37 protein-coding genes and 3 pseudogenes are annotated in these 43,303 nt (G+C 72.2%); 22 read left to right on the top strand and 18 right to left on the bottom strand.

Going from position 1 to position 43,303, the window contains the following annotated elements:
- Positions 1–137: 137 nt before the first annotated feature.
- Entirely contained in the window at positions 138–2,918 is a 2,781-nt protein-coding gene (locus ACGF13_RS39535; RefSeq protein ID WP_392884419.1) for an SdrD B-like domain-containing protein, read from the bottom strand.
- A gap of 328 nt (positions 2,919–3,246) precedes the next feature.
- Between ACGF13_RS39535 and ACGF13_RS39530 the strand changes: the two genes are divergently transcribed.
- On the top strand, positions 3,247–4,176 hold the full coding sequence (locus ACGF13_RS39530) for a glycoside hydrolase family 19 protein (protein ID WP_392884417.1): 930 nt from the start codon (positions 3,247–3,249) through the stop codon (positions 4,174–4,176).
- Between the two features lie 163 nt (positions 4,177–4,339).
- Here ACGF13_RS39530 and ACGF13_RS39525 read toward each other — a convergent pair whose 3' ends face one another.
- A complete protein-coding gene (locus ACGF13_RS39525) occupies positions 4,340–5,725 on the bottom strand; it encodes an ammonium transporter (protein ID WP_392884415.1) in 1,386 nt (461 codons plus the stop codon).
- Between the two features lie 293 nt (positions 5,726–6,018).
- On the opposite strand from ACGF13_RS39525, the gene ACGF13_RS39520 reads away from it, so the two are divergent.
- The 4 genes and pseudogenes from ACGF13_RS39520 (at position 6,019) to ACGF13_RS39505 (ending at position 9,202) form a co-directional block, all read left to right on the top strand.
- Positions 6,019–7,074, top strand: a complete 1,056-nt coding sequence (locus ACGF13_RS39520) for an NAD-dependent epimerase/dehydratase family protein (protein ID WP_392884414.1) — start codon at positions 6,019–6,021, stop codon at positions 7,072–7,074.
- 128 nt (positions 7,075–7,202) lie between these two features.
- Positions 7,203–7,922 (top strand): annotated as a pseudogene (locus ACGF13_RS39515) (glycosyltransferase family 2 protein); the annotation flags it as partial.
- Between the two features lie 102 nt (positions 7,923–8,024).
- Positions 8,025–8,552: a DUF2064 domain-containing protein gene (locus ACGF13_RS39510; protein ID WP_392884426.1), complete on the top strand. Its 528-nt coding sequence runs from the start codon at positions 8,025–8,027 to the stop codon at positions 8,550–8,552.
- 2 nt (positions 8,553–8,554) lie between these two features.
- A complete protein-coding gene (locus ACGF13_RS39505) occupies positions 8,555–9,202 on the top strand; it encodes an SAM-dependent methyltransferase (protein ID WP_392884425.1) in 648 nt (215 codons plus the stop codon).
- A 65-nt stretch (positions 9,203–9,267) separates the two neighbouring features.
- Here ACGF13_RS39505 and ACGF13_RS39500 read toward each other — a convergent pair whose 3' ends face one another.
- From ACGF13_RS39500 to ACGF13_RS39485, 4 genes are all read right to left on the bottom strand, one after another.
- On the bottom strand, positions 9,268–10,641 hold the full coding sequence (locus tag ACGF13_RS39500) for a hypothetical protein (RefSeq protein WP_392884413.1): 1,374 nt from the start codon (positions 10,639–10,641) through the stop codon (positions 9,268–9,270).
- Positions 10,634–11,488 (bottom strand): S-methyl-5'-thioadenosine phosphorylase, encoded by an 855-nt coding sequence (locus ACGF13_RS39495; protein ID WP_392884412.1) that lies wholly within the window; start codon positions 11,486–11,488, stop codon positions 10,634–10,636. Before ACGF13_RS39495 ends, ACGF13_RS39500 begins: the two co-directional genes overlap by 8 nt.
- A 74-nt stretch (positions 11,489–11,562) precedes the next feature.
- Positions 11,563–12,069, bottom strand: a complete 507-nt coding sequence (locus ACGF13_RS39490; protein ID WP_392884423.1) for a hypothetical protein — start codon at positions 12,067–12,069, stop codon at positions 11,563–11,565.
- Positions 12,070–12,071: 2 nt separating this feature from the next.
- Positions 12,072–13,346 (bottom strand): molybdopterin-dependent oxidoreductase, encoded by a 1,275-nt coding sequence (locus ACGF13_RS39485; protein WP_392884422.1) that lies wholly within the window; start codon positions 13,344–13,346, stop codon positions 12,072–12,074.
- A 711-nt stretch (positions 13,347–14,057) separates the two neighbouring features.
- Between ACGF13_RS39485 and ACGF13_RS39480 the strand changes: the two genes are divergently transcribed.
- The 4 genes from ACGF13_RS39480 (at position 14,058) to ACGF13_RS39465 (ending at position 17,945) form a co-directional block, all read left to right on the top strand.
- A complete protein-coding gene (locus ACGF13_RS39480; RefSeq protein WP_392884411.1) occupies positions 14,058–14,285 on the top strand; it encodes a ferredoxin in 228 nt (75 codons plus the stop codon).
- Positions 14,275–15,669: an NAD(P)/FAD-dependent oxidoreductase gene (locus ACGF13_RS39475; protein WP_392884410.1), complete on the top strand. Its 1,395-nt coding sequence runs from the start codon at positions 14,275–14,277 to the stop codon at positions 15,667–15,669. The genes ACGF13_RS39480 and ACGF13_RS39475 overlap by 11 nt, the downstream gene beginning before the upstream one ends.
- 39 nt (positions 15,670–15,708) lie before the next feature.
- Positions 15,709–16,917 carry a cytochrome P450 gene (locus tag ACGF13_RS39470; protein ID WP_392884408.1) on the top strand — a complete coding sequence of 403 codons (1,209 nt, stop codon included), beginning with the start codon at positions 15,709–15,711 and terminating at the stop codon, positions 16,915–16,917.
- Between the two features lie 335 nt (positions 16,918–17,252).
- Positions 17,253–17,945 (top strand): type 1 glutamine amidotransferase domain-containing protein, encoded by a 693-nt coding sequence (locus tag ACGF13_RS39465; protein WP_392884406.1) that lies wholly within the window; start codon positions 17,253–17,255, stop codon positions 17,943–17,945.
- A 210-nt stretch (positions 17,946–18,155) separates the two neighbouring features.
- On the opposite strand, the gene ACGF13_RS39460 is transcribed toward ACGF13_RS39465, so the two are convergent.
- Complete coding sequence (locus ACGF13_RS39460; RefSeq protein ID WP_392884405.1) at positions 18,156–18,722, bottom strand: TetR/AcrR family transcriptional regulator; 567 nt, start codon at positions 18,720–18,722, stop codon at positions 18,156–18,158.
- An 87-nt stretch (positions 18,723–18,809) separates the two neighbouring features.
- On the opposite strand from ACGF13_RS39460, the gene ACGF13_RS39455 reads away from it, so the two are divergent.
- Positions 18,810–19,733 carry an SDR family oxidoreductase gene (locus ACGF13_RS39455; RefSeq protein WP_392884403.1) on the top strand — a complete coding sequence of 308 codons (924 nt, stop codon included), beginning with the start codon at positions 18,810–18,812 and terminating at the stop codon, positions 19,731–19,733.
- A 182-nt stretch (positions 19,734–19,915) separates the two neighbouring features.
- On the opposite strand, the pseudogene ACGF13_RS39450 reads toward ACGF13_RS39455, so the two are convergent.
- A pseudogene (locus tag ACGF13_RS39450) lies at positions 19,916–19,996 on the bottom strand (AAA family ATPase); the annotation flags it as partial.
- 130 nt (positions 19,997–20,126) lie between these two features.
- On the opposite strand from ACGF13_RS39450, the gene ACGF13_RS39445 reads away from it, so the two are divergent.
- Both ACGF13_RS39445 and ACGF13_RS39440 read left to right on the top strand, forming a co-directional pair.
- Complete coding sequence (locus ACGF13_RS39445; RefSeq protein ID WP_392884402.1) at positions 20,127–20,726, top strand: GNAT family N-acetyltransferase; 600 nt, start codon at positions 20,127–20,129, stop codon at positions 20,724–20,726.
- Between the two features lie 502 nt (positions 20,727–21,228).
- Positions 21,229–21,795: a Uma2 family endonuclease gene (locus ACGF13_RS39440; protein ID WP_392884400.1), complete on the top strand. Its 567-nt coding sequence runs from the start codon at positions 21,229–21,231 to the stop codon at positions 21,793–21,795.
- Between the two features lie 402 nt (positions 21,796–22,197).
- Here the strand turns inward: ACGF13_RS39440 and ACGF13_RS39435 are convergent, their stop codons facing one another.
- The gene (locus tag ACGF13_RS39435) at positions 22,198–22,536 is read right to left on the bottom strand and encodes a hypothetical protein (protein WP_392884398.1); all 339 of its coding nucleotides are present in this window, start codon (positions 22,534–22,536) and stop codon (positions 22,198–22,200) included.
- A gap of 86 nt (positions 22,537–22,622) precedes the next feature.
- On the opposite strand from ACGF13_RS39435, the gene ACGF13_RS39430 reads away from it, so the two are divergent.
- A complete protein-coding gene (locus tag ACGF13_RS39430; protein WP_392884396.1) occupies positions 22,623–22,901 on the top strand; it encodes an ArsR/SmtB family transcription factor in 279 nt (92 codons plus the stop codon).
- Positions 22,902–23,297: 396 nt separating this feature from the next.
- On the opposite strand, the gene ACGF13_RS39425 is transcribed toward ACGF13_RS39430, so the two are convergent.
- A complete protein-coding gene (locus tag ACGF13_RS39425; RefSeq protein ID WP_392884395.1) occupies positions 23,298–23,894 on the bottom strand; it encodes a hypothetical protein in 597 nt (198 codons plus the stop codon).
- A 192-nt stretch (positions 23,895–24,086) separates the two neighbouring features.
- Between ACGF13_RS39425 and ACGF13_RS39420 the strand changes: the two genes are divergently transcribed.
- Both ACGF13_RS39420 and ACGF13_RS39415 read left to right on the top strand, forming a co-directional pair.
- Positions 24,087–24,764: a CatB-related O-acetyltransferase gene (locus tag ACGF13_RS39420; protein ID WP_392884394.1), complete on the top strand. Its 678-nt coding sequence runs from the start codon at positions 24,087–24,089 to the stop codon at positions 24,762–24,764.
- A 34-nt stretch (positions 24,765–24,798) separates the two neighbouring features.
- Positions 24,799–25,500, top strand: a complete 702-nt coding sequence (locus ACGF13_RS39415; protein WP_392884393.1) for a hypothetical protein — start codon at positions 24,799–24,801, stop codon at positions 25,498–25,500.
- A 152-nt stretch (positions 25,501–25,652) separates the two neighbouring features.
- Here the strand turns inward: ACGF13_RS39415 and ACGF13_RS39410 are convergent, their stop codons facing one another.
- From ACGF13_RS39410 to ACGF13_RS39395, 4 genes are all read right to left on the bottom strand, one after another.
- Positions 25,653–26,480 (bottom strand): hypothetical protein, encoded by an 828-nt coding sequence (locus tag ACGF13_RS39410; RefSeq protein WP_392884391.1) that lies wholly within the window; start codon positions 26,478–26,480, stop codon positions 25,653–25,655.
- 328 nt (positions 26,481–26,808) lie between these two features.
- A complete protein-coding gene (locus ACGF13_RS39405; RefSeq protein WP_392884390.1) occupies positions 26,809–27,357 on the bottom strand; it encodes an AAA family ATPase in 549 nt (182 codons plus the stop codon).
- 101 nt (positions 27,358–27,458) lie between these two features.
- Positions 27,459–27,971, bottom strand: coding sequence for a hypothetical protein (locus ACGF13_RS39400; RefSeq protein WP_392884389.1), 513 nt, complete (start codon positions 27,969–27,971; stop codon positions 27,459–27,461).
- Complete coding sequence (locus tag ACGF13_RS39395; protein WP_392884388.1) at positions 27,968–29,281, bottom strand: MFS transporter; 1,314 nt, start codon at positions 29,279–29,281, stop codon at positions 27,968–27,970. The genes ACGF13_RS39400 and ACGF13_RS39395 overlap by 4 nt, the downstream gene beginning before the upstream one ends.
- Between ACGF13_RS39395 and ACGF13_RS39390 the strand changes: the two are divergent.
- Positions 29,169–29,705: pseudogene (locus ACGF13_RS39390) on the top strand (beta-ketoacyl synthase N-terminal-like domain-containing protein); the annotation flags it as partial. The gene ACGF13_RS39395 and the pseudogene ACGF13_RS39390 overlap by 113 nt on opposite strands.
- 120 nt (positions 29,706–29,825) lie before the next feature.
- On the opposite strand, the gene ACGF13_RS39385 reads toward ACGF13_RS39390, so the two are convergent.
- Entirely contained in the window at positions 29,826–30,299 is a 474-nt protein-coding gene (locus ACGF13_RS39385) for a VOC family protein (RefSeq protein WP_392884386.1), read from the bottom strand.
- A gap of 326 nt (positions 30,300–30,625) precedes the next feature.
- The gene (locus tag ACGF13_RS39380) at positions 30,626–31,477 is read right to left on the bottom strand and encodes a hypothetical protein (protein WP_392884385.1); all 852 of its coding nucleotides are present in this window, start codon (positions 31,475–31,477) and stop codon (positions 30,626–30,628) included.
- A 482-nt stretch (positions 31,478–31,959) separates the two neighbouring features.
- On the opposite strand from ACGF13_RS39380, the gene ACGF13_RS39375 reads away from it, so the two are divergent.
- A complete protein-coding gene (locus tag ACGF13_RS39375; RefSeq protein WP_392884420.1) occupies positions 31,960–32,292 on the top strand; it encodes a PadR family transcriptional regulator in 333 nt (110 codons plus the stop codon).
- Positions 32,289–33,263: a hypothetical protein gene (locus ACGF13_RS39370; protein WP_392884384.1), complete on the top strand. Its 975-nt coding sequence runs from the start codon at positions 32,289–32,291 to the stop codon at positions 33,261–33,263. Before ACGF13_RS39375 ends, ACGF13_RS39370 begins: the two co-directional genes overlap by 4 nt.
- 86 nt (positions 33,264–33,349) lie before the next feature.
- On the opposite strand, the gene ACGF13_RS39365 is transcribed toward ACGF13_RS39370, so the two are convergent.
- Together ACGF13_RS39365 and adhP are read right to left on the bottom strand one after the other, a co-directional pair.
- Positions 33,350–33,859, bottom strand: a complete 510-nt coding sequence (locus ACGF13_RS39365; RefSeq protein WP_392884382.1) for a universal stress protein — start codon at positions 33,857–33,859, stop codon at positions 33,350–33,352.
- Positions 33,860–33,909: 50 nt separating this feature from the next.
- Positions 33,910–34,923 (bottom strand): alcohol dehydrogenase AdhP, encoded by a 1,014-nt coding sequence (gene adhP, locus ACGF13_RS39360; protein WP_392884381.1) that lies wholly within the window; start codon positions 34,921–34,923, stop codon positions 33,910–33,912.
- A gap of 350 nt (positions 34,924–35,273) precedes the next feature.
- Between adhP and ACGF13_RS39355 the strand changes: the two genes are divergently transcribed.
- From ACGF13_RS39355 to ACGF13_RS39340, 4 genes are read left to right on the top strand one after another with little or no spacing between them, the layout of a single operon-like run.
- Positions 35,274–35,828, top strand: coding sequence for a hypothetical protein (locus tag ACGF13_RS39355; protein WP_392884379.1), 555 nt, complete (start codon positions 35,274–35,276; stop codon positions 35,826–35,828).
- A complete protein-coding gene (locus ACGF13_RS39350; protein WP_392884378.1) occupies positions 35,825–37,915 on the top strand; it encodes a hypothetical protein in 2,091 nt (696 codons plus the stop codon). The genes ACGF13_RS39355 and ACGF13_RS39350 overlap by 4 nt, the downstream gene beginning before the upstream one ends.
- Positions 37,912–38,841, top strand: a complete 930-nt coding sequence (locus tag ACGF13_RS39345; RefSeq protein ID WP_392884376.1) for an AAA family ATPase — start codon at positions 37,912–37,914, stop codon at positions 38,839–38,841. The genes ACGF13_RS39350 and ACGF13_RS39345 overlap by 4 nt, the downstream gene beginning before the upstream one ends.
- Entirely contained in the window at positions 38,834–43,024 is a 4,191-nt protein-coding gene (locus tag ACGF13_RS39340; RefSeq protein WP_392884374.1) for an SAV_2336 N-terminal domain-related protein, read from the top strand. Before ACGF13_RS39345 ends, ACGF13_RS39340 begins: the two co-directional genes overlap by 8 nt.
- The last annotated feature ends 279 nt before the right edge of the window (positions 43,025–43,303 follow it).

Here is a 43,303-nt window from a genome sequence, read left to right as displayed (position 1 = left end):
TTCACAGGCCCCTGACCGTTTCGGTCTCTGCGGATCTCGAAGTCCAATGCATCCCCTGAACTGGGGTGTTGCAACGACTCCTAGAACCCAAGGACACTGCCGGGCCCTGTGGCCGTTCCGGTTACCTGCCCGGACGGCTACCGGTGTCGGGGCCGTCGCCTGCGGAGCACGACGAGCGCCCCGCCGAGGGCCGTGAGCGCCGCGGCGGTGAGGGCCACCGGCACGAGGTCCGTGCCGGTGCTCGCCAGGTGCGATCCGGACGGCGCGGGCGGTGCCGCCGGTCGCGTCGGCGGCACCGGTGCCGCAGGCGTGTCCGACGCCGTCGGCGGCTCGGCCGGAGCACTCTGCGTCGCCGACGGCACGGGCGCGGGAGTGGGCAGCAACCGGTTGACCGCGGTCACGGAGACCCCGGCGTCGAGGTTCTCCGGGTTCAGCACCAGCGGGTCGGAGACCGGCTGGTCCGGAACGGCGTAGCCCTGGGGCGGGCTGATCTCCTGCCAGTAGTACGTCCCCGGTTCGACCGTGGACCGGCAGACTCCGTCGGCCCCGGTGGTACAGGGGTCACCGACGCGGGTGTCGGGCTTCGTCCCGGAGGTCTGCAGCCCGTCGGTGCCGTTCGTCTCCTTCCACAGGGCGAACTCCGCCCCGGCCAGCGGCTTTCCGTCCTGGTCGTGCTTGACCAGGCGCACCGCGCCTTCCTGCCGCCGGAAGCCGATGTCGAAGGTGTGGTCGTTCTCGCCCGGTCCGCCGGTGGTCAGCGACCGCTCGGGGAAGCGGGCGCCCTGCGGGACGGTGCCCTTGGAGTCCACGAAGCGGTTGTCGCCGACGCCCGCCTCGGTCGGCACCCACCGGTACAGCGGCCCGCCCGGCGCGTAGTCCGCCGGCTCGTCGATCCTGATCGTGTACGTGGTCCTCGGCTTCAGGCCGCCGGGCACGTTCGAGTCGTCGAAGTAGTACTCACCGCGCGGTGTCGTCTTCGTCGACGCGACCAACGTGCCGGACTCGTCGTAGAGGTTGACGGTGGCACCGGGGACCGGACGCTGGCTCGGGCTCTGGATGCCCTTGCGCTCGGGGTCGTACCAGACCCGGTTGCCGATCTGCAGCGGCGCCTGGTCGCAGAGCACCTCCAGATCGCCCATCGAAGCACCCTTCCCGAAGGCGGGCCTGGAGTTCTTGGGGTTCGTGGGGTTCGTGGAGTTCAGGCCCAGGCCGGAGCCCGGGGCCCTCGTCCCGTCGCGGTTGGTGAACATCGTGCCGATGACCCACGCGGAGTCGGTGGGGTCCACGGCCGAGATCGCGATGGAGTCCTCCACCTTCGACAACGCCATGCCCGCGTAGGCGGCGTTCGGATGGTTGCCCTGGAAGGTGCCCACGCTGAAGAACCTGGTCCCCCGTGCCACCGTCCCGCAGCCGCCGTTCGTGTCCATCACGTACATGCCGCCGGACAGGCACGCCTTGTTCAGGTCACCGCCGGCCGCGAAGCTGTGGTACGTCGTGGGGTCTCCGGGCCGTGGGAACGCCGTCGCCTTGTCGGTGTGCCGGTCGCGGAACGCCAGCAGCATGGAGCCGTCGGTCTCGAAGGCGATCTCGGCCAGCTCGGGCTCGGGGTTGGCGTAGAACCCGGTGCCGGTGCACGCCTTGCCGCTCTGCTGGGCCGGGATGGTGCCCGTCCACGGGAACCAACCCGCTCCGGGGCAGCGGCCCTTGGCCGTGACCTCGCGCGGGTAGTCCAGGCGCTGGTCCAGCACCGCCTTGCCGAAGGCTCCCGTCGCCGGGTCGAAGGGCAGGACGACCGCACGCAGGTCCGAAACCTTCCCGGTCGACTCGCCCGAGCAGACCCCGCCGAGGTACCCGACGCCGTCCTGCAGGCCCAGGCCGAACGGACGCCAGTCCGCCGGCGAGGGGCAGCCCGGGTCCGGAACGGCGTAGGAGGCCTGTGGCTCCGGCGCGGTCGCCTTGGCGGCGTCGTAGCGGTACAGCCTGCGGTTGTTGAGGTTGACGACGAACAGGTCACGGCCGTCCTCGGAGACCTTCAGCGCGCCCAGGCTCTCCTTGCCCGCCGCGGAGAGGAAGGCGTCGTCGGCGGAGCCGGCACCGTGCGCCGATACTCCGGCGTCCGGGACGGTGGTGAACAGCGACGTCGTCCTGTTCGCCACGTCGGTGACATAGATCGCGCCGGCGCCGCCGGGGCCGTACGCCGTGTCCCGTTTGGCCAGCGCCGAACTGAACAGCCGCTTGCCGGACTTGCTCCACCCGATGCCGTAGACGGTGCCGGTCTCGGCGTTGGTGGCCAGGTCGGTCGTGTCCGTGTTGTCGCCGCGCGCGCCGTAGGGGAACGTCACCAGCGTGCGGCGGTTCTGCGGCTCGCTCGTCGCGGGCTGGCAGGCCGTGACCAGCGGGGCGTTCTTCTGGCAGTAGTCGCCGGGGTTCCACAGACCCGTGGTGAACTCGACGTGCTTGCCGCCACCGAGGTCGACGAACTCCTCGTTGCTGCTCAGCAGGTTCGGCGCGCCGTCCAGTCCCTGCCGCGACGCGAACGCCGGGAACAGCAGGCCCGGCTTCGGGTTCACGACCTGGACCCGGTACCTGCCGCCGGCGGACCGGGCCGTGCCCGGCGCCAGGGTTACCGTGCCGTTGGCCGCCGTCACGCCGGTGACCTCGGCGCCGTCGTCATTGGCGAGTACCACCGTGACCCCACCGATGCCCGGCTCCAGGGCCGGGCTCCACACGCCGGTGGCGTCGACCGCCCGGACCACCCGCACCGTCACCGAGCCGTCGTCCGCCTGCGGATACGCCGCCGGAGCCGTCAGCACCGAGCAGCTGCCGATCCCCAGGGCGAGCACCGCGACCCGGCCCACCGACCGCCGGCCCGGCAAGCCCGACCGCCGCCGGCCCGGCCCGCGCGCGACGCCGTTCATCTCTTCACTTGTAGGTGTCATTCCCGCTCTCATCGCTCAGGCGGTGATCCGCCTTGTCGACCAGGAGCTTAAAGGATTCCTAAACAACTACTGACAGTGATCGATAAATTGACGCACCGTCGAGGCCGCGCCCGCAGGGTGCGTCTTTTGCCGGAACCCCTTGACAGGTATAGACCACTCCGCTTGAGTCTGGGGCAGCCCCGCACCGGCCCGCACCCCGGTCGGCCCGTCCCCCACGACGTGCCCCACCCCGCGGGGCCCTGCTCCCCTGCCCCGACGTCCCTACCTCCACGACCGTGCGGCCCCACACCGCACAAGGGGTGATCAAGTGCCCACGAAACGCCTGCTCGCACTGCTCTCCGCCGTTGTCACGGCGCTGGTGGTGGTCCTGCTGCTGCCCGCGGCCAACGCCAGCGCCGCCGTCTGCGCCACGCCCTGGAACTCCTCGGCCGTCTACACCGGCGGCGCCGCCGTCTCCTACAACGGCCACAACTGGCTCGCCAAGTGGTGGACCCAGAACGAGCCGCCCGGCACCGGCGGCTCCGGCGTCTGGTCCGACCAGGGCGGCTGCGGCACCGGCCCGACGACGACCCCCACTCCGACCGTCACGCCGACGTCCACCGGCACGCCGAACCCGGGCGGATTCCCCGTCAGCCAGGCCCGGTTCGACCAGATGTTCCCGAACCGGAACCCCTTCTACACCTACCAGGGCCTGATCGACGCCCTCTCCGCCTACCCCGCCTTCGCGGCCACCGGCAGCGACACCGTCCGCAGGCAGGAGGCCGCGGCCTTCCTGGCCAACGTCAGCCACGAGACCGGCGCACTGGTCTACGTCGTCGAACAGAACACCGCCAACTACCCGCACTACTGCGACACTTCACAGCCGTACGGCTGCCCGGCCGGGCAGGCCGCGTACTACGGGCGCGGCCCGATCCAGCTGAGCTGGAACTTCAACTACAAGGCGGCCGGCGACGCCCTCGGCATCGACCTGCTGCGCAACCCCAACCTGGTGCAGACCGATCCGGCCGTCGCCTGGAAGACCGCGCTCTGGTACTGGAACACCCAGAACGGGCCGGGCACCATGACCGCGCACAACGCGATCGTCAACGGCTACGGCTTCGGTGAGACCATCCGCAGCATCAACGGCTCACTGGAGTGCAACGGCGGCAACCCCGCCCAGGTGCAGAGCCGCATCGACGCCTACCAGCGCTTCACCCAGCTGCTCGGCACCGTGCCGGGCTCGAATCTGAGCTGCTGAGCGCCCAGGACGCGTCCCCCACTATCGATCCTCCGGCCGCTTCGCGGAGCGGCCGGAGGATCGTCGAAGCCGGGACACCTCCTGCTCGGCACGCCACGACCGGCCGGCCCGGACGGACGGACACGTCGGCGGACGATCGGCGACCGACGACGTGCGACCGGCCTCATCCGGCGTCGGTCCCGGTCGGTCCCGCCTTCTTGGAGGAGTTCCTCCTCAGGCCTCGTCGAAGCGCCCCCATCAGGTGCCCGGCCGGCCCTCGCGGCCGCGTCCGGGGCTCCTCGGGTACCGGCCAGGGAATCCTCGCTCTCGTGAAGTCGTAGGCGGTCTCGGCGTGTTCGGCCTGGTCGATGCCGACCGTCTCGGTCTTCGGGGAGACCCGGAAGCCGATGGTCCGCTGGATCGCCAGCCCGAGCAGCCAGGAGATCGCGAAGGAGTAGACGGCGACCGCCGCGACCCCGATCGCCTGCTTGCCGAGTTGCCCGGGCCCGCCACCGTAGAACAAGCCCTTCGCGCTCTGGCCGACGTGCCCCGTGGCCAGGAGACCGATCAGCAGCGAGCCGACCGCCCCGCCGATCGCGTGCACGCCCACCACGTCGAGCGAGTCGTCGAAGCCCCAGCGGTACTTGAGCGAGACGGCGGCGCAGCAGAGCACGCCCGCGACCAGCCCGATCGCGATGGCGCCGAGCATCGAGACCGAGCCGCAGGCCGGGGTGATCGCGACCAGGCCGGCCACCGCGCCGGAGGCGGCGCCGAGCAGGGTGAAGACGCCGCGTCGGGTCTTCTCGTAGGCCAGCCAGCCGATCATCGCGGCGGCGGTGGCGACCTGGGTGTTCATGAACGCCATGCCGGCCACACCGGCGGCGGCCAGCGCCGAGCCCGCGTTGAAGCCGAACCAGCCGAACCAGAGCAGCCCGGAGCCGAGCATCACCAGCGGCAACGAGTGCGGCCGCATCGGGTCCCTCCTGAAGCCGATCCGTCTGCCCAGCACCAGGCAGAGCGCGAGGCCGGCCACACCGGCGTCGACGTGCACGGCCGTACCGCCGGCGAAGTCGATCACGCCCACCCGGTCGACCAGCCAGCCGCCGTTCCCGTTGTCGGTGAAGAACACCCAGTGCGCGACCGGGAGGTAGACCACGGTGTCCCACAGCGCGACGAACAGCACCCAGGCGGTGAACCTGGCGCGGTCCGCGATCGCCCCGCTGATCAGCGCCGGGGTGATGACCGCGAACATCAGCTGGAACGCGGCGAACACGGTGACCGGGATCGAGCCCTTCAGGTCGTCCAGGCCGATGCCGCGCATCCCCAGGTGGTCCGGGGTCCCGATCAGACCGGCGAAGGAGTCCGTGCCGAAGGCGAGCGAGTAACCGTAGAGGACCCACAGCACGCTGACGATCGCCAGCGCGACGAAGTTCATGGCGAGCATGTTCAGGACGCTCTTGACCCGCACCATGCCGCCGTAGAAGAAGGCCAGCCCAGGGGTCATCAGCATCACCAGTGCGGCACCGATGAGCACGAACGCCGTGTCGGCCGCGCTGAAGCCCTCCGGCATCGGCGTCTCCTCCTGCTGTCGATGCCACGCCGCCCGCGCGGACCGTGACGTACCGTACCGCCGGACACCACCCGGAACGGCCGAGCCTTCCCCCCGCATACGCCGAACGGGCGAGCCCGGCGGCCCTCGACGGCCCTGGAGCCGGGGTCAGGTGAGGCACTTGCCGGCGCTCCGGGCTCCGGGCTCCGGGCTCCGGGCTCCGGGCTCCGGGCTCCGGGCTCCGGGCTCCGGCGAGGGTGACACGACGGCCGCCTCGGCCGGTCGGCCCGCTGCCGCCGGTAACGTCCCTGGTCATGAGGATTCTGGTCACCGGCGGTGCCGGGTTCATCGGTTCGGCGGTCGTACGGTCCCTGGCGACCGCGGGCCACGAGGTCCGGGTGCTGGACGCTCTTCTGCCCGCCGTCCATCCCTCCGGGGTGATGCCCGTGCTGCCGAAGGGCGTGGAGGCGCGGCACGGTGACGTGCGGGACGCGGCGGCGGTCGAGCGGGCGCTGGCGGGCGTGGACGCGGTCTGCCACCAGGCGGCGATGGTGGGCCTGGGGCTGGACCTGGACGACGCTCCCGGGTACGTCGGCTGCAACGACCTCGGCACGGCGGTCCTGCTCGCCGCGATGGCCCGTTCGGACGTGCGGGACCTGGTGCTCGCCGGGTCGATGGTGGTCTACGGGGAGGGCCGCTACCGGTGCCCGGCGCACGGGGACGTCTCGCCCGGTCCGCGACGCCCGGCCGACCTGGAGGCCGGACGGTTCGAGCCCCCGTGCCCCCGGTGCGGCGCCGGGCTGAGCCCCGGGCTGGTGGCGGAGGGCGCCCCGACCGATCCGCGCAGCGTGTACGCCGCCACCAAGCTCGCCCAGGAACACCTGGCCTCCGCCTGGGCCCGGGCGTGCGGGGGACGCGTCCTGACGCTGCGGTACCACAACGTCTACGGGCCGGGCATGCCGCGCGACACCCCGTACGCCGGGGTCGCCTCGCTGTTCCGCTCGGCCCTGGCCCGGGGTGAGGCGCCGCGGGTGTTCGAGGACGGCGGGCAGCGACGGGACTTCGTCCACGTCCGGGATGTGGCCGAGGCCAACGTCGCCGCGCTCGCGGCGGTCGGCGGGCGGCTTCCGGGAAGTGCCCGGGCGTACAACGTGGGCAGCGGTGAGGTCCGGACGATCCGCGAGATGGCGGTGGCACTCGCCGCCGCCCACGGTGGGCCGGTGCCGGTGGTGACGGGTGAGTACCGGCTGGGCGACGTCCGGCACATCACCGCGGACTCCGCGCGGCTGCGCGGGGAGCTCGGCTGGCGGGCCCGGGTCCCCTTCGCCGACGGCATGACGGAGTTCGCGACGGCGCCGCTCCGCGCCTGACGCCCGGCGGTCGGAAGGCCGGGCTGCTCGCGGGAGCCACCGTGGCTCGCCCGAACGGGTGCGGCCGGACGGGTGCGGCCCGTCCGCGAAGGCGCGGTTCGGCTCTGCCGCGCCACCCGGCGGCTACCGTGACCGCCGTGACAGAAGCTCCCCCTCCCCCACCGGTCGGCGATGTGGTCCTGCCCTGTCTGGACGAGTCCGAGGCGCTGCCCTGGGTCCTCGAACGGATCCCGCCCGGCTGGCGGGCGATCGTCGTGGACAACGGTTCGCGGGACGGCTCCGCCGCACTCGCCCGCTCCCTCGGCGCGACGGTGGTCGAGGAACCCAGGCGCGGTTTCGGTGCCGCCTGCCACGCCGGACTGCGCGCCGCCACCGCCGAGCTGGTCTGTTTCCTGGACTGTGACGGCTCGCTCGATCCCGCCCAACTCCCCCGGGTCGCCGCCCCGGTGCTGGCCGGCACGGCCGACCTGGTGCTCGGCCGCCGCCGGCCCGCCACCGCCGGAGCCTGGCCCCTGCACGCCCGGCTCGCCAACGCCGTCCTCGCCCGCCGGCTGCGGGCCCGCACGGGCGTCCGGTTGCACGATCTCGGCCCGATGCGGGCCGCCCGCCGGGAGCAGCTGCTGGCCCTGGGGCTCGGCGACCGGCGCTCCGGCTACCCGCTGGAGATGGTGCTCGCGGCTTCGGCCGCCGGGCTGCGGATCGCCGAGACCTCCGTCGACTACCTGCCGCGGGCCGGCCGGTCCAAGGTCACCGGAACCGTACGGGGCACCCGCCAGGCCGTCCGCGACATGCGGGTGGTGCTGGCCGCGCCGCCGCCCACGCTCCTGGTGATCGCGAAGGCGCCCGTCCCCGGCCGGGTCAAGACCCGTCTCACCCCGCCCTTCACCCCGTCCCAGGCGGCGGCCCTGGCCGAGGCCGCGCTCACGGACACCCTGCGCTCCCTGGACTCGATGCCCGCCGGGCGCCGTCTGCTGGTCCTGGACGGCGATCCCGGCGACTGGCTGCCGCCGGGCTGGACGGTCGTCCCGCAGTGCGACGGCGGCCTGGACCGGCGGCTGGCCGACGCCTTCGCGCACGCGGCCCGGCTGGCCCCGGGCTCCCCCGCGCTGCTGGTCGGCATGGACACCCCGCAGTTGGACGCCGCCACGCTGTCGGAGCCGCTCTCCGCCGTCCGGCGGCCGGGCGTCGACGCCTGGTACGGCCCGGCGGCCGACGGCGGGTTCTGGGCGCTGGGCCTGGCGCGGCCGACCGCGGAGCTGGCCGCCCGGCTGCTGCACGACGTGCCGATGTCCACGCCGGACACCGGTGCGGTGCTCCTGCGCCGCCTGGCGGAAGCCCGCCTGGCCGTCCACCGGCTGCCGGTACTGACGGATGTGGACACCGCCGACGATGCCCGGCAGGTCGCCGCCGAGTCCCCCGGAAGCCGCTTCGCCGCCCGGCTGCGAGCCCTCACGACCGCGCCGGAGGTGGCGAGTTGACGGTGGCGGCGCCCTGGGTGGACGACCCGTTCGCCGAAGCCGTCCGCACGGGCCGCGGCCCGCTGTGGCTGCGTCACGAGGACGGCCGCCGGCTGCACCTGGACATCGAGCGCTGGTGCGCGCCCGCGGCCGGCGCCGACCACAGCCTGCTGCGGCGCTGCACCCGCCTGGGCGCGCCGGTCCTCGACCTCGGCTGCGGCCCCGGCCGGCTGGTGGCCGCGCTGTTCACCCTCGGGGTGCCCGTCCTCGGGGTGGACGTGACGAGGACCGCGGTGGCCCGCACGGTCGGCCTCGGTGGCCGGGCGATCTGCCGATCCGTCTTCGACCGCCTGCCCGCCGAGGGGCGCTGGGGTGCCGCGCTGCTGGCGGACGGCAACCTCGGCATCGGCGGCGACCCGGGCGCGCTGCTCCGCCGGGGCGCCGAACTCGTCGCCCCGGAAGGGCTGTTGCTGGTCGAGGTGGAGACGGAGGAGGTGGACGAACGGGCCGTCGTCCGGGTGGAGGGGCCGGGCGGGCGGCTCGGCCCCTCCTTTCCCTGGGCCCGTCTCGGCGGGTCGGCGACCCTGCGGCTGGCCGGCGCGGCGGGCCTCGTCGAGGCGGAACGCTGGACCTCCTGCGGACGCCGCTTCCTCGCCCTGCGCAAGGGCTGAACCCAGGGGCCTGCCGTGGTCCCCGACCGGACCGGCCCGGGAGCACGGGCAGCCTGGCTGTCCGGTCAGGGGTTGGTCGTCTCCGGCACCGCCCCGGCCATCGCCCGGCGCGCTCCGCCACGCAGCCGCCCGCGCACCAGCGGCACCGCGAGCACCCACAGCAGCGCGGCCCCGTACGCGGCGCGCTGGGCGTCCTCCCCGCCCGTCAGGTAGAGCACCTGCCCGGCGGCCGGCACCGCCAGCCACTCCCACCGTCCGTCGAGCGCGACCAGGGCGACCACCAGCAGCCCGTACCACGGGTAGCTCGGGGCCACGAGCAGCAGCGCCGTCCCGGTCACCAGGAGCGCGCCGCGCCAGGGCCTGGCCGGGTCGCCGTGCCGCAGGACCCGCAGCACCACCGCCGCCAGCACCAGTGCGGCCGCCCACGGCGTCCAGGGGTCGGGCAGCACCACCCGCAGCAGGCCGAACCGTTCGAGGCGCCCCTGCTCGTACCCCTCCTCCCTCAGGTAGCCGGGCAGGTACCCCAGCACGCCGGCGCCGGAGAGCACGACGTACGGGAGGTAGGCCGCCGCGAAGGTCCCGAGGGCCGTCGTGGCGAGCAGCACGTCGTTCCTGGTCGGCCGCCGGGCCGACAGCCCGGACAGCGCCCCGGGCAGGGCGAGTGCCGGGAGCAGCTTGGCCGCGGCCGCCGCGCCGAGCAGCGCGCCGCCGGCACCGGTCCGGCGGCGGGCCGCGCAGCCCAGCCCCGCCACCATGAGGAGGGCGCCCAGGGTGTCGGCGTGGGCGTCGTTGACCGCCCAGAGCGCCACTGCCGGGCACCAGCCCCACAGTGCCGCCCGCCGGCTCCGCCCGCCGACGGCGAGCAGCACACCGGTGGCGGCGACCGCCAGCAGGGCACCACCGACCTGCACGCCGCGCACCCCGCCGCCGAAGGGGTGTTCGGCGAGGAACCAGGCCTCCGCGACCGGCGGGTAGACGGTGTGCACGGCGGGCCGGTTGATCCGGGTGCAGTCCCCGGCCGCGGTCCTCCGCTCGTCCCAGGCCGAGCACCCGTCCCCGTCCGGGAACAGGCCCGGGTCGCGCAGCCAGGACAGCGCCGGATCGTCCGGGGTGTGCGCGTACGGGGAGACGCCGGCCGCCTGGACCCGCCCGTCCCATACGTACCGGTAGGCGTCGTCGCTGGTGCGCGGGGGTGCCAGCAGCCCCGTCCCGGCGACCAGGATGCTCCCGACCACCACCAGCGGCGCCACGTGGCGGTCGGCCACCCTCCGCAGCAGGAGCAGCGCGAAGGCGAACAGTGCGGCATCGAGGACGTACCAGCCGGGGAGCCGCGACCGGTCGGCGAGCGTCCCGCCGCCGGTCACGGTCAGCGCCAGGCCCGCCACCAGCGCGGCGACGGCCAGCGCGCAGGGCAGGACGCCCCGGGCCCGGTCAGTCACCCGGGATGCCGGGAAGGCCGGTCGCCAGTCCGTCCAGGACGTGCGGGCAGGGGCACTCCCGGTCGACGGGCAGGGCCTCCAGCGCCTTGAACAGCACGGTGCGCAGCCGGTCGACATTGCGGGCGAAGACCGCCAGCACCTCCGCCTGGGTGACGCCCTCGCCCTTCTCCACACCGGCGTCGTGGTCCGTGACGAGGGCCAACGACGTGTAGCAGAGCCCGAGTTCGCGGGCGAGAGCGGCCTCCGGGTGCCCGGTCATGCCGACCACCGACCAGCCGTTCGCGCCGAACCAGCGGGATTCCGCCCGGGTGGAGAAGCGCGGCCCCTCGATCACCACCAGGGTGCCGCCGTCCACCGGCTCCCAGGCCGTCGAGCGCGCCGCCTCCAGGGCGGTCGACCGCCCCGCCGGGCAGTACGGGTCGGCCATCGACACGTGCACCACGTGCGACCGCGAGCCGTCCGGCAGCGGCTGCCCGTCGTAGAAGGTCTGCACCCGCCCCGAGGTCCGGTCCACGAACTGGTCCGGCACCAGGAGCACCCCGGGCCCGTACTCCGGCCGCAGCCCGCCGACCGCGCACGGCGCGATCACCTGCCGCACGCCCAGCGAGTGCAGCGCCCAGAGGTTGGCCCGGTAGTTGATCCGGTGCGGGGCCAACGCGTGGCCGCGCCCGTGCCGGGGAAGGAACGCGACCCGACGCCCCGCCACCTCGCCCAGGACCAGCGCGTCGCTCGGCGGCCCGTACGGCGTGTCGACCCGCACCTCCGTGACCGCGTCCAGCAGCTCGTACAACCCGGAGCCGCCGATCACGCCCAGCTCGGCCTGCGGGGAATCCTGACGCACTGCCATGTGCACCACCTCTCGTCGGGAGACGTCCGGTCACCGCGGGCGCGGGCCGGAAGGAAAGCCGTCCGCGTACGGTCCTACGGTTCGCGGACGCCGTGTTCGCCGGCGCGCGCCGATCGGCCGGCCCGGCGCGCGCCGCGGATCCGGAACGCGAGGGCGACGGCGGAGGCCCCGAAGAGGACCCCGGTGATGACGAGCCACCGGGGCAGGTAGACCTCGTCCGACAGACCCGTGGCGCCCGGGTAGGGCTCGGACAGGCGGAGGATCAGGGGGAACCAGACGAGCAGCAGGAGGCCGGACAGGCAGGCCGGAACGCGCAGGTGGTTGATCCAGGGCACGGCCGGCACCGGCTCGGGCAGGCGGCGCAGCACGGAGCGGGCCGAGAGGTCGGCGATCGAGTAGAGCGGGAGCAGGATCAGGTCGTGGGCGACGGCCGCGCCGACGAACCAGACCGCCACCGCGAGGGGCCGTTCGGCCACCAGGCGCTGGACCGCGTAGCCGGTCAGGGCGAAGGAGGCGAGGAGCGCGAGCAGGTGTAGGGGCCGCGCGCCGTACCAGCGGGTGATGGGGGCGAATCGGTCCATCGTCACGTCCTGAAGGTCAGTCGGCCGACCCACTTCGTGTTGTTCACACCGGGGTTGGCGGGGACGATGATGCGGGCGGGATAGCCGTGGTCGAGCGAGAGGTCTGCTCCGTTGACGTGCAGGGCGAGCAGGGAGAGCGGGTCCCGGATCTGGTTGCCGCGCAGCAGCACGGAGGTGTAGGGGCCGGGCGGCTGGACCGACTCCACGAGGACGTCCGCCGCGTCCGGGAGCCCGGCCATGGCCGCGAGCTCGGCGAGCGGCAGTCCGCTCCAGTGCTGGTCCTCGGTGGACCAGCCCTCCACACAGGCGATCGGCAGCCGGGCCGACCGCTGCGGCAGCGCCAGCAGCTGCTCCCGGGTGAACACCCGCACCGGAGCGGCACCGTACAGCTCCAGCCGCCAGTCGGGGCCGACCATGGCCGCCGTGACGCCGACGGAGGCCGCCGTCTTGTTGATCTGGAATCCGTTCGGACCGTTCGCGGGCTCACGGTTGTGCGGTGCCAGCAGCGCGGTGGCCCGGAGCCGGCCGCCGATGCTCTGCCCCGCCGTGACGACCAACAGGGCCAGCGAACCCGCGCCCACCAGGGCCAGCGCACCGCGCCGGGCGATCGTCGGCGGGGCCGGGTCCGGCGCCACGAGGCCGTCCGCGTCCGGCGGTTCGGGCCGGGTGCCGACGACGCCGGTGCGCAGCTCCCCCCACAGCGGGCGCGACCTCAGGGCGCGGACCAGCGTCCCGAGCTTGAGCGCGACGTGGACCACGAACGCGGCGATGAACACCCACGCCCCGTAGAAGTGCAGGGTGTAGAAGGAGCCCGGAAAGACGTAGTGGAGCTGGATGTTGAGGATCCCGGTCACGAACTCGAAGACCACCCCGCCGACCAGCGTCAGCAGCGACAGCCGTTCCAGGGCATGGGCGACACTGCGCACCGGCGGCCACTCGAACAGCTTCGGGATCACCGACCACAGCTTGGCCAGCACGACCGGCACCAGGACGACGCCGAGCGTCACGTGCACGCCCTGGGTGAGCCGGTAGAGCCAGGAGGGGCGGGTGGGCCAGTCGAAGAGGTAGAAGCCCAGCAGGCCCTTGTCCGGAGTCTGGTCGTTGAGCGGCCCGAGGTCCGGGTTGTACGCGGCGTAGGACAGCGCCCCGGTCACGAACAGGACCGGCATCCCGACGAGCAGCACCGAGCCGAACACCGAGGTCAGCCACGGCCCGCGGATCGGACTGCGCCAGAAGCCGGGCCGGAACGGCCCCGGCGGGGCGGGTAGCCGCCCGATCGCGCCCGCGGCCTCCGACAGCCTGGCACCCGCCGCGGTACGGGCCCGCCCGACGGCCAGGCCCAGCCGCCGCCCCGCACGGGCGCCCCACCGCGGCCGGACCCGGCTCCCGGACGATCCACCACCGCGCCCAGCCGTCACCACCGACCACCTCCAGCCGCTCGGGAGCCCCCGGGGCCTCGGCACCCGGGGCCCCTGCGGCCCGGGAGGAGAGCCTGGTCGCCCGTTCTCCACGCCGCCGCACGTCGCCGCGGAAGCCTGTCGGCCGCAGCTCGCCGCACAGCAAACCACCCACCCCCAACAGCCCGGGCGAAGCCACACGGGCGGACGAAGAGACCACCCGAACGGGCGGTTCCCGGGCCGCAGGCCCGCCTCGATCGCGACGGGGGACGGACTCGTGCGAGCGCGTCGCGGGCGAAGGCCTGGGCGCCAGCCGGCCCGAAGATCTCGCCGATGGCTTCGGCAGCCGTGAAGGCCCCAGCGGGCACCGGTGAATCCCGAGGACGCCCAGGGGAAGCGCGGTGGCGGGGAGTCGGAGACATGCGCGACCGAGAGGTGTCGTAGGCGCCTGGCCCGCCCAGCACCGCCCTCGCCTTGCGAGACCTCCGCGGAGGGCAGAACCTGAAAGTGAGGCATGCCACCGATCACATCGACCGAGCGCAGACGGCTGCGGGGCTCGGCCACCGCGGCCCGTGCAGGGAGCGGGTTCCGATGAGGCTTGTCGTCGATCTCAACCGGTGCCAGGGATTCGCGCAGTGCGTCTATCTCGCTCCGGACGTCTTCGCCCTGCATGGCGATGAGGCGCTGCTGTTCTCCCCTCGCTTCGACGAGGCGCAGCGCGACCGGGTGGAGGAGGCTGCTGCCGCCTGCCCGGTCCAGGCCATACTTGTCGACTACTCCGACGAGCCGACGAAGGGTGTGGAGCCCCATGTCGGCTGAAGCGGACGTCGAGGTCCTGCGGCGGGAGGGCCGCATCGTCGTCGTGGGTGCTTCGCTGGCCGGCCTGCGGGCGGCGGAGACCCTGCGGGACGAGGGCTTCACCGGATCCCTGACCATGATCGGTGATGAGCCGTACGAGCCCTACGACCGGCCGCCGCTGTCCAAGCAGGCGCTGCTCGGGCGGGCGCGGGCCGAGGACACGGCGCTACCGCGGCGGCGTGAGATCGATGCCGAATGGCGTCTGGGCGTCGCGGCCGAGGGCCTGGACCGGGACGCCGAGCAGGTGCGCCTGGCGAACGGTGACGCCGTTCCGTACGACCGCCTGCTGATCACCACCGGGACCAGAGCGCGGCCCTGGTTCCACCCGGAACAGGCAGCTCTTGACGGGGTTTTCGCACTGCGCACCCGCGACGACTCCGCGCGCCTGAAGCGGAAGCTGGCCGGCGGCCCGTCCCGAGTGCTGGTGATCGGCGCCGGTTTCACGGGCTCCGAGGTCGCCTCCGCCTGCCGGGAGCTGGGCCTCGAGGTCACGGTCGCCGAACGCGGCCCCGCGCCGCTGGTGGGCGCACTGGGCGGGGTGATCGGCGCGGTCGCCGACCGGCTGCAGCGCGGGAAGGGAGTCGATCTGCGCTGCGGCGTCAGCGTCACCGCCCTGGAGGGCGACTACGCCGGACGGCTCAGGCGCGCCCATCTGTCGGACGGCTCGGCGATCGAGGTGGAGGTGGCGGTCGTCTCGCTCGGAGCGATCAGGAACACCGACTGGCTCGCCGGCTCCGGGCTGGCCGCAGGCCCCCGGGGGATCGCATGCGACGCCGGGTGCCGGGTCTTCGACGTCAACGGCATCGTCACCGACGACATCTACGCCGCCGGTGACGTCGCACGCAGCCCGCACCCGCTGTTCGACTACCAGTTCCTGTCGCTGGAGCACTGGGGCAACGCGGTCGAACAGGCAGAGATCGCCGCCCACAACATGATCTGCGCGGGTCCCGATCGCCGTCCGCACCTGTGGCTGCCGATGTTCTGGTCCTCCCAGTTCGGTGTGAACATCAAGTCCGTGGGTGTGCCTTCGCTGGGCGACCAGCTGGTCGTCGCCCAGGGGGCGCTCGCCGAGGACCGGTTCGTCGCGGTGTACGGCTACCGCGGCCGTGTCATCGCCGCGGCGTCCTTCGACGGAGCCAAGTGGCTGGGGTTCTACCAGCGGCAGATCGAGGCCGCCGCGCCGTTCCCGCCGGAGTACCGCACGGTCGACCGCCGCGCCGAAACGCTGGAGCCGGTCGACCCGGCCTTCCCCGACCCCCACCTGCCCACCCACGGGCCCACCGTCACGCTGACGGGTCACTCACCGAGCGAGCGGCGTGTCGCGTTCGTTCCGGCACGTGCCTGATCACCGGCCCTGTGCCGCCCGGAGCCCTCAGGAGACACCATGACGCCCGCCACCATCTCCGCGCAGATCACCGACTACGCCAATCGAGCCGATCCGTACCCGCTCTACGCGGAACTGCGCGAGCAACCGGTCAGGCGGGAGGACAACGGCACCTACCTGGTCAGCACCTACTACGAGGTGCGGAACCTGGCCAACGACCCGCGGCTGAGCAACGACATGAGCAACCGCCCGCCCGGCTACGCCCGCATCGGGCACCCGCCGGAGGAGAGCGGCCCGCCGCCGAGCTTCATCTTCACCGACCCACCCGTGCACGACCGGCTGCGCGCCACCGTCACCCGGCCGTTCGGTCCCCCGCACAGCCCCAGATTCCTCGACGGCCTGCGCGGAGACCTGGCCAAGGTCGTCACCGAGCTGCTCGACGCCTTCGAAGGCAAGGACCGGGTCGACATCGTCGAGGACTTCTCCTACCCCCTTCCCGTCACCGCCATCTGCAAGGTCCTCGGTGTGCCGCGCGAGGACGAACAGCGCTTCCACGTCTGGGCCGACGCCCTGGCGTCCTCACTCGATCCCCACCCCGGCGGCGACGACGACCCCGACAAGGCACAGCGGGCACGGCAGGACATGGGCGCCTACCTGTCCGACCTGATCGAGACCAAACGCCGCCACCCCGGCCCGGGGATCCTCAGCGAGCTCGCCCCCGACATGACACCGACGGACCTGGAGGCCACCGCGATACTGCTCCTGGTCGCCGGCCACGAGACCACCGTCAACGCGATCACCAATACGACCCTCACCCTGCTGCGCCACCCCGACGTCCTCGACCGGTTCCAGAACGAGCCGGAACTGGCCGCCCCGCTCATCGAGGAATCGCTGCGCTACGAGCCCCCGGTCCAGTTCGTCCCGTGGACCACCGCCCTGGCCGACATCGACGTCGCCGGCACCACGATCCCCAAAGGCTCACCGGTCTGGCTCATGCTGGCCGCGGCCAACCGCGACCCCAAACGCTTCAAGGACCCCGACCGGTTCGATCCCGACCGCAAGGACAACCAGCACCTGGGTATGTACACCGGCATCCACTACTGCTTCGGCGCCCCTCTCGCCCGCATGGAACTACATCTGGCCGTGCCCGAACTGTTCCGCCGGGTCAAGTTCTCCGGGTTGCTCGAGGACCCGCCGCCGTACCGCGCCAACGCCGTACTGCGCGGCCCCCGCCACCTTCCCGTGGCGATCGAGGGCCTGGTGGCCTGAGCCCCACTGAACGAGGGTCGGGCGACATCCGGGCCGGGCGCCGCCGCGGCCGGTCGCGGCTGCCGTCCCCAGGGCCTCCTGGCCACCTGCGGCAACCGTGAGAAAGCGCGCCGCCACTACGAGCGCACCCACTGCCCCGGTCTCTCCCCCACAGGTCGACACGCGCTCCCTGACCGCACCGGTGGGATCGGTCCGTGAACCGTCCGCCGAGCCCGTCACCCACAGCGCCCAGGCGGGCGGGTGCGGGTGACCGCTTCCTGCGGGATCGTGGCAAGGAGGCAGCGGCTCCGCGGTACGGACGCGGGCCGCGACCCCGGACACAGGAGTGATCGACGATGGCGAAACTGCTCTTCGTTCTGACCGGATCCCCCTACTGGACCCTCAAGGACGGCACACGGCACGCCACCGGCTACTGGGCCGAGGAGTTCACGGCGCCGTACACGGCGTTCACGGAAGCCGGCCACCAGGTCGTGGTGGCCACACCCGACGGCGCGATCCCCAGCGTCGACATGATGAGCCTGCGCCCCGACATGGCGGGAGGCGCCGAGACCGCCCTGGAGCTGGAAGGCGTCATCCGTTCCGCGGAGGAGCTCCGACGGCCGATCCGGCTGTCCGACGCCCGCTTGGAGGACTACGACGCCGTCTACTTCCCCGGCGGCCACGGCCCGATGGAGGACCTGTGGCTCGACGCCGACGCGGGTCGGCTGCTGACCGCGGCACTCGCCTCGGACAAGCCCCTCGCACTGGTCTGCCACGCCCCCGCGGCGATGCTGTCCACCCGGGTGCGCGGGGTGTCCCCCTTCGCCGGTTACCGGGTCACGGCCTTCACCAACGACGAGGAGTACGCCGTCGGCCTGGCCCCCAGGGCACGCTGGCTGCTGGAGGACGAGCTGAAGGAGCTCGGGGTGCAGTTCGAGCGCGGAGAGATGTGGAAGCCGTACACGATGGTCGACCGCAATCTGTACACGGGGCAGAACCCGGCCTCCGCCGGCGCGCTGGCGCAGCTGCTGCTCAAGGTCCTGAAGTAGGCGCTGGCGCAGCTGCTGCTCAAGGTCCTGAAGTAGGCGGCGACCTCCGGGCCGCCCGTGGTGCGCAGTCCGCTCACGGGCGGAGGCCGTGAGGGCGGCGGGCGCCAGGAGCCGACCGAGAGGTCGACGGAGGGACGGACGCACGGCCCGCCGCCGGCGGCCGCCGTTCACCGGCTGCGCAGGTGAGAGGCGACAGCACCTGTCGCCCGTCTAGCCGCTCGCGGTCACGGCCTTGAGCTCGTCGAGCGATTCCCGCATCAACTGCGACAACTCGCGTTCCTCGGACGCCGCGATCCAGAGCTCGAAGCCGACCTTGAAGACGGCGACGCCCACCTCGGCGGTCAGGCTCGCGGCCGGCCCCGCGACGCCTCGTCGGCGCAGGGCGTCGGCGAGCGCGGCCGAGATCGAGGCGAGCTTGATCAACTCGCGCTCCTGGAGTTCCGCGTTCGCCGCGATGACGGCCTGTCGCTGCCGGGCGAACTCACGGCGGCCGACGAACTCCTCGGAGACTGCCTCGAGTCCCGCCGCTATCGCGTCGATCGGCGCCGCGGACTCCGGGGCACCGGCGACCGCCTGCACGAACAGCTCCTCCAGCGAACCGGAGCCGGCGAACAGCACCTCGCGCTTGTCGGCGTAGTGCCGGAAGAAGGTCCGCTCCGTGAGCCCGGCCCGTCTGGCGATCTCCGCCACCGTGGTCTGCTCGTAGCCGCGCTCGCCGTAGAGCTCCAACGCCGCTTTCGTCAGGCGTCCGCGCGAGTCCGGCTCCCATCTACCCATGCGTAGATCCTACGCGATGACAGTCACTGACATCAGGTGCTAGAGTCGATGACAGTCACTGACATCGATAGTCTGGGGTGCCTTCCCATGCGTATCTTCGTAACCGGTGCGTCCGGCTGGATCGGCTCCGCCGTCGTTCCCGCGCTCATCGGCGCGGGCCACCAAGTCGTCGGACTCGCCCGATCCGACACCTCCGCCGCCGCGCTCACCGCGGCCGGCGCGGAGGTCGTCCGCGGGACCGTCGACGACCTCACCGTGCTGCGGAACGCGGCCGCCGCGTCGGACGGGGTGATCCACCTCGCCTTCAAGCACGACATCGCCTTCACCGGCGACTTCCCTGGCGCCGCCGAGGCCGATCGCCGCGCCGTCGACACGTTCGGCGACGCGCTCGCCGGCACCGACCGACCCTTCGTCCTCGCCTCCGGCGTGGCCGGCCTCACGCTCGGGCGCGCGGCGACCGAGCGGGACATGCCCGTGATCGACGGCTCGCCGATGTCGATCCGATCGGCCACCGCCCAAGCGGCGCTCGCACTCGCCTCGCGCGGCGTCCGCTCCTCCGTGGTGCGACTGTCTCCGACCTGCCACGGCGAAGGGGACAACGGCTTCATGGCGGCCCTGGTCGCCACCGCCCGGGCCAAGGGTGTCTCCGGCTACCTCGGCGACGGCGCCAACCGCTGGCCCGCCGTCCACCGCCTCGACGCCGCACGGCTGTTCCGTCTGGCCGTCGAGAAGGCCCCCGCCGGATCGGTGCTGCACGGAGTCGCCGAGGAAGGCGTCGCGATCCGCGACGTCGCCGAGGTGATCGGCCGCCACCTCGACGTGCCGGTGACCTCCGTGGCCCCCGAGGCCGCGGCCGAACACTTCGCCTGGCTGGGCGCCTTCCTCGGCATCGACGCCCCGGCATCGAACACCCTCACCCGCGACCTGCTGGACTGGCAACCGACCCACCCCGGCCTGCTCGACGACCTCGACCAGGGCCACTACTTCCACACCCCCGCCACCAGGGCCTGACCAGCCGCGGAGGCGCCGCCTGCGCGGTGCGCGTCCGATCTCACGCAGGCGGCGCTGCCGCGGGGTGGACGAGCTGCCCGACCGGATCGCGCACCGGGCCGCCCTCGACCGGCCATGACGCCCCACCTGCCTCACCGGCGGAAGCCACGTCACGGGGCATTCCAGAGATCCTCAGCAGCGGCGGGGTCGGTGAACGTCCTGGTCCAGCCGCCGAACGACTCGTTGGAAGCGATGGCGGCCCTGCGCTTCTCCTCGCGTTCGGACTGCTGTGGGGGCTCTCGGCACGCCGAGAGCCCCCACCGAAATCCCGTCCGTCTGAACAGATCTACGGGACCTTCACCGCCACCCCGACTCGGCCCTCATCCGGTGGTTCCGCAGATAGGCTCCGCAGCCATGACTCCAATTCACCTGTCCGGCCCCAAGTTGGCACTGCGCGAGGTCGAACCCGAGGACGTCGACGACCTCCTGGCCATCTACGGCGACCCCGAGGCCACCCGGCACCTCAGCTTCGAACCCCGCACCCGCGAGCAGGTCGAGGCGATCACGAACCGGTCCATCGCCTCCGCACACGCCGCCCCGCGCACCGAGTTCTGCCTCGCCGTCACTGCCCTCGGCGAGCACCGACTGATCGGCTACGCACGCCTGGCCACCGAGCCGCAGCAGGCCGCCACCATCGGCTTCGCCCTCCACCAGGCCGCGTGGGGCAAGGGCCACGGCACCGAGACCGTGCACCTGCTGTTCGCGCTCGGATTCGACGTCCTCGGCCTGCACCGCATCTGGGCCGCCCGCTCCCCGCTCAACGAGGCCTCGGCGCGTACCCTGCTGCGGGCCGGTATGACCGAAGACGGACGCATCCGCGACCACGTCTTCGTCCACGGCACCTGGCGCGACTCGATCACCTACTCGATCCTCGAACACGAGTGGAGGCCGATCGACGGACTGGAGACGGACGGAGCTGCCAAATCCGACGGTGGACGCAGCCCAGGGAGGTGATCCGATGCCGCCCAAGCCTCCTCCCCCTCGCACGACCGGGCTCTGGCCGATCCGGCACCAGGTCCCGCCGCGCGGCGGTGTCATCGACTGTTCGGCCTCGTCCTCGATCCTGTCGACGCCGGCAGCCCCGCCGCCCTGCGGGTACCTCACGGGCCCGGGGCCACCGGAATCGACTGACGGCCGTCACACGAACGGCCGCAGCACCACCCGAACAAGCTCAGTACGCAGAGCGGGCCCGTCGACGGGCGTGGAGCGGGTCCGGCCCGACGGGTCGCCTCCGCGCAGGCTGAGCGGAGCTGGTCGAGGCCCCTTCGCCCTCCTCCACACCGCTCACGGCACACGATGGCACCTAGTAACGTTACTAGGCGCCCTGGCTTCCGCTCATATCGCTGTGCGCCAGGGCCGGCTCTGCGCTCCGGCCGTGACAGCCGGAGCACAGCCGACCGATACCAACTGTCACTGGTCCGTTCCGAGGACTGAGATCCGGACAGGAGAGCAGCAGGTGAGCACGGCACATGCCGGCGCCGGTGACTACAGCCAGGTGCCGAACCCGGAGCAGGCCCTGAAGTACGCGATTCAGCACATCGCGGGTGACCTCGTCGAGATCGTCGAGGGAGTCATCACCCCCGTGTCACCGTCCTGGGCCCACGAGACCACCGTCGACCTGATCCGCGAACAGATCGGGCCCCGCATGCGCGAACTCGGTCTCCGTGCCGGTTCCGGGAACCTCGACCTGCCCGGCACGGAGAACTACTACGTCCCCGACCTCGCCGTAGTGCCCGCCGAACTCGCGAAGACCGAAGGAGCTCTCCTGCCCGACCAGACCGTGCTCGTCGTCGAGGTGACCTCGCCGTCGAACGGTGACTCCGACCGGACCGCGAAGCGCCGACGCTACTCACAGTTCGGTGCTCCGGCGTACCTCCTGGTCGACCGTCAGGAACGCACCTGCACCCTCTTCTCCCAGCCCGGCCGGCTCGGCTACACCCTGGTCGAAGGCCCCCACCCCTTCGGCACTCCGCTGCAGCTCCCGTCACCGTTGAACGTCGAACTCGACACAGCGGGTTTCTGAGTACCGACCCGGCGGGACGGAGGTCTCGTGTGAAGCCGGTACCTCGGCCTCGTCAGGGTCACCACCACGCGTACGAGATCCTCCCGGTTCTCGGCACGGTCGGTGAGGAGCTGAAGGCGGTGCTCGATCGAGCCGGCCTGCCGGTGGACAGCTCGCTGGAGCCGCTCGACGAGATCGACGGGCAGACGGACGCTCAGCCGGGCGTCGGAGCGCGTCGCGCCGCGCGGCCGGCTTGGCTCGCCGGGGCGCGGGCGACCGCCATGTCCCGGGTGCCGGCCAATCACCCGGCGACCCGTTCCTGTTCCTCGATGCGTCGCTGGAGACCGTGCACGGCCGAGGAGTCGATCTCGGCGTTCAGGCGGGGTCAACCGGTTGGGTGGCCCGGGCGCACGCGCGAGTGTGTCAGGCGGAGGCGAACTCCACGTACTCGATGATCGCGCCGCCAGGGTGCCGGAGCGTCGCGTTGCGGCCGGTGGGTACGGCGTTGGGGCCGTCGAGCACGGTGCCGCTGTCGAGGATCTCGTCGAGCGAGTCGACCAGCACGGTGGCGTGGGTGTCCCGGTACGGCGCGAGCGCCTCGGGTGTGCCGGCGATCAGCAGGAAGCCGCCGACGCGGGCCAGTTCCAGGTCGCGGTACTCGAACCGCAACCGGGGCGGCTCGCCGACGAGGGCGACGAAGGTGGGCAGGGCGATGTCCAGGTCGTCCACGTAGACGCGGGCAAGGGTGTCGAGTGCAGGCATGGCGAACGCTCCGGAGCAGACTTGATGGGCCACTGAAGATCGTTTCGACTTTCCCGAAATATCGAAACGATCGGCATACTACTGCCATGACGGACGATCTGGAACTGGCCGCCGTGCTGCACGCGCTCGGTGACCCGGTGCGCCTCGCCCTGGTCCGCTGGATGGCGGCCGAGGGCGAGAGCGCCTGCAGCCCCGACTGGCTCACGGTGCCGCGGTCGACGCTCTCCAACCACTGGCGCATCCTCCGCGAGGCCGGTCTCACCACCACCCGCCAGGAGGGCAAGAACCGCATCATGGCGCTGCGCCGCCCGGAGCTCGACGCCCGCTTCCCGGGGCTGCTGGCCTCGGTGCTGAAGGAGCACTGAGCCACTGGCTCGGCGTTCGGCGCTTGCCGATTCACTGGCAGAGCAATGGGGCCGCACGCGGCGCCGACGTGAGCGAACGGTCCCTCCGTCAGCGGCCCGCCGGGCCCCGGGCCCAGGCCCTACCAGTAGGTGGGTCGTGTCGAGCCGACCGATCGCAGGTGGTTCGAACTACCTGGACTGCCATGTCAGGATGAACGCCCACGGTGGATCCTCTTGAGGTCGGTGGCCAGCCACCTTAGTCGTGCGGGCTGACAGCGGTCCTCCGGGGGCACCAGGCCACCAGCGCCCATTCTCAGCCCTTCCGGCCGGAGAGGCGCTGTCGCCCTGATCGTCGCCGCGCTGGGACAGGTCCCTGTCCACGCAGGCACGGGAACTCCTCGGCCACACCGTGCTGCCTCACTGGTCGCGGTCGGGCCAAGCCGCCCCGAGGTCACTGCAGCTTGCGAACCGGGGGCCGGGGACCGTCTCCTGGACTGTCCGACCGTTCAGCCAGCACATCTGGAAGACGTCGGTCTCGGTGTCGAGCAGGCAGCACAGTCCGCCGCTGGCGGCGGTGAGGTCAGTGAACACCGCTCTGATGCTTGCGGACCGCTCGAACATCCTGCTCATCCCCGACGTGGCGGCGGTGAACTGCAGTGAGGCGTAGCGAGGGTGTAGCACGGACGCGAACCGGACGGTGAGGTAGACGTACCCGATCTCGACTCGCCCGAACTCGTCGGGTTCGAGGTCACGGCCGTCGATGAACCCTCGCACCGCGTCGTCCACACCGACCATGATGGACGTGTCGAGTTCGAGCATACCGTCCGTGGAGCAATCGACCGGATCGCTCTTGAAGTGGGACGTGAACGGGACGACGAGCTGGTCACCCCCGGGCAGGGTGAGCTTGAGCGGCGGCTCTTGACCGGCCCTCGGCGCCAGCTCGACGAGCTCGGCCAGTGCCCTGGCGATGTTCTCGGCGGGCACAAAGATCTCGTAGCTGTAGTCAAGTCCCATGCGCTTCATTCCCCTGAGTCGGATCACATCCTCCCATGGCGTGTCCGTCTGGACCTGGGAATTTCCGGGAGGTACGCCGACCCGGCGCTCCCGCTGACTGCCCGTGGTGCCTCGGGTCACGGGCGGTGGCAGTGAACAGCCCGCTTTCCCGCCCAGGGGAATCCATCCGCTGCGAACATGGATACGTTGTCCATGTCTTCGCACGAGATCCGGAGTGGCGCTGTCGTGAGTTCCGTCCCGCCGAACCCTTCGACTCTTCATCCGATGCCGGAACAGCCGCGTGTGGTCCTCCTGAAGCCGTTGGTGACATCGCCTCTGATCGAGGTCGGTGAGTACTCCTACTACGACGATCCGGACCGGGCGACCGAGTTCGAGACGCGTAACGTGCTCTACCACTACGGTCCGGAGAAGCTGATCATCGGGAAGTTCTGCGCGCTGGGGACCGGGGTGCGGTTCATCATGAACGGGGCCAACCACCGCATGGACGGCCCGTCGACCTTCCCGTTCCCCATCATGGGCGGCGGCTGGGCCAAACACTTCGACCTCATCACCGGCTTGCCCGGCCGCGGGGACACGGTGGTCGGGAACGACGTCTGGGTCGGCCATGGCGCCGTGGTGATGCCCGGAGTCCGCATCGGCCACGGCGCCATCGTCGCGTCCGCCGCTGTCGTCGTCGACGACGTCCCCGACTACGGCATCGTCGGCGGCAACCCCGCCAGACTCATCCGCACCCGCTACAGCGCGCCCGACGTCACCCGCCTGCTCGCGCTGGCCTGGTGGGACTGGCCGACCGAGCACCTCACACAGCACCTGCGCATCGTCATGTCCGGCACCATCGAGGAACTCGAAGCCGCAGCGCCCGGCAGGTGACGGTCCAAGGCTCATTCCTCTAGGGTCGCGGGGCATGACGGACGATTCGGCGACAGACCTGCCCGACCCCGCAACCGTGATCCGCGAGACCGACTGGGCCGCTCTGGAGTGCGGCTTCGGAGACCCGCACCGGGTGGCCGCCGGACTGCGAGACCTGTTGCACCCGGACCCGGCCATTCGGCGAGAGGCGCAGCGGGGCCTCCGCGGCGCCTTTCACGCCGAGGCAGGGGAGGCACTGCCGACGACCGTGCCGGCCGCCGCCTGTCTGGCCGGTCTGCTCGACGATCCCCAGGCCGCCGGTGCGCTCGGCCTCCCCGATCCGGATGCCCCCGGTCACTCGATGCGCGCGGCCGTCCTCGACCTGCTCGGCCACTACTTCCTCTCCGCTGACGACCGGTCCTACGCCCGGTGGGGGAACGGTCCGAACGAGACCGCCCTGCGGCGCCTGCGGCCCGCCGTCCACCGGGTCGTCGCCCCGCTGCTCGACTCCGAGGACCGAGCGGTTCGCCACTCCGCCGTCTTCACGGCGGTCTCCCTGGTCGAGCACCCCCGGCTGGCACGGCACCGCGCCGAACTCGCCGACCACGCCCGGCGCCTGCTGGAGGAGAGCGACCGTCCTGACCACCGGGACGTCGCCCTCGACGGCCTGCGCGCCCGGGGGCACGACACCGGCGGAGTCGAGTCCGAGGAGGACCGGGAGCGGCGGCTGAGGCTCGCCGTCGAGCCTCCGCTCTGAGCGGCGGGGACCGGCGGCCGTCAACGGCGTGAGGGGGTGGGTGGCCACTCGGTCCGCCCACCGGCCCGGCCGGGCCGCGGGTGCGCCGTCGGGTCCGACGGCGCACCCGCGTACATCGAGTGGTGCGACTACTTCCTCGTGACGCGTTCCCCTCAGCGGGGCGGGTCGACCTTCTCGACCGGGCCGAAGTCGCGGAAGGTGCCGTAGGTGCGCATCTGGATGCCCCGCAGCTCGGTCTTCTTGTCGTAGCGGACGGTGCGGCCCTGGGCGTCGATCCACTGGTCGAGCTGGAAGCTCTCCACGGACTTGCCCTTGAGGATCATGTACTGCTCGGGCTCCACGGCCTTCATCTGCTCCAGGTCCACCGTGCCGGAGAGGTGGTAGCACGGCGTGCCCTCGCAGTCCTCCATGCCCTTGCGGGCGGACGGGCCGAGGGCCAGCAGCGACTTGGCGTAGCCGTGGTAGTCGGCGATCCGGTTGCCGAGCGGGGAGGTGCGCCAGCTGCTGCCGTTCCTGATGTAGGTGGTGCCGTCGTCGGTGACGACGACGCTCGGGCCGTCGTTCGCGCCGCCCATCATGTCCTCGCCGCCCACGCTCATCGACTCGGCGAGCCGGCCGGAGCGGATCGGCCCGTTGAGGTTCACCCGGGCCTTGACGACCGCGCTGATCGGGCCGCCATCGGACGTGAAGTCCTGGGTGGCCGCGTACGGCGTCCTCTCCGCGAGCGCGAGCGCCGCCTCCGGGTCGATCACCCCGCCCGCCGTGGTGGCGACTGCGGTGGCGGCGGGTGCGGGCGTCGCGACGGCGGTGGGTGCCGGGGTGGGAGTCGCCGTGGGCGCGGAGGTCGGCGCGGCCTCGGGCGTGGTGGCGCCCGGGGACGCCGTCGAGGACGCGGCCGGCGCAGGGTCGCCGTCGCAGCCCACCAGAGCGACGAGGGAGACCGTCGCGGCGGCGACGGCGAGCACGGTGGAGCGGCGCATGGTCAGGAGAACCCCCGGTCGAACCAAGAAGCGAAGAGACGGGGCATCCTGCCACAGCGCCTGGTCGGTGATCGAACCGTTTTCCTCGCCGGGGCCGCCCTTGACGGCGAGTCAACGCACGTACGCCGTCTCCAGCGGTCCGTCTCCCTCGTCCGGTACGGACGGCTGGTCCACGCCGTCCTGGGGTGACGCGGGCGCGCCGCCCACTGCCGCCGCCAGGAGAACGACGTGTGCGGGTACCTGACCGTCGGCGTCGCGATCAGCCCGCGAGGGAGCTGGTCTCCCCCGGCGATGGGGTGCCGGCGGAGGCTCGCGTCGACGGCGGTGGTCACAGGGCGCCGATGGTCTTCGACGCGTGGTCGGCGACCTGGCGTGGTGTGAGGCGGGTGGTGTCGATGACCTCGGCGTCGGCCGCGAGCCAGCCGTCGTACGCCTCGGTGTAGACCGGCAGCTTTCGGCGACGGAAGGCCCGGACCTTCTCGTTGCGCGCCTCGTCGTCGGGGAATTCGACGCCGACGGCGATGCGGGCGCCGACGGTGTCGGGGTCGGCGTGGAGCAGGAGGTGCCGGAGCGGGATGTCGGCGGCACGGACGGCGTCGTGGATCTCGGCGGCGTAGTCCCGGCGCAGCAGGGTCATCGGGATGATCACCGGTCGGCCGTCGTTCTCCCGGTGGCAGCGGACGGCGAACTCGGCGACGAGGGGGCGCCAGGCCGGGTTGTCCTGGAAGTCCTCGTACTTGCCGGGGAAGAGCTGGCGCAGGAGGAAGCCGACCCCCTCGGCGTCGAAGAGGACGGCGCCGGGCAGTTCCCGCTGAAGGGTGGTGGCGAGGGTGGTCTTGCCGCCGCCGAAGGGGCCGTTGATCCAGATCACGGTCACCGGGATCTCGCTTTCGTCGCTGGGTGCTGGTGTTCGGTGTCGGAGTCGATCGCTGCGGTCCGCAGTCGCCGGCTGACCATGCCGGCCGGCGTCGCGCGCCGTCAGGTACCGGCCGGCACCTCCTCGACCTGGGGCGTGAACGCGTAGGTGCGGACCGGGTCGAGGTGCAGTTCGTAGGGCCCGAAGCAGTCCGCCGCGAGGGTGGCGACCCGGGCGCCGCAGGGGCAGGCCCGGTTGAGGCCCTCGGTTCCGTTCGGTCCGCAGCATCCGCTGCTGTTCTCCCCGTTCGGGAGGGGCCGCAGCGCGGGCGCGTCATCGGGGTGGACCACGATCGTGTCGCGGCCCCCGGCCGAGGCGACGAAACCCTCCTCGGTGGCCATGAGGATGCCGCGGGGCTGCGACGGCGCCGGGTTCTCCTGGTCCTCCTGCACGACGAAGGGGGCTCCCCAGGGCTCGGTTTCGATCGCGTAGCAGACGCGCGGCACGGTCGGCGGGGCCTGCTGTGCTCCCTCGGGCCGGGCGTCTTCGATCCCAGGAACCGTGGGGACGGCGGGCAGGGCTGTCAGGTCCGGGGTGAGCGTCGCGCCGCACTTGGAGCAGTAGAAGACGGTCATGGGGTCCGTTGTAGCCGTGAATCGTCTCGTCCCGCACCTCGCTCATCGTGCCCGCAGCCGGTCGTGCGGGGCGTGGACGACCACCGTGAGGCGTCCGAGCCGAGGACGGGTGCGAGCCGGTGCCAGATGACGTTCAGGCCCAGGAGGGAGCGCACCCGGGTGTCGACCGTGGCGGGGATGCCGCTGGCCCGCTCCGGCGGGGCGGCGGACAGGATCACCTCGGTGACGACCGCGGAGACGGCGCCGATGCCGATCGAGACGACGGTCATGCCGCTGACGAGGTGGACGGTTCCCGAACCGGCCTGGAGCAGGGCCAGCATGACGAAACCGGCGGTGGCCACCAGCAGCCCGGCGGCGATCACGTTGTGCTTGCCGACGCGCGGAGCGATCGCGGTGGCCAGCGCGATACCCACGGGCATCACGAGGAAGGTGGGCAAGGACCACAAGGCCGACTCCAACGGGCCCATCCCCAGGACGAGTTGCATGAACTGCCAGTTGAACAGGCTGAAGCCGACCAGTCCGAACGTCGCCAGCGCGTCGATGAGCAGGGGCACGTTGAACCGGCGGGTGCGGAACAACGCCATGTCGATCACCGGGTTCGCGGACCAGTGCTGGCGGCGGAGGAACGCCGCTCCCACGGCGAGTCCGGCGGCGCAGCAGGTCAGGGAAATCCACCCGAAGCCGTGCTCCGCCACGGCCTTGACGCCGTAGATGACGCCGAGGACGGCTGTGAGGGACATGGCGGCGCCGAGCAGGTCGAAACGGCCCGGCTCGGGGTCGCGGTGTTCGGTGAGCAGCAGCGGGCCGAGGAGCAGCAGCAGGGCCATCACCGGCACGTTGATCAGGAACACCGATCCCCACCAGAAGCGCTCCAGGAGCAGACCACCGATGATCGGACCGAGCACGGCGCCGCCTGCGAAGCCCGCCGTCCAGATGCCGACCGCGGCGGCCCGCTGCCCGGCGTCGTGGAACATGCTCCGGACCAGGGAAAGGGTGGACGGTGCCAGCGTGGCTCCGGCGATGCCCAGGAGGGCGCGGGCCGCGATGAGCGTCCCGGGGCTGGTCGAGTAGGCCGCCAGGACCGAGGCGGCGCCGAAGGCCGCGGCGCCCGTGAGCAGCACCCGCCGACGCCCGAAGCGGTCGCCGAGCGTGCCCATCGTGATGAGCAGGCCGGCGAGAAGGAAGCCGTAGGCGTCCATGATCCAGAGTTGCTCGGAACCGCTCGGGCCGAGGTCGGCCGCCAGGGACGGGAGCGTGATGAACATGACGGCCATGTCCATGGATGCCAGGACGCAGGGCAGCACCAGCACGGCGAGGCCGGCCCACTCTCCGGATCCGGCGCGTCAGGGTGCTGGTGAACGGCTAGCTCTCCTCGTCCGGCCCCGCCGACGAGTTCACCTACATCGGCTGACCCTGGCCGACGGTCACGGGCGGTTCCGGGTCCGGCGGGACGCGGGCGTCTTCACCGCCCTGCTGGAAGACCTGATCGCCGAGAGGGTGCCGCAGACCGCCGGAGTGGGCTTTCCAGCGGATTCGTCGTGGTCCGTACCTGTTCGGGAACTTCACCGCGGGGCCGCGGGCCGGGTGGCGTTCGCGATGGGCCTTCTCGGTCCGGTGCTGGTGGTGAGCACCCACTGCTCCTCGGGGCCGGTGGCCGTGGACACCGCGTGCGGCGTGCTGACACTGGGCGGGTGCGACACGGCGCTCGCGGGTGCGGTGCTACTGACGGTCTCGCCGGAGACGCAGTACTACGAGGCCCCGTGCTGCTGTCCGAGAGCGGTGCGTGCCACGCCTTCGACGCCCGCGCGGACGGGCGTGGGCCACGGGGGACGCCTCCCTGAGGAGGCGCTGTCGTCAGGCTTCCGTGTCCGTACGCGCCAGGATGCCTTTGAGCAGCCCCGTGGCCTGGCCCACCTCGATGAGGTATCCGTCCGGATCGCGCATGTAGCAGCGCAGTTCGGCGCGGCGGTCGATGGGTGGGGTGAGGAACTCGGCCCCTTTGGCGCTCGCCGTGGCGTAGAAGTCGTGGATGTCCGCCACCCGTACGTTCAGGAAGCTGGAGACGGTCTTGGGATCCTCCGGTGTGCGCAGGATGACATCGGGTTTGTCGGCGGTGGGCCCGCCGCCCGGGTTCATGATGATCCAGCTGTTGGCGACCTTGACGATGCAGGGGTTCTCGTCCAGCACCACCCTTCCACTCAGCACGTCGGCGTAGAACGCCCGCGAGCGAGGGACATCGCTGACCGTGAGGAAGTGCGTGAGCACCAGCCCCTCGGCCGGTGCAGGAAGATCGTCGGCTGTGGCGCCGGCAGACGTGACGTCGGACATGTGTCGAGGGTATGGCGCGCATGGCCGTGCCGCATTCTCGGCAGGTGCGCCCGGGGCCGGGTCGGCGGTGGCCGCCGTGGCCGGCTGGGCCGCCTGGCGGCGCCGACCGCCCGGGGGGGGGGACGAGTCCGTTCAGGAGGCGGCCCGCACGGGCGACCGACCTCGAGATCGCTGTGCCGAGGCGTGGTAGGTGTCACCGCCGGCGCCCACCGATCTGCCGTTCCGGGCGGACGAAGGAGCGAATGGTCCGCCAGTACGTCCGCGAGCGGTTCGGAGCGGAAGTGTCGGTCCAGTACCGCTTCGACGGTGTGCGGGTCGCGCGACGGTCAGGGGGCGGTACACAGCACCGCGGCGAGGAGCTTGCGCTGGTCGAAGCCCGCGTTCTTGGCCCACACCGTCCAGCCCGTCGGCGTCGGGGCCGAGGTGGTCAGCAGGACGTCGATGCTGCTGTCCACGTCGCCACTGAGCGGCACCTGCCCGGCAGGGCACTCTGCGGTGGCGTTTCCCACCTCCCCGGGCGCCAGCTCGATGGTGGTGCCGGGCTTCCAGGTGGGCTGTGTGTCGGAGCAGACGGCGAAGGACCGCTGGGAGGACGGGGGCGCGTCCGGGCTGTAGTTGGTGTACTTCATGTGCACCCCCCACGCTCTGATGTTGAGGAAGAACGAGCCGGTGACGAAGGTCCGGTCGCCGCCCTCGAAGCCGCCGCCGACCACGAAGCGGGTGTTGTCGCAGCCCGCTGAGGAGTAGCCGGTCTCCCCGGGTTCGAGCTGCGCCTCCATCCCCACATCGTAGGTGAGGGTGCTGTCGGTCGAGCAGATCACTCTGGGGTGGACGGTCTGCACGTCGGGGCTGGCGTTGTAGGCCTGCAGCACCCAGCGGTTGCCCGCTGGGTCCGGGGCCGACTTCCGGAAGTAGACGGCGCTCCGGAGGTCGCTGTCGACCGACGCTCCGCCCCCGGTGGGCTTTGTCCCCTGTGGGCAGTACGCGGCCACCGTTCGCTCCTGGCCCGCGTACAGGACGGCGGGGTGGCCCGGCTGCTGGCTGACGCCGCGGGTCGCCGGTGCCAGTCCGCCGTCCGCCTGTGCGTCCGGGGCGGTGAGCGCATACGGCACGGACAGGGAAAGGACTGAAGCAAGGACCGCGCCGATCGTCCGTGCGGTGCTGCGGGTGCGTCTCACGCTGGTCTCCTCGTGGCCTGGTCCCCGATCAGGAGAAGAACGTTCCCCGTCCCGCGACCGGGCGCCCCCAGGCGGACGGAGATCGCCCGGACGGAGCCTGGAAGGGGTCACCATGCTGCCGAGCGCGGTCGGCATGCGGACGGCGATCTCCGGCAGCGGCGCCAAGTGGTGCGCCCACAGCACCTACCGGTGGGTCCAAGAAGACGGATACATGTTCGGTACGAACGACAAGGCTGTGCCGGCGGTGTGGGTCTACTGGACGGTTCCACGCCACACCGGTCGGGCTGTCGCCTGCAATGAGACGGGACGACGATGCCGAAAGCCGTCCTCGCCAAACCGGCGATCTTGGTGACAACAAGCCTGCCTTGGTGACGTCTATCGTGCTTCGGCACATCCGACGATCCGTCACCGCGGCGCGCACCTCCCTTGCCAGACACTACGGCGACCGTACTATGGTGGCCGGTGTGACGAAGAAACGCTCCATGCAGGAGCCCACCTTCCTGCTGCTCACCGCCCTCGCCGACCAGCCGCGGCACGGCTACGCGCTCGGCGACGAGGTCGCCGCGATCTCCGAGGGGCGGGTCCGGCTCGGCGCCGGCACCCTGTACGGGACGCTCGACCGGCTGCTCGCCGAAGACCTCATCCGGGTCGAACGGGAGGAGACGGTCGCCGGGCGGCCCCGCCGCGTCTTCGCGCTCACCCCGACCGGCACCCAGGCCCTCACGGGCGAAAGCGACCGGCTGCGCGCCGCCCTCCGCGAGGCCGACCGGCGCCTCGCCATCACCCGGAACAGGCTTGCAGGAGGCACGGCATGACCTCGCGCCAGGAGCAGAAGGACCAGAAGGGCGGTCGCCTGACGGCGCACCTGCTGCGCCGTGCCCTCGTCCTCTACCCGGCCTCGTACGGCACCCACGCGCTGGCGGAGGTCGCCGACCACGCCGAACGCCGCGTCCGCACCGCGGCCCCGCTCGCCGCTCTGCGCGAGGTCGCCGACGTGGCGGGGCACGGGTTGCGGGTCCGGCTCGGCCTGGTCTCCCACCTGCCGACGGGCCGGGCCCTGGCCACCGCGGCCCCGCTCGCCGCCGCACTCGCCGGCAGCTACGCGGCCGTGCACCTCTGGTGGGCCGTCCGGACCGCCACCGACCCGGACGGCGGGGTACGTGTCGGATCGCTCGTCGCCACGGCGGCCCTGCTCGTCCCGGCGGTGCTGATGGCCGTCGCGGCCCTGGCCGGCCGCTGGACGACGGCCCGGGTCCTGGCGGCGGCCACCGTCGTGGCCCCGCTGCTCGTCCTGTTCGCCGGCCCCGAGCTGCCCGGTGCGCAGGCGCACATCCCACTGACCTACGCCCTGCAGGGCCCGGACACCGTGTTGTTCGCCCTCAACGCCCTCGTGCTGCTGATCGCCCCGCCGGACCGCACCACGCAACCGCGCCCCGCCGTACCGTGGGGGGCCGTGATCGCTCTCACGGCCTCGGACGCCGTCCTCACCCAGGCGCTCGGCCCCGGCGAGGGAACGATCTTCCGCACCGGATTCCACATCCTCGCCCCGGTGGTCGCGGGCGCGGCCGTCGCCTGCACCACCCGCACGGTCGGCTCCGCGGCCCTGACCGCCGTCGTCCTGGGCGTGCCGCCCGTGGTCGCCCCCGTACTGACGGGCTACTCCATCATGAACGCGACCGCACTCCTGTTCCTGGTGGCGCTGTTCACCGTCGGGTACGCGGCCGCCCTCGCCGTGGTCCGGCTGACGGACCGGTTCACCCCGCGCACCGGCCGGCAGCAGCGCTGATCCCCGGACGCGGCCGGGGCGGCCGGGCGTCGGCGGTACCCCGCCCACGCCCGGCCGCTGGAGGTCCCGTCGGCCGCGGATGCGGGTCACCGGCCGGTGGCCGGCCCTTCGGCAGGCTCGGTGCGCTCGGCCTGCTCGGTCTGCTCGGTCGGCTCGGTGTCCCGGACGACGACGACCGGGCAGGAGGCGTGCTGGACGCAGTGTTGGCTGACCGAGCCGAGCAGCGCTCCGACGAAGCCCCCGTGGCCGCGGTTGCCGAGGACCAGGAGTTCGGCACCCTCGGCGACCTCCAGCAGGACCTGGGCGGCGTTGCCGTACTCCACCCGTTCGCGCACCTCCACCGGGTACTGCGGGCCCGTCTCCTCCGCGACGGCCTCGGCGAGCGTCTTCCCGGCGTACCCCGCGACGACCCCGTCGTCCACGTCGGCCACGGGCAAACCCCACTGGTAGACGGCCGGGTACTCCCAGGTGATCACCGCCTCGACCGCGGCTCCGACCAGGGCGGCCTGACGCACCGCCCACCGCAGGGCGGCGCGGGAGGACGCCGATCCGTCGACGCCCACCACGATCCGCCGCTGTGCCACCGTCTCGTTCATGTCGTTCCCTTCCTCTTCCTTCGGGTTGTGGATCGCGGACCGGACCCCGGTCAGCGCAGGTCGAAGACCAGGCGGGCGGAGACCTTGCCGCTGAGGACTTCGTCGAAGCAGGTGTTGACGTCCTCGAGTCGGCGGGTCTCGCGGATGACCCGGGTGCGGCCGAGGGCGTGCAGGCGGAAGACCTCGGCGAGGTCCTCGCGGGTGCCGACGATCGAGCCGATGACCTTGGTGCCGTTCAACACGGTCTCGAAGACGGGGAGTTCGAGTTTGCCGGCGGCGGGGAGGGCGACCAGGACGAGGGTGCCGCCGCGGCGCAGGGCACGGTAGGCGGCCTGGAAGGAGGCGTTGCTGACGGCGAGGGCGATCGCGGCGTGGGCGCCGCCGAGGGCCTGGACCTCGGCGGCGACGTCCTGGGTGCGGGCGTCGATGACGTGGTCGGCGCCGAGGTCGCGGGCGAGGGCGAGTTTGTCGTCGGTGACGTCGACGGCGATGGTCTCGGCGCCGCAGAGCCGGGCGTACTGGAGGGCGAGGTGGCCCAGGCCGCCGATGCCGGAGACCAGGACGCGGGTGCCGGGGCGGGCGCCGGAGACCTTGAGGGCCTTGTAGGTGGTGACGCCGGCGCAGGACAGCGGGGCGGCGTCCAGGGGGTCGATGCCGTCGGGGACGGGGACGACGTAGTCGCCGTGCGCGAGCGCGTACTCGGCGTAGGCGCCGTCCACCGAGTAGCCGCTGTTGTGCTGCTGGAGACAGAGCGTCTCCCACCCGGAGACGCACTGGTCGCAGCGCCCGCAGGCGTCGGCCAGCCAGGGAATCGCGACCCGCTCGCCCACCCGGACGTGCCGCACCCCCTCACCGGCCGCCTCCACGATGCCGACGCCCTCGTGTCCGGGAACGAACGGCGGACTGGGCTTCACCGGCCAGTCGCCGTGGGCGGCGTGGATGTCGGTGTGGCACAGGCCGGAGGCCTCGATCCGGACCCGGACCTGATGCGCGGCCGGCTCCGGCACCGGACGGTCCTCGACGACCAGCGGTGCGGTGAAATCACGGACGACGGCGGCCTTCATGTGCTGCTCCCTCGGACGGTGACGAACGCGGTTCCGGTGTCCACCGGTACCGCGCTGCCTTCATCCCAGCGTCTCGGCCCGCTGTCCGCTGGGGCCGGGAGGTACCTGTCCTCCAGGACGAAGGTCCCCGGTCGCCAGGGTCGGCCGACGCGGTGTCCGGTCACCACGTCCGCGCCGATCCGCGCGGGGGGGGCACGGGGGGGCCTGAGCCCTCCGGCAAGGACGGGATCCCTCCCCAGGACGGCCAGGAGGAGCGAGTACTGCGGCGGGCCAGGGCTCAACTGGCTCCCGAGGGGCAGCAGCAGGGACTCGGCAGCGCGGTCCGGCGGACCCTCAACGCGGCGAACACCGTGCTGGCGCTGCCCGGGCTGCGCAGGTTCGGCGGCTGGGCGAGTGACCGGATCATGGTCAGGGAGCTCGGCCAGGTCAGGCGCTATCTGGCCCGCCAGGAGCAGGACGGATCCGGTCTCAGCCTGGACCAGCGCATACGCGACCGGGTCACCGCAGAGCTGCATCCCACGGGACCCACCGTCGTCGTCGCCCACTCCCTGGGAACGGTGGTGGCCTTCGAGGCGCTTCACGATCACCTCGGTACCGTGCCGCTGCTGATCACGCTGGGCTCGCCGATCGGGATGCGCACCGCCGTGCGGCGTCGGATGCGTCCGCAACCGCTGGCGGTCCCCGCGTCGGTGGGTCGTTGGCTGAACTTCTGGGACCGTGACGACGTGATCGCCGGGCACCCCTGGCTGGAGAAGTCCATCACCGCGAACAGCGCCTCGACCAGCCCGGTGAGCCGTCGGATCGACTCCGACGGCGTGTGGACCCACCCGGCGCTCAAGTACCTCGCGCAGCCCGGCGTGGCCGGACCGGTCCTTGAGGCTCTTGAGGCAGTCACGGCCGGATGACCGCCCCGTCCTCGCCCCGCCACCTCCTGGTGATCGCGCCGCAGTGCCCGGACATGGGGCTCCTCAGCGGGCTGGAGGAGGCGGCCGGATCTCTGTACGCCGCTCTGCTGGACCGCCGGGTGGGCGGCTGTGAGCGCGAAGCGGGCGCGGCCTCGCTGGTGTGCGGCCCGTCGGTGACGCAGGCGCGGATCGAGGCGGCGGTCCGTGACGCTGCGCGGCACGCGGGCCGGGTGGGGGCCGAACTCGTGCTCGCCTTCATCGGCCACGGCACGACCCAGGGCGGGATTCCCAAGCTGTTCCTGATGGCGGGCGACTCCCTCCGTGACGAGCCGACCACGGTCGTGAGCGTCGGCGATCTCCTGACCCAGGCGTTGGACACCCAAGGGGTTCAGGGAGTGATCGCGCTGGTGGACACCTGCCACGCCGGCGGCGCCACCCCGGACATCGCGGCCCTGGACGCGGGGATCCGAAGGGGCGCGGTGAACCTGTCGCTGCTGATGTCGGTCGGCGTCGGCGAGGAGGCGTACGACCTCGCCTTCACCCGCGGGCTGAACCGGGTGCTGCGCGACGGCATCGCCGGGGCCGGCAGCCGGCTATCGGCGGAGGACGTGCGCGACGCCGTCAACCGGGCGATGAACATCGGTGCCCGGGCCGTGGAGTCGAACGGCGATCCGTTCAGGGGGCGGCTGTGGCTGGCGCGCAACAGCCTGCACGCACGGGGCGGCGAGCAGCTCCTGGGCCGGATCGGCCGGGAGGACCTGGACTCGGCACTGCTGCCGTTCGGCGAGGACGGAGAGCCGCTGTCGAACCGGATCTCCAGCCCGACGGACCCGGCGGACCTGGCGCACCTCCAGCAGAGGCTCCGGGATCTCGCGCGGTCCGGCGCAGCGAACCCCGACGACGTCACCTACGCGGAGCGGGTGCTCGACGGACTCCGTGACGCGGCACGCGCCGCCGAGCTGCTCAAGTCCTGGCCCGGCGCGCCGCTGACCTCGGAGCGTTTGCGGCGCGCGGTGTCGACGGTCGACGGCGCCCCGGCCGGCGCCCGGGGCAACAGCGGTGGCGAACTGTTGCGCGACTGCGTCGAATTTCTCCGGCTCCGGGCTCCCGTGATCGGGGCCAGCCGCCTCGCACCGCTGGCCGCGTTCGTCGCCGCGCTCGCCGCGGAGGACGGGCTGGACGCCGGCCATCCGGCGCTCCGCACCTGGGCCAAGGACACCGGCGCCGTCGTCGAACTGAACGATGCCTTCGAGCGGCTGGCCGGCCAAGAGGCCGAATCCCGGCTGCGACTGGTGGTCAGCCTGCACGCGGCCCTCGCGGACGAGTGGCCGGACACCCTGCCGGCCTGGCTGCTCGACACCGGCCGGCTGGTGGCACACGAGGAGTTCCCCTGCTCCCCCACGCAGCGAGGGGTCGAAGAACAGCTCGCGTCCGTACTGCGGTGGGCATACCGTCTTGCCAGGCCGATCGGAGCAGACCTCAGACGCATCGAGATCGCCGTGCCCTCGCCCCTGCTGCTGCGCTGGCGCCCCGAGGAGACCAACCTCGGCTTCCGGCTGGGGGCCAGGCACGACGTCGTACTCCGGTGGAGCGACCGGCTCTGCCTGCCCGAGCACCTGTGGTGGATCAACACCCACGCCCGGGACCAGCTCACCGCGATGAAGGCCGGCCGCGGCGACGGCGCCCCGGTGGACTGGCTCGGCAAGCCCGAGGCCGGCAGCACCGAGGAGCTGGCCAGGAAACTGGCGGACGGCGCCTACGGGCGGGCGCTGGCACTCAGCCATCTCCCCGACCGGATCGAGCAGTTCATGCCGCTGCTGCTCGCGCACGCGCCGATCGTGCTCTGGCCCAAGTACGAGGGCGAGCTGGCCGCAGCCGCCCGTGAGAGCGTGGAACGCCACTGGGACAAGCTCCCGAAGGAGTTCAGCGTCGCCTACCGCAAGACCTGGCAGCAGGGCACCGGCCAGGACCACGCGGAGGGGACCGCGGCACTGGCCCGCATGCGGTCCGTGTGGCACGACACCGACTGGCTGGACTTCTGCGACTGGTTCGAGACCCGCACGACCGATGGAGAGAACGCGCAATGACCTGGAGCCCCTTCTACGTCGGTGACGGGCACCCCCGGAACGTGGACCTCGGCGCCCCGCCGCCGTGGCGCACCTTCCCCCGGCAGACCCCGCCGCACCGCTTCCAGCCGCCGCCCGGCCTGGTCGAAGCAGTCAACGCGGCGCTCGCGCTGCGCCGACCGCTGCTCCTCACCGGCGCTCCCGGGTCCGGCAAGTCCACGGTCATCGAGCAGGTGGCGGCGGAGCTGACGCTCGGCGACGTGCTGCGCTGGCACATCACCTCCCGCAGCACGCTCGCGGAGGCGCTCTACCGCTACGACGCGCTCGGCCGCATCCACGCCCAGCGGATCGAGGGCAACACGGGCAGCGACGACATCGCCCCCTTCCTGCAGATGGGGCCGCTGGGGACGGCACTGCTGCCCACCGGACGTCCTCGCGCCCTGCTGATCGACGAGATCGACAAGAGCGACCTCGACCTGCCCAGCGACCTGCTCGACGTCCTGGAACGCGGCGAGTTCGAGGTCCCCGAGCTGGCCAGGTACCGCGACGACGTCGTCCACGTCCGCGAGTGGGGTGGCGAGGCGCACCATCCCGTCACCAAGGGCCGGGTCCGCTGCAACGGATTCCCGTTCATCGTGATGACGAGCAACGGCGAACGGGACTTCCCGGCGGCGTTCCTCCGCCGCTGCATCCGCTACACGATGCCGGCGCCGACGGTGGAATCACTGCACCAGATCGTCGCCGCGCACCTGGAGGTCTCCGAGGAACAGTCCGGTTCCGTCGACGCCGTGGTCACGGGCTTCGTCGAACGGCTGGGGGCTGGCGAGAGCCTCGCGGTGGACCAACTCCTCAACGCGGTCCACCTGCTGATCGGAGCGGACGCGCCTTCGGAGGAGGACGCCCGGGCCGTCCTGGACCTGGTCCTCAACGAGCTCTCCCGTGTCTGATCTGTCGGCGCCCGTTTCGTCTCCGGCCGCGGAGGCGCAGTGGGAACCGACGGCGACACCTCTGGAGCGCATCGTCGCGGCGCTGCACGCCACCGCTCCCGGGCTGGACGCGACGGCCCTCTCGGAAGCGATCTGGCTGGCTTCGCGTCTGGGGTCGGCGGCGCCGCTTTCGCCAGGAGGGGACGGTGACCTCGCGGAACCGGCCGACGAATCGACCGCCGAGGCCCCGGACACCGTCGCACCGCAGACCACCCCGCCGACCGCACCGCCGACCGTTCCCCGGGGCCGTACGCCCGTGCCGGCGTTCCACGAGCGGCTGCCCGGGTCGGATTCGCTGGTCCGCGGCGATGCGAGCAGCATCCCGCGCGCGGGGGCGCTGCCGCTGGCACTGGAGGTGAGCAGGGCACTGCGTCCATGGAAGCGGCCCTGGCGCGCCGGCCGACGTCGGACCCTGGACGTCGGTGCGACCGTGGACGGCTACGCGCGCAGCGGCGATCTGCTCCCGGTCTTCGGCGCGGCCCCGGAGCGGTGGTTCGACCTGGTCCTGGTCGTGGACCGGTCGCCCTCCATGCAGGTCTGGACGGAGACCGTCGACGCCTTCGCCGGGACCCTGGACCGGCTCGGAGCCTTCCGCACCCTCCAGGTCCGCGATCTGACCTTCGACGCCGACTCCTCCCCACAGCTGCGCGACTCCCAGGGCCGGTCGAGCACGGTCGGACAGCTGCGCTCACCGAACGGCCGCCGTCTGGTGCTGACGGTCTCGGACTGCGCCACCGACGCCTGGCGGGCACCGGCGGTCTGGCAGCAGCTGCGCACCTGGGCCCGGACGACACCCGTCGCCCTGCTCAACCCACTGCCGACGAAACTGTGGCGCCGCAGCGGACTCGACCTGCCGACGGTGCGGGCGACGCCGGACCGACCGGGCGCGAGCAGTCCCCGGCTCTCCTTCACCCTGCCGCTCCTGCTGCCGGAGCCCACGGGCGACGGGACCGACCGCTCCTGGCTCCCGCTCCCCGTCGTCTCACTGTCACCCCGCCACCTGGACCGCTGGTCGCGAGCGGTGATGACCGCAGCCCCCGAAGGCTGCGCCGCCGTCCTCGTCCCGCCCGGCGGTCGCCTCCCGACCCGCCCCGGTCAGCCGCACCCGACACGGTCCAGGGGACCGGCGGAACTGGCGGACGGCTTCCTGCGGACGGCGGCACCCGCCGCCGCCCGACTGGCCGTCCTGTGCTCGCAGTTCGACCGCTTGAGCCTGGGGCTCCTGCACACGATCCGCCGGGAACTCCTCCCGCGCGCCACCACCGCGGACCTCGCCGAGGTGCTGACGAGCGGCGTGTTCACCCTGGAGACGGATCCGGGCGGCGCCGTACAGGTGGTGGTGCCGCCGCAGGCCCAGACCCGGCTTCGGCAGGAGCTGACGGAGCACGAGGTGTGGCGCCTCAACCGGGCACTGAGCCGCTCCGTCTCCTCGCAGGGCGCCGGCCGGGGAAGGCTGCCGGCGGTCGTCCGGCACCCGGAGGGACAGCAGGAGTTCCCCGCGGCGTCCGTGCCGTTCGGCCAGGCGCTGGAGCGGACCCGCGAACTGCTCGGACTCCCGGCGGCGTCGGAGACCGGCACGGCCGTGCCCTCCGGGGACCAGATCGCTGAGGACCTGACCAGCTTCGCCACGCGACTGGCCCTGGCCCTGCTGCCGACGGACGTGCCGCCGACGCAGGCCGAACTCACCGACAGTGCCCACCTGGTGACGGAGCTGCTGGAGAGGTACAGCGGTCACCTGGACCGGGAAGCCCTGCTGAGGCGCCTTGAGACCCTGGTAGCAGTCTTCCAGCCCGCTCCCGTCGCGTCGGACACCACCGTGCACCTCCCGTGGCTGGACCGCCGCACGGGCGACCGCAGCCAGGACTTCTGGGAACGTCACCTGCGGTACCTCCGAGAGATCAGAGCCGTACAGGAGGACTGGGCCCGATACCTCGACGAATCCACCGACGAGGTGCTGGGCCGGCTCGAAGATCCCCACAGGGCCGGCGGCTGGCGCCGCACCGGGCTGGTCCTGACGCAGGGGCCCGGGTCGGGCAGGACCGGCCACGGCATCGCCCTGGCGGCCAAGGCCATCGATGCGGGCTACCGCGTGATCGTCTTCCTGACCGGCAACAGGAACAACCTCCGGATACAGACCCAACAGCACGTCGACGAGGGCCTCCTCGGCTTCGACACCGGATTCCGCCGAAGGACCGACCGCCATGACGGCGCGCTGAGACACCTCACCGGCGCCGGCGCCCTGCCGAACGCCAAGCAGCTCAGCATCATTTCGCTGACCGGTGCGGACAGGAACGGGGACTTCACCCCGGCCCGTGCGGCACAGATCGCACCGCTCGGAAGCACCATCCCCCTGGTCTTCGTGGTCAAGAAGAACCCACGGATCATCGGCAGCCTGCGGGACTGGCTGACGAAGCTCACCGGCCCGGTCACGGGGCGGCCGGTCGACCAGAGCCTCCCGCTGCTCGTCATCGACGCCGGTTACGACTCCTACAACTACCTCCCCAGGCGCTGGACGAGCACCCCGTCGGCCAGCGAGACGAGCGTCTACGAACTGGTCTCGGCGTTCGAGAAGGCGGCCTTGGTGGCGTACCCGACGACAGCCTATGAACCCGCACTGTTCCGCCGGTTCCCGGACACCTTCGCCTACCACCTCGCCCCTCCTGTCCGGCCACCTCGGGATTTGGCGGGCCTGTTTCGGCACTACGACGAGGAAGCCCGTCAGGAGACGACCGGGCCGACTTCGATCCTCCGGCTCGTGAGCGACAACGAGTCGTGGCTACCCAGCCGCCACGACCAGTCCGCCGCACCGGGGGCGGAACTGCCGGCCTCGCTGCGTGAGGCGATCAACGCCTTCCTCCTCGCCTGCGCCGTCCACCGAGCACGGGGCCGGTTCTCTCCACGCAACTCGATGTCGGTCTCCGTCAGCCGTTTCATCAACGTCCAGACACTGGTGCGCGACCAGGTGGCGGCACACCTCGGATTCGTCGCCACCGCGCTGCGCGACCACCGCGCCCACGGCGCGGCCCTGCCGACGGCCGACCTGCGGGAGCTGTGGCGGTCCGCCGTCGAATGGGCCGGTACCTCACGGACGGAGGTGGCAGAACACCTGGCGGCCGAAGCCGCGCGAGTCCGGGTCGTGACACTGAACAGCGCCTCACCCAACCGGCTCGGCCGCCTCGCCGGCGCCCCCGGCGTCGTCGTGGTCGGCGGCACGAAGCTCGCCCAGGGTGGGGGACTCGACGGCCTGACCATCAGCTACAACCTCCTCCCTCACGACGTCGGCGAAGCGCTGGACCGCCGGTTTCTCCTGCGGGATCCGGCCCTCTTCCGCCACTACACCACCGCCGAGGTGATGGACAGTCACTCAGGCCTCCTGACAACGGCCACCGAACGCCCTCCCCGCACCGCGCGGTCGATCAGCCCCGAGCCGCCCACGGAAAGCCCCGTCGAGGACCTGGCCGGCTTTGCACCCGAGACCGTGAGGTTCAGCCTGTCACCCGAGGTGCTGGAGCAGAACTTCCAGACGCTGGAGAACTTCGTCAGGTCACTCGACGCGCTCGGCAGCCGGCAGACCGTCGACCCCGCCAACCGGAGCGTGCTGTGGCGGGAGGTACCGTACGAACTGATCGTGTCGAGGCTCCTCGACGACTATCTGCCCGCTCCGGGCAACACACCGATGCTGCCCGAGCGCGTCGCCGCCTACATCCGGCAGTGCGCGGCCCAGGGTTCACTCCGCACCTGGGCCGTCCAGCTCATCGGCATCGAGACATCGACACCCGAACACGACATCGCCGGCCACCGGCTCGGCCTCGTGAGACGCAGCCCCACGGATCTCCCCGTTGGTGACTCCTACACGGTGCGCCGCCTGACGAACCCCCGTCACGAAGTCCGGGACCTCGACCAGGAGCAGTACGACACAGCGCTGAAGATGACTCTGGCAGCCAGAGCGAACCGCGGCGGCATCGCCGGTCCGCGTGCGATCGAGATCCCTTCCGGACATGCCATCAGATCTGTACGACGCCACGATCAACCACTGCTGACGATCTACCCTCTTCTCTCTCCGCTTCACGACACCGAAGGCCCTGGCGTACCGGTCGTGGGGCTTGCTGTGAGCTTCCCCTTCGCCAACCGGACCGACGAGTAGCCTGCGCTGCCGACCAGTTGGACGGCAGCGCAGGTGGGAGGGAGCAAGCGCGGGCCGGCGCAGAGGAGCGACTGGGTGCTCCCGAAGCCGGCTCGACGGGCCTGCTCCAGGACGTCGCAGGGATCGGCCGGGCCGTGGTGACGGCTCTTCTGGGCCCGGAAACGCGAATAACCCCCATCCGGATTCCGGATGGGGGTTATTCAGAAGAATTGTTCGGCGGCGTCCTACTCTCCCACAGGGTCCCCCCTGCAGTACCATCGGCGCTGTGAGGCTTAGCTT

Origin of the sequence: Kitasatospora sp. NPDC048286 (assembly GCF_043201735.1) — a bacterium.
Classification (GTDB): domain Bacteria; phylum Actinomycetota; class Actinomycetes; order Streptomycetales; family Streptomycetaceae; genus Kitasatospora.
This window is presented reverse-complemented; position numbering and strand designations above follow the sequence as displayed.

Excerpts from the sequence above, each read along its gene's own strand:
- ACGF13_RS39535 (WP_392884419.1), bottom strand. The coding sequence starts at position 2,918 with ATGAACGGCGTCGCGCGCGGGCCGGGCCGGCGGCGGTCGGGCTTGCCG.
- ACGF13_RS39525 (WP_392884415.1), bottom strand. The coding sequence starts at position 5,725 with ATGCCGGAGGGCTTCAGCGCGGCCGACACGGCGTTCGTGCTCATCGGT.
- ACGF13_RS39520 (WP_392884414.1), top strand. The coding sequence starts at position 6,019 with ATGAGGATTCTGGTCACCGGCGGTGCCGGGTTCATCGGTTCGGCGGTC.
- ACGF13_RS39510 (WP_392884426.1), top strand. The coding sequence starts at position 8,025 with ATGCCCGCCGGGCGCCGTCTGCTGGTCCTGGACGGCGATCCCGGCGAC.
- ACGF13_RS39495 (WP_392884412.1), bottom strand. The coding sequence starts at position 11,488 with ATGGCAGTGCGTCAGGATTCCCCGCAGGCCGAGCTGGGCGTGATCGGC.
- ACGF13_RS39490 (WP_392884423.1), bottom strand. The coding sequence starts at position 12,069 with ATGGACCGATTCGCCCCCATCACCCGCTGGTACGGCGCGCGGCCCCTA.
- ACGF13_RS39480 (WP_392884411.1), top strand. The coding sequence starts at position 14,058 with ATGAGGCTTGTCGTCGATCTCAACCGGTGCCAGGGATTCGCGCAGTGC.
- ACGF13_RS39475 (WP_392884410.1), top strand. The coding sequence starts at position 14,275 with ATGTCGGCTGAAGCGGACGTCGAGGTCCTGCGGCGGGAGGGCCGCATC.
- ACGF13_RS39470 (WP_392884408.1), top strand. The coding sequence starts at position 15,709 with ATGACGCCCGCCACCATCTCCGCGCAGATCACCGACTACGCCAATCGA.
- ACGF13_RS39465 (WP_392884406.1), top strand. The coding sequence starts at position 17,253 with ATGGCGAAACTGCTCTTCGTTCTGACCGGATCCCCCTACTGGACCCTC.
- ACGF13_RS39460 (WP_392884405.1), bottom strand. The coding sequence starts at position 18,722 with ATGGGTAGATGGGAGCCGGACTCGCGCGGACGCCTGACGAAAGCGGCG.
- ACGF13_RS39455 (WP_392884403.1), top strand. The coding sequence starts at position 18,810 with ATGCGTATCTTCGTAACCGGTGCGTCCGGCTGGATCGGCTCCGCCGTC.
- ACGF13_RS39445 (WP_392884402.1), top strand. The coding sequence starts at position 20,127 with ATGACTCCAATTCACCTGTCCGGCCCCAAGTTGGCACTGCGCGAGGTC.
- ACGF13_RS39435 (WP_392884398.1), bottom strand. The coding sequence starts at position 22,536 with ATGCCTGCACTCGACACCCTTGCCCGCGTCTACGTGGACGACCTGGAC.
- ACGF13_RS39430 (WP_392884396.1), top strand. The coding sequence starts at position 22,623 with ATGACGGACGATCTGGAACTGGCCGCCGTGCTGCACGCGCTCGGTGAC.
- ACGF13_RS39425 (WP_392884395.1), bottom strand. The coding sequence starts at position 23,894 with ATGGGACTTGACTACAGCTACGAGATCTTTGTGCCCGCCGAGAACATC.
- ACGF13_RS39420 (WP_392884394.1), top strand. The coding sequence starts at position 24,087 with ATGTCTTCGCACGAGATCCGGAGTGGCGCTGTCGTGAGTTCCGTCCCG.
- ACGF13_RS39415 (WP_392884393.1), top strand. The coding sequence starts at position 24,799 with ATGACGGACGATTCGGCGACAGACCTGCCCGACCCCGCAACCGTGATC.
- ACGF13_RS39410 (WP_392884391.1), bottom strand. The coding sequence starts at position 26,480 with ATGCGCCGCTCCACCGTGCTCGCCGTCGCCGCCGCGACGGTCTCCCTC.
- ACGF13_RS39400 (WP_392884389.1), bottom strand. The coding sequence starts at position 27,971 with ATGACCGTCTTCTACTGCTCCAAGTGCGGCGCGACGCTCACCCCGGAC.
- ACGF13_RS39385 (WP_392884386.1), bottom strand. The coding sequence starts at position 30,299 with ATGTCCGACGTCACGTCTGCCGGCGCCACAGCCGACGATCTTCCTGCA.
- ACGF13_RS39375 (WP_392884420.1), top strand. The coding sequence starts at position 31,960 with ATGCAGGAGCCCACCTTCCTGCTGCTCACCGCCCTCGCCGACCAGCCG.
- ACGF13_RS39370 (WP_392884384.1), top strand. The coding sequence starts at position 32,289 with ATGACCTCGCGCCAGGAGCAGAAGGACCAGAAGGGCGGTCGCCTGACG.
- ACGF13_RS39365 (WP_392884382.1), bottom strand. The coding sequence starts at position 33,859 with ATGAACGAGACGGTGGCACAGCGGCGGATCGTGGTGGGCGTCGACGGA.
- adhP (WP_392884381.1), bottom strand. The coding sequence starts at position 34,923 with ATGAAGGCCGCCGTCGTCCGTGATTTCACCGCACCGCTGGTCGTCGAG.
- ACGF13_RS39350 (WP_392884378.1), top strand. The coding sequence starts at position 35,825 with ATGACCGCCCCGTCCTCGCCCCGCCACCTCCTGGTGATCGCGCCGCAG.
- ACGF13_RS39345 (WP_392884376.1), top strand. The coding sequence starts at position 37,912 with ATGACCTGGAGCCCCTTCTACGTCGGTGACGGGCACCCCCGGAACGTG.